The organism is Desulfosporosinus shakirovi (assembly GCF_020595055.1).
GTDB lineage: Bacteria > Bacillota > Desulfitobacteriia > Desulfitobacteriales > Desulfitobacteriaceae > Desulfosporosinus > Desulfosporosinus shakirovi.
The window spans coordinates 1-57,671 of sequence record NZ_JAJDOO010000029.1 but is presented as its reverse complement, the minus strand read 5'-3'; the positions used below and the strand labels follow the sequence as shown (position 1 = coordinate 57,671).

The 57,671-nt window shown below is 41.7% G+C and carries 58 protein-coding genes and 1 pseudogene (1 of these 59 running past the window's edge); 49 read left to right on the top strand and 10 right to left on the bottom strand.

Annotation, left to right across the window (positions count from 1 at the left end; genetic code table 11):
• The 8 genes from LJE72_RS19765 to LJE72_RS19730 all read left to right on the top strand — a co-directional run.
• Positions 1–1,099: the 3' end of a DNA translocase FtsK gene (locus LJE72_RS19765; protein ID WP_229249714.1), read on the top strand. It extends 1,277 nt beyond the left edge of the window; the window shows 1,099 of its 2,376 coding nt (coding positions 1,278–2,376); its start codon lies off the left edge, out of view; its stop codon occupies positions 1,097–1,099.
• A 67-nt stretch (positions 1,100–1,166) separates the two neighbouring features.
• Complete coding sequence (gene mnmH, locus LJE72_RS19760; RefSeq protein WP_229249713.1) at positions 1,167–2,249, top strand: tRNA 2-selenouridine(34) synthase MnmH; 1,083 nt, start codon at positions 1,167–1,169, stop codon at positions 2,247–2,249.
• Entirely contained in the window at positions 2,185–2,970 is a 786-nt protein-coding gene (locus LJE72_RS19755; RefSeq protein WP_229249712.1) for a DUF3388 domain-containing protein, read from the top strand. The genes mnmH and LJE72_RS19755 overlap by 65 nt, the downstream gene beginning before the upstream one ends.
• 25 nt (positions 2,971–2,995) lie before the next feature.
• Positions 2,996–3,757, top strand: a complete 762-nt coding sequence (locus LJE72_RS19750) for a helix-turn-helix domain-containing protein (RefSeq protein WP_229249711.1) — start codon at positions 2,996–2,998, stop codon at positions 3,755–3,757.
• Positions 3,758–3,798: 41 nt separating this feature from the next.
• Positions 3,799–4,290, top strand: coding sequence for a YajQ family cyclic di-GMP-binding protein (locus tag LJE72_RS19745; RefSeq protein ID WP_229249710.1), 492 nt, complete (start codon positions 3,799–3,801; stop codon positions 4,288–4,290).
• Between the two features lie 258 nt (positions 4,291–4,548).
• Positions 4,549–5,337, top strand: coding sequence for a flagellar motor stator protein MotA (motA, locus tag LJE72_RS19740; protein ID WP_229249709.1), 789 nt, complete (start codon positions 4,549–4,551; stop codon positions 5,335–5,337).
• The gene (locus tag LJE72_RS19735) at positions 5,324–6,115 is read left to right on the top strand and encodes a flagellar motor protein MotB (protein ID WP_229249708.1); all 792 of its coding nucleotides are present in this window, start codon (positions 5,324–5,326) and stop codon (positions 6,113–6,115) included. The genes motA and LJE72_RS19735 overlap by 14 nt, the downstream gene beginning before the upstream one ends.
• Before the next feature lie 43 nt (positions 6,116–6,158).
• The gene (locus LJE72_RS19730) at positions 6,159–8,363 is read left to right on the top strand and encodes a YgiQ family radical SAM protein (RefSeq protein WP_229249707.1); all 2,205 of its coding nucleotides are present in this window, start codon (positions 6,159–6,161) and stop codon (positions 8,361–8,363) included.
• Between the two features lie 74 nt (positions 8,364–8,437).
• Here the strand turns inward: LJE72_RS19730 and LJE72_RS19725 are convergent, their stop codons facing one another.
• A complete protein-coding gene (locus LJE72_RS19725; protein WP_229249706.1) occupies positions 8,438–9,079 on the bottom strand; it encodes a hypothetical protein in 642 nt (213 codons plus the stop codon).
• Positions 9,080–9,252: 173 nt separating this feature from the next.
• Here LJE72_RS19725 and pstS point away from each other — a divergent pair, with 173 nt between their 5' ends.
• The 20 genes from pstS (at position 9,253) to LJE72_RS19625 (ending at position 29,082) form a co-directional block, all read left to right on the top strand.
• Positions 9,253–10,341: a phosphate ABC transporter substrate-binding protein PstS gene (gene pstS / locus LJE72_RS19720; protein WP_229249705.1), complete on the top strand. Its 1,089-nt coding sequence runs from the start codon at positions 9,253–9,255 to the stop codon at positions 10,339–10,341.
• 77 nt (positions 10,342–10,418) lie between these two features.
• A complete protein-coding gene (gene pstC / locus LJE72_RS19715) occupies positions 10,419–11,363 on the top strand; it encodes a phosphate ABC transporter permease subunit PstC (protein WP_229249704.1) in 945 nt (314 codons plus the stop codon).
• Complete coding sequence (gene pstA, locus LJE72_RS19710) at positions 11,360–12,196, top strand: phosphate ABC transporter permease PstA (RefSeq protein ID WP_229249703.1); 837 nt, start codon at positions 11,360–11,362, stop codon at positions 12,194–12,196. The genes pstC and pstA overlap by 4 nt, the downstream gene beginning before the upstream one ends.
• Before the next feature lie 16 nt (positions 12,197–12,212).
• On the top strand, positions 12,213–12,965 hold the full coding sequence (gene pstB / locus LJE72_RS19705) for a phosphate ABC transporter ATP-binding protein PstB (protein ID WP_229249702.1): 753 nt from the start codon (positions 12,213–12,215) through the stop codon (positions 12,963–12,965).
• A gap of 16 nt (positions 12,966–12,981) precedes the next feature.
• Entirely contained in the window at positions 12,982–13,632 is a 651-nt protein-coding gene (gene phoU / locus LJE72_RS19700; RefSeq protein WP_229249701.1) for a phosphate signaling complex protein PhoU, read from the top strand.
• A gap of 86 nt (positions 13,633–13,718) precedes the next feature.
• A complete protein-coding gene (gene rimO / locus LJE72_RS19695) occupies positions 13,719–15,050 on the top strand; it encodes a 30S ribosomal protein S12 methylthiotransferase RimO (RefSeq protein WP_229249700.1) in 1,332 nt (443 codons plus the stop codon).
• Positions 15,047–15,604, top strand: coding sequence for a CDP-diacylglycerol--glycerol-3-phosphate 3-phosphatidyltransferase (pgsA, locus tag LJE72_RS19690; RefSeq protein ID WP_229249699.1), 558 nt, complete (start codon positions 15,047–15,049; stop codon positions 15,602–15,604). The genes rimO and pgsA overlap by 4 nt, the downstream gene beginning before the upstream one ends.
• Before the next feature lie 205 nt (positions 15,605–15,809).
• Positions 15,810–16,328, top strand: a complete 519-nt coding sequence (locus LJE72_RS19685) for a hypothetical protein (protein ID WP_229249698.1) — start codon at positions 15,810–15,812, stop codon at positions 16,326–16,328.
• Positions 16,329–16,357: 29 nt separating this feature from the next.
• Entirely contained in the window at positions 16,358–17,827 is a 1,470-nt protein-coding gene (locus LJE72_RS19680) for an AAA family ATPase (RefSeq protein ID WP_229249697.1), read from the top strand.
• A gap of 219 nt (positions 17,828–18,046) precedes the next feature.
• The gene (locus LJE72_RS19675; protein ID WP_229249696.1) at positions 18,047–19,291 is read left to right on the top strand and encodes a competence/damage-inducible protein A; all 1,245 of its coding nucleotides are present in this window, start codon (positions 18,047–18,049) and stop codon (positions 19,289–19,291) included.
• A gap of 17 nt (positions 19,292–19,308) precedes the next feature.
• The gene (locus LJE72_RS19670) at positions 19,309–20,928 is read left to right on the top strand and encodes a DEAD/DEAH box helicase (RefSeq protein ID WP_229249695.1); all 1,620 of its coding nucleotides are present in this window, start codon (positions 19,309–19,311) and stop codon (positions 20,926–20,928) included.
• A gap of 282 nt (positions 20,929–21,210) precedes the next feature.
• Positions 21,211–22,251, top strand: coding sequence for a recombinase RecA (recA, locus tag LJE72_RS19665; RefSeq protein ID WP_229249694.1), 1,041 nt, complete (start codon positions 21,211–21,213; stop codon positions 22,249–22,251).
• Positions 22,229–22,771, top strand: coding sequence for a regulatory protein RecX (locus LJE72_RS19660; RefSeq protein ID WP_229249693.1), 543 nt, complete (start codon positions 22,229–22,231; stop codon positions 22,769–22,771). Before recA ends, LJE72_RS19660 begins: the two co-directional genes overlap by 23 nt.
• A 291-nt stretch (positions 22,772–23,062) precedes the next feature.
• Positions 23,063–24,610 (top strand): ribonuclease Y, encoded by a 1,548-nt coding sequence (gene rny, locus LJE72_RS19655; RefSeq protein WP_229249692.1) that lies wholly within the window; start codon positions 23,063–23,065, stop codon positions 24,608–24,610.
• A gap of 186 nt (positions 24,611–24,796) precedes the next feature.
• Positions 24,797–25,297, top strand: a complete 501-nt coding sequence (locus tag LJE72_RS19650) for a hypothetical protein (protein WP_229249691.1) — start codon at positions 24,797–24,799, stop codon at positions 25,295–25,297.
• Positions 25,298–25,424: 127 nt separating this feature from the next.
• On the top strand, positions 25,425–26,207 hold the full coding sequence (locus LJE72_RS19645) for a TIGR00282 family metallophosphoesterase (protein WP_229249690.1): 783 nt from the start codon (positions 25,425–25,427) through the stop codon (positions 26,205–26,207).
• Between the two features lie 177 nt (positions 26,208–26,384).
• Entirely contained in the window at positions 26,385–26,645 is a 261-nt protein-coding gene (locus tag LJE72_RS19640) for a stage V sporulation protein S (RefSeq protein WP_073029369.1), read from the top strand.
• Between the two features lie 236 nt (positions 26,646–26,881).
• Positions 26,882–27,832: a dipeptidase gene (locus LJE72_RS19635; protein ID WP_229249689.1), complete on the top strand. Its 951-nt coding sequence runs from the start codon at positions 26,882–26,884 to the stop codon at positions 27,830–27,832.
• A gap of 35 nt (positions 27,833–27,867) precedes the next feature.
• The gene (locus LJE72_RS19630; protein ID WP_229249688.1) at positions 27,868–28,710 is read left to right on the top strand and encodes a PHP domain-containing protein; all 843 of its coding nucleotides are present in this window, start codon (positions 27,868–27,870) and stop codon (positions 28,708–28,710) included.
• Positions 28,711–28,815: 105 nt separating this feature from the next.
• Entirely contained in the window at positions 28,816–29,082 is a 267-nt protein-coding gene (locus LJE72_RS19625) for a translation initiation factor 2 (protein WP_229249687.1), read from the top strand.
• Between the two features lie 32 nt (positions 29,083–29,114).
• On the opposite strand, the gene LJE72_RS19620 is transcribed toward LJE72_RS19625, so the two are convergent.
• Positions 29,115–29,615, bottom strand: a complete 501-nt coding sequence (locus tag LJE72_RS19620; protein WP_229249686.1) for an HD domain-containing protein — start codon at positions 29,613–29,615, stop codon at positions 29,115–29,117.
• Positions 29,616–29,902: 287 nt separating this feature from the next.
• On the opposite strand from LJE72_RS19620, the gene guaB reads away from it, so the two are divergent.
• The 6 genes from guaB to LJE72_RS19590 all read left to right on the top strand — a co-directional run bounded on the left by guaB (position 29,903) and on the right by LJE72_RS19590 (position 36,282).
• Positions 29,903–31,354, top strand: coding sequence for an IMP dehydrogenase (guaB, locus tag LJE72_RS19615; protein WP_229249685.1), 1,452 nt, complete (start codon positions 29,903–29,905; stop codon positions 31,352–31,354).
• A 201-nt stretch (positions 31,355–31,555) separates the two neighbouring features.
• Complete coding sequence (locus tag LJE72_RS19610) at positions 31,556–31,891, top strand: hypothetical protein (RefSeq protein WP_229249684.1); 336 nt, start codon at positions 31,556–31,558, stop codon at positions 31,889–31,891.
• Positions 31,892–31,898: 7 nt separating this feature from the next.
• Complete coding sequence (locus tag LJE72_RS19605) at positions 31,899–33,056, top strand: glycerate kinase family protein (RefSeq protein ID WP_229249683.1); 1,158 nt, start codon at positions 31,899–31,901, stop codon at positions 33,054–33,056.
• Between the two features lie 132 nt (positions 33,057–33,188).
• Entirely contained in the window at positions 33,189–33,770 is a 582-nt protein-coding gene (locus LJE72_RS19600; RefSeq protein WP_229249682.1) for a TetR/AcrR family transcriptional regulator, read from the top strand.
• A 92-nt stretch (positions 33,771–33,862) separates the two neighbouring features.
• Positions 33,863–34,939, top strand: coding sequence for a DmpA family aminopeptidase (locus tag LJE72_RS19595; RefSeq protein WP_229249681.1), 1,077 nt, complete (start codon positions 33,863–33,865; stop codon positions 34,937–34,939).
• 95 nt (positions 34,940–35,034) lie between these two features.
• On the top strand, positions 35,035–36,282 hold the full coding sequence (locus tag LJE72_RS19590; RefSeq protein ID WP_229249680.1) for a hypothetical protein: 1,248 nt from the start codon (positions 35,035–35,037) through the stop codon (positions 36,280–36,282).
• Here LJE72_RS19590 and LJE72_RS19585 read toward each other — a convergent pair.
• On the bottom strand, positions 36,260–37,501 hold the full coding sequence (locus LJE72_RS19585; RefSeq protein ID WP_229249679.1) for a two-component system sensor histidine kinase NtrB: 1,242 nt from the start codon (positions 37,499–37,501) through the stop codon (positions 36,260–36,262). The genes LJE72_RS19590 and LJE72_RS19585 overlap by 23 nt on opposite strands.
• Before the next feature lie 479 nt (positions 37,502–37,980).
• Here LJE72_RS19585 and LJE72_RS19580 point away from each other — a divergent pair, with 479 nt between their 5' ends.
• On the top strand, positions 37,981–38,433 hold the full coding sequence (locus LJE72_RS19580) for an N-acetyltransferase (protein WP_229249678.1): 453 nt from the start codon (positions 37,981–37,983) through the stop codon (positions 38,431–38,433).
• Between the two features lie 139 nt (positions 38,434–38,572).
• Positions 38,573–40,159, top strand: a complete 1,587-nt coding sequence (locus LJE72_RS19575; RefSeq protein ID WP_229249677.1) for a prenyltransferase/squalene oxidase repeat-containing protein — start codon at positions 38,573–38,575, stop codon at positions 40,157–40,159.
• Between the two features lie 84 nt (positions 40,160–40,243).
• Here the strand turns inward: LJE72_RS19575 and LJE72_RS19570 are convergent, their stop codons facing one another.
• The gene (locus LJE72_RS19570) at positions 40,244–40,405 is read right to left on the bottom strand and encodes a hypothetical protein (RefSeq protein ID WP_200797890.1); all 162 of its coding nucleotides are present in this window, start codon (positions 40,403–40,405) and stop codon (positions 40,244–40,246) included.
• A 148-nt stretch (positions 40,406–40,553) separates the two neighbouring features.
• Positions 40,554–41,333 (bottom strand): tetratricopeptide repeat protein, encoded by a 780-nt coding sequence (locus tag LJE72_RS19565; protein ID WP_229249676.1) that lies wholly within the window; start codon positions 41,331–41,333, stop codon positions 40,554–40,556.
• Between the two features lie 502 nt (positions 41,334–41,835).
• Between LJE72_RS19565 and LJE72_RS19560 the strand changes: the two genes are divergently transcribed.
• From LJE72_RS19560 to rd, 5 genes are all read left to right on the top strand, one after another.
• The gene (locus tag LJE72_RS19560; protein WP_229249675.1) at positions 41,836–42,414 is read left to right on the top strand and encodes a LutC/YkgG family protein; all 579 of its coding nucleotides are present in this window, start codon (positions 41,836–41,838) and stop codon (positions 42,412–42,414) included.
• Positions 42,415–44,580, top strand: coding sequence for an L-lactate dehydrogenase (quinone) large subunit LdhH (ldhH, locus tag LJE72_RS19555; RefSeq protein WP_229249674.1), 2,166 nt, complete (start codon positions 42,415–42,417; stop codon positions 44,578–44,580).
• A gap of 700 nt (positions 44,581–45,280) precedes the next feature.
• Positions 45,281–45,976 (top strand): HAD family hydrolase, encoded by a 696-nt coding sequence (locus LJE72_RS19550; RefSeq protein WP_229249673.1) that lies wholly within the window; start codon positions 45,281–45,283, stop codon positions 45,974–45,976.
• Between the two features lie 158 nt (positions 45,977–46,134).
• Positions 46,135–46,584 (top strand): hypothetical protein, encoded by a 450-nt coding sequence (locus LJE72_RS19545; protein WP_229249672.1) that lies wholly within the window; start codon positions 46,135–46,137, stop codon positions 46,582–46,584.
• A gap of 104 nt (positions 46,585–46,688) precedes the next feature.
• On the top strand, positions 46,689–46,853 hold the full coding sequence (gene rd, locus LJE72_RS19540; RefSeq protein WP_229249671.1) for a rubredoxin: 165 nt from the start codon (positions 46,689–46,691) through the stop codon (positions 46,851–46,853).
• A gap of 81 nt (positions 46,854–46,934) precedes the next feature.
• Here rd and LJE72_RS19535 read toward each other — a convergent pair whose 3' ends face one another.
• The gene (locus LJE72_RS19535; protein ID WP_229249670.1) at positions 46,935–49,184 is read right to left on the bottom strand and encodes a DEAD/DEAH box helicase; all 2,250 of its coding nucleotides are present in this window, start codon (positions 49,182–49,184) and stop codon (positions 46,935–46,937) included.
• Between the two features lie 139 nt (positions 49,185–49,323).
• Between LJE72_RS19535 and LJE72_RS19530 the strand changes: the two genes are divergently transcribed.
• Positions 49,324–50,178: a hypothetical protein gene (locus tag LJE72_RS19530; RefSeq protein ID WP_396391521.1), complete on the top strand. Its 855-nt coding sequence runs from the start codon at positions 49,324–49,326 to the stop codon at positions 50,176–50,178.
• Here the strand turns inward: LJE72_RS19530 and LJE72_RS19525 are convergent, their stop codons facing one another.
• The 3 genes from LJE72_RS19525 to LJE72_RS19515 form a co-directional block, all read right to left on the bottom strand.
• Entirely contained in the window at positions 50,179–50,853 is a 675-nt protein-coding gene (locus LJE72_RS19525; RefSeq protein ID WP_229249669.1) for a Crp/Fnr family transcriptional regulator, read from the bottom strand. It lies immediately after the preceding gene.
• 276 nt (positions 50,854–51,129) lie between these two features.
• Positions 51,130–51,414, bottom strand: coding sequence for a late competence development ComFB family protein (locus tag LJE72_RS19520; RefSeq protein WP_229249668.1), 285 nt, complete (start codon positions 51,412–51,414; stop codon positions 51,130–51,132).
• A 187-nt stretch (positions 51,415–51,601) separates the two neighbouring features.
• Positions 51,602–52,582: a glycosyl hydrolase family 18 protein gene (locus tag LJE72_RS19515; protein WP_229249667.1), complete on the bottom strand. Its 981-nt coding sequence runs from the start codon at positions 52,580–52,582 to the stop codon at positions 51,602–51,604.
• 107 nt (positions 52,583–52,689) lie between these two features.
• Between LJE72_RS19515 and LJE72_RS19510 the strand changes: the two genes are divergently transcribed.
• The gene (locus LJE72_RS19510; protein WP_229249666.1) at positions 52,690–53,166 is read left to right on the top strand and encodes an HD domain-containing protein; all 477 of its coding nucleotides are present in this window, start codon (positions 52,690–52,692) and stop codon (positions 53,164–53,166) included.
• 208 nt (positions 53,167–53,374) lie between these two features.
• Entirely contained in the window at positions 53,375–53,686 is a 312-nt protein-coding gene (locus LJE72_RS19505; RefSeq protein WP_229249665.1) for a zinc-ribbon domain containing protein, read from the top strand.
• A gap of 316 nt (positions 53,687–54,002) precedes the next feature.
• Here the strand turns inward: LJE72_RS19505 and LJE72_RS19500 are convergent, their stop codons facing one another.
• Entirely contained in the window at positions 54,003–54,161 is a 159-nt protein-coding gene (locus LJE72_RS19500) for a hypothetical protein (protein WP_229249664.1), read from the bottom strand.
• Positions 54,162–54,360: 199 nt separating this feature from the next.
• Here LJE72_RS19500 and LJE72_RS19495 point away from each other — a divergent pair, with 199 nt between their 5' ends.
• The 5 genes and pseudogenes from LJE72_RS19495 (at position 54,361) to LJE72_RS19475 (ending at position 57,539) form a co-directional block, all read left to right on the top strand.
• Positions 54,361–55,047, top strand: a complete 687-nt coding sequence (locus LJE72_RS19495) for a YczE/YyaS/YitT family protein (protein WP_229249663.1) — start codon at positions 54,361–54,363, stop codon at positions 55,045–55,047.
• Between the two features lie 18 nt (positions 55,048–55,065).
• Positions 55,066–55,314, top strand: a complete 249-nt coding sequence (locus LJE72_RS19490; protein ID WP_396391517.1) for a FeoA domain-containing protein — start codon at positions 55,066–55,068, stop codon at positions 55,312–55,314.
• A 91-nt stretch (positions 55,315–55,405) separates the two neighbouring features.
• Positions 55,406–55,816, top strand: a pseudogene (locus tag LJE72_RS19485) (FeoB small GTPase domain-containing protein).
• Positions 55,817–56,181: 365 nt separating this feature from the next.
• The gene (locus LJE72_RS19480; protein WP_229249661.1) at positions 56,182–56,865 is read left to right on the top strand and encodes a nucleoside recognition domain-containing protein; all 684 of its coding nucleotides are present in this window, start codon (positions 56,182–56,184) and stop codon (positions 56,863–56,865) included.
• A gap of 86 nt (positions 56,866–56,951) precedes the next feature.
• Positions 56,952–57,539, top strand: a complete 588-nt coding sequence (locus LJE72_RS19475) for a TetR/AcrR family transcriptional regulator (RefSeq protein ID WP_229249660.1) — start codon at positions 56,952–56,954, stop codon at positions 57,537–57,539.
• Positions 57,540–57,671 lie beyond the last annotated feature (132 nt).

Sequence of the window (57,671 nt, the reverse complement as noted above, 5' to 3'; positions counted from 1 at the left end):
TTTAGAAACACCTGAATATCAAGGAGCGACGAGTAAGTTGGCCTTGTGTTTGGGCAAAGATATTACGGGGACTCCAGTTATAGCAGACTTGACCAAAATGCCGCATCTTCTCATTGCGGGAGCAACGGGCTCTGGAAAGTCAGTATGTATTAATACTCTGATTCATAGTATTTTGTTTAATGCCCGTCCCGATGAAGTGAAGTTTTTATTAGTGGATCCTAAAATGGTTGAATTGGCGAATTATAATGGGATTCCACATTTGATAGCACCCGTTGTGACAGATCCAAGAAAGGCAGCAGGTGCCTTGAAGTGGATTGTAACAGAAATGGAGACTCGTTATGAATTATTTGCAGCTGCCGGAGTGAGAGACATTGTCCGTTACAATTTTCTGCGCACTCAGGATAAGAGCGAGGAGCATCCTCCATTACCATATGTTGTAGTGATTATTGATGAATTGGCCGATTTAATGATGGTAGCGCCGGGAGAAGTCGAGGATGCGATTTGTCGCTTAGCTCAAATGGCCCGTGCTGCGGGAATTCACCTAATCGTGGCCACTCAACGCCCTTCGGTCGATGTAATTACAGGTCTAATTAAAGCCAACATTCCTTCTCGTATCGCTTTTGCGGTTTCTTCCCAGACAGATTCAAGGACTATTTTAGATATGAATGGTGCTGAGAAACTTTTAGGTCGTGGGGACATGCTTTATTATCCCATGGGTACGAGTAAGCCGCTCCGTGTTCAGGGATGTTATTTAGGTGATAAAGAAGTAGAGAACGTGGTTTCGTTCCTGCAAAATCAGGCCAAACCTGAGTACCAAGAAATACCTAACCTTGATATTGGAGATATTAAGAAAGAAGAGATGGAAGATGAACTCTTTTACCAGGCTGCACAGCTTTTCATAGAAAGCGGATCAGCGTCTGTTTCTCTTTTACAACGCCGCTTACGCATCGGATATACGCGGGCAGCCCGCTTGATGGATTTTCTAGAGGGTAAGGGAGTTGTTGGAGGATACGAAGGCTCTAAACCTCGAGAGGTGCTAATGACAAGAGGGCAGTTTGAGCTTAAATATGGTCAATGGGTGGATGAAGTTGCACACTAGTTGCATAATTCTTCCGAAGGATTTATGATAAGATTAGATTATATTGCCGAACTGGAAGGAATTAATAATGATTAGGGAGATCAATGTTGAAGAACTAAAAAATTTAGATAAACCGATTCTTATTGATGTGCGTTCTGAGGGGGAATTTGAGGAAGCTACGATTCCAGGTGCTTTGAATCTTCCTCTCTTTAACAACCAAGAACGTGCTGAAATAGGTACAACATACACTCAGACTTCCCAGAGTTTAGCTCGGGAGCTTGGTTTAAGTATAATCAGTCCGAAACTCCCTGATTTAGTTAACAAAGTGGGAGAGCTTGCGAAAAAAGGCTCACTGGTTCTCTTTTGTTGGAGAGGCGGTATGCGAAGCAAGTCTCTGGCGACGGTAGCAGAGTTAATGGGTATTCCTATTTATCGTTTACAAGGCGGGTATAAAGCATATCGCAATCAAGTAGTTGAGTTTTTTCAAGAGAAACTTCCATTTCAGGTGGTAGTACTTCGTGGAAATACTGGGGTTGGAAAAACTGAACTGTTGGGACATTTGCGAGCTGAAGGCTATCCCGCTATTGACCTGGAGAAACTCGCTAATAATCGAGGATCTGTTTTTGGTGCCATGGGCTTAGGAAATCCGCCCTCCCAAAAAAAATTTGAAGGTTTATTGTATGAGGAACTTGCAACATTAAGAGAATTTCCTTATATTATTGTAGAGTGCGAGAGTAAGCGGATCGGAAGAGTTACCTTGCCCGCTAGTTTCTATACAGCAATGCAAGAGGGTATCCAGATTCTTCATTATGATTCCTTAGGAAATCGGATTCAACGTCTGATCAAAGAATATACTTCTGTGCCTAATGCTTTTGAGGAGATAGGTACAGCCTTGGAGAGGCTGATAAAAACCTTGGGCCATGCCAAGGTTCAAGAATTACGAACTTTCTTAGAGGCAAACAACCTAGAAAAATTTACAGAGCTATTACTTGTGGAGTACTACGATAAACTTTATGCTTATCCGAATGAACCAAGTTCAAAGTATGGGTTTTATATTAATTATGAAAAGCCTGAGAAGGCGTTAAGGGAGTTGGAGTGCTATCTTGATGAGAAGGTGGTCCAACAAGGCAGAAAATCTCCTATACTTGGAGTACGATATTCAGCAAAATAAACCGGGTTTGCTTGGTGCTGTGACAACACTGATTGGTATGCTGGGTCTTAATATACTTACAGTTGCAGGGATTGAACAGAAGAGGCGAGGGCTTCTTTTGGAGACTAATTCAGAGGAAAAAGTGATAGCATTACATGAAGCGTTAAATGCAGTAGAGGCTATTAAACTGACCGCTTTTCGGCAACCAACGTTGTTGGATCGAATAGCGTTGAGACATGGCAAGCGCTTGGATATGGCAGAGATAAATCCACCCACTTACCGTTTTGTTCGCGAAGAATTAGGTGTGCTGGTTGACTTTTTGGGAGATACTTTATTGGAAGGCGGAAATCATGTTATTGGAATAAGGGGCATGCCGCGTATAGGTAAAACAGAAGTAGCAATTGCAGCCTGTGTCTATGCTAATAAACGATGGATTTTATTGTCCTCGACAATAATTCGTCAAACTTTACGTACTGAGTTATTACTTGATGAGTCTGTGAATAGTATCTTTCTAATTGATGGTATCACTAGCACTACGCGAGGAAATGATGCACATTGGTCCTTGATTGAGAAAACCTTAAAAATGCCAACTCTTAAGATTATCGAGCATCCGGATATATTTATTCGGGATGGACGTTTGAAAGTAGATTTTGATTTTATCATTGAAATCCGCCATCATGAGGAAGATATGATTCGTTTAGAGGATATCGCTATGAGTTTCACGGCATTTGATATGAGTTAATTAGGATAGAAAGGAGGTTTTAGCAATGGCGGGAGAAGGACAAATGCTCCGTCTTGCTCGGGAAGATAAGGAATGGAGCTTATTGTACACAGAGGAAATCACAAAAATTCGTGTTCGCTATATTCAGGCACTTGAAGAGGAGGAATATGGAATACTCCCCGGAGCTACTTATGCGAAGGGGTATTTGAGAACCTACGCTAAACAACTAGGATTAAATCCTGATGAAATTGTTGCACTCTATAGCTCTTCAATAAAGCCTGAGGCAGCATCGGTCATTCAAGCACCAGACAGAATAATTAAATCTCGCCCTTTATGGGTAAGGCCGCTGATCATAGGGAGTATGGCGCTGGTAGCAATTGTTTTGGTTTTTGGTATTAAAGCTATATACCAAACAGAGGGAACTAATCCAAGTACCCCATACACCTCACCGCCCTTAATAAGCGCACCTGATCCAGAGACTGCCGCTCCTTCATCGACTGTACCGCCTTCCCAAAGTTCCCCTCCTGATGTTGTAGCTTCTACTCAGGATGGCTTAACAGCACAGTTGGTCTTTACGCAAGCCTGTTGGATCGAGGTTAAAGTTGACGGTCAGGCACCTTTTCAGGGAACATTTGCAGCTGGTACAAGTAAAGAGGTTAAAGGAATCGATAAAATTGAGCTGGTCTCGATCGGGAATGCAGGAGGACTTACGGTTACATTGAATGGTAAAGTCATGCCAAGTTTAGGAAAACCAGGCGAAGTTCTTCGCAACGTTGTTTTGACTAAAGAAACTTTGAATCAACTTTAACTAATTCACATTAACTATGAAAATTTAAAGGAGAGTTTGTTTTGGCTAAAGATTCTTCATTCGATATTGTTTCCAAGGTAGATATTCCCGAGGTCACCAACGCAATCCAACAGGCACAGAAAGAGCTTTCACAACGATTCGATTTTAAAAACAGTAAATCTTCAATTAATCTTGAGGGTGAAAAGATTATTTTAGTATCTGATGATGATTTCAAGTTATCCAATGTGGTTGATATTCTTGAGAGTAAACTCGTCAAGCGTGGGGTTTCCCTGAGGGCGTTGGAATATGGAAAGTCTCAATCTGCTGCTGGCGACACAGTTAAGCAAGAAGTTAAGTTAGTTCAAGGGATTGCACAAGAGAAATCTAAGCTAATTAATAAAGCATTAAAAGATAGTAAGATAAAAGTAGTAAGTTCTATTCAGGGTGAAGAGATTCGGATATCCGGTAAAAATAAAGACGACCTTCAGGCAGCTATTGCCCTTTTACGCAAAGAGGATTTTGGAATAGAATTACAGTTTATTAACTTCAGATAAGAGATCTTCAGTTCTTGCAACCAACATAGAAATATTTGATAAGTATTAAAAATGCTTGGAAATAACCAAGCATTTTTATGCTTGTCAGGGAGTATAATTATCGCAATATTTCCTTGGAAAGTCCAACAGGCTATTATATTTGTGTGTATACATAAGATTTCAGCACATATTTTCTGTTTGCGGATAGAAAATTGAAGGAATTTGTCGAACTAATATTGAATATTATTAACTATTCGATATCGGAAAGGATAGTTTAGAATGGAAAAATCTACATACATTGGTTTGATATTAGCGGTCATTGCTGTCGGAGTTGGAATGGTCTTGAAAGGCGCCAGTCTTTCGTCTTTGTTGAACCCGGCTGCAATTTTAATCATATTTGTGGGGACCGCCGCAGCATTATTCATCGGTTTTCCATTGGATGACTTAAAGGCAGTACCGAAGCTCTTTAAGATAATGTTCACGTCCCAAGAATTAGTATCTCGAAGCGAATTAATCAATCAAATTGGCGAATGGGCAACCGTCAGCCGACGAGAGGGCTTGCTTTCCCTAGAAAGCATGGCTGAGGAGATTGAAGATGAGTTTCTAAGAAATGGGATGCGTATGGTCATAGACGGAAACGATCCGGAATTTATTCGTGATGTTCTAATGGAGAATATTTCCGCGATGGGGGAGCGACACAGACAAGGTGCGCTTATCTTTACTCAAGCAGGAACTTATGCACCGACTTTAGGAGTTTTGGGGGCAGTTGTCGGTTTGATTGCCGCCTTAGGCAATCTGAATGAGATAGAAGCATTAGGACATTTGATTTCCGCTGCTTTCGTTGCAACGTTACTGGGGATCTTTTCTGGTTATGTTTTATGGCACCCAATGGCCAATAAATTGAAGCAAAAATCTAAAAAAGAGACCCAAATTAAGATGATGATGGCAGAAGGTCTTTTAGCCATTCAAGCTGGTGAACCTGTTTTATCCATTAACCAAAGGCTGGCAGTCTTCCTTACTCCAACTGAACGTAAAGTTATGGAGGGGGATAAGGTTGAAAAAGCATAAGCAAGAGCATCATGAAGAACATATTGACGAGACATGGTTAATTCCTTATGCGGACTTGTTAACGTTATTACTGGCATTATTTATTATTCTATTTGCCTCGAGTCAGGTAGATGAAAAAAAATACGTTAAGGTTATGCAGGGCTTGAACAGTGCCTTTAGCGGGGGCGTAAGTGTTTTTGAAGAATCGGATACCATATCTATTGATGACGTGTCGGTCAATGAAGTAGAAAATCTAAATGAAAACGGACAAAACCAAAACCAAGCGCTTAATGACCTAATCAATAAAGAAAAACAGGACATGGAGGCAATTAAGAAAAGGCTTGATACTTTTATTGCGGAAAATGGTCTGACCCTGCAACTTCAGACGAATGTCACAAGCGATATGTTGAAAATTACGATTCAGGATTATGCTTTATTTGACTCAGGAAAGGCAGTTGTAAAACCAGAGGCTCAAAAACTTGCTTCAATTATTTCAGAAATGTTAAGCATGTATCCTGATTACAAAGTAGAAGTTGCAGGGCATACTGATAATATCCCTATAAAGAATAATGAATTTGACTCTAACTGGGATTTAAGCTCAAAACGGTCTTTAAACTTTATGAAGTATCTGTTAAGATCGAATAATATCGACCAAGCTCGATTTCGATCGATTGGATATGGTGAGTATCAACCGATTGACACCAATGATACACTTGAGAAACGGGCCAAAAATCGTCGTGTCGAAGTGAATGTTATTCGAAATACGATAGAAGCTAAAACAAAAACAATTATTCCATAATCCATGGATTTAACTTGTATCGTTTAAATAGAAAGGTGAAGCTATGCGAACACGTAATTTCTTACCAATGAATCAAGCGGATATGGAGGATCTTGGTTGGGATGAACTGGATTTTCTCTTGATAACCGGAGATGCTTATGTGGATCATCCTAGTTTTGGTATTGCCATTATCGCTCGCGTTTTAGAAAAAAACGGTTTCCGAGTGGGAGTCGTAGCTCAACCTGATTGGAAAGATCTAAAAGATTTTCAGGTGATGGGAAAACCCCGTTTAGCGTGTTTGATATCTGGCGGGAATCTGGATTCTATGGTTAATCATTATACTGCGGCTAAGAAGAAACGGCACAAGGACGCTTATTCTCCTGGAGGAGAGTCTGGTCTGCGACCTGATAGGGCAACCATCGTTTATTCTAATCGGGTCAGAGAAGCCATGCCTGGTGTTCCCGTAATTATTGGAGGGATAGAAGCCTCTCTGCGTCGCTTTGCTCATTATGACTATTGGAGTAATGAGGTTAGGAGGTCCATTCTGCTGGATAGTCAAGCGGATTTACTGGTCTTTGGCATGGGAGAAAAGTCGATTGTGGAAGTTGCCGAACGGCTAAATAACGGGGAACAGATTGATCTGATAACGGATGTCAGGGGTACTATGGTAACGTTAACCGGAGATGGTGTGCCTCATGATACTCTAGTTCTACCAAGCTTCGATGAAGTTGCAAAGAATAAGAAAAAATATGCTGAAGCTTTTTGGGTTCAGTACAATCAACAGGATCCTTTTACAGGGAAATCCATGATCCAATCCCACGGGCGAAAAAATGTGTTGCAAAATAGGCCTGCACTTCCTTTGAGTCAAGCAGAGATGGATGGGATTTATGCCCTGCCGTTTATGGGGACATATCACCCGTCTTATGAAGAGTCAGGAGGTGTTCCGGCTATTGAAGAAGTAGAATTTAGTCTCACCAGTGTCAGAGGGTGTTTTGGAGCATGCTCTTTTTGTGCTTTGACATTTCATCAAGGGCGAATTATTCAAAGCCGAAGTGCAGAATCGATAATTCGGGAAGCCGAAAAAATGACTTGGAATTCTCGTTTTAAGGGGTATATTCATGATGTAGGAGGCCCGACGGCCAATTTTCGACGACCGGCGTGCCAAAAACAATTATCAAAGGGAGCTTGTTCCCACAAACAATGCCTGTTTCCAGAGCCGTGTGCTCAACTAGAGAATGATCATGAGGAATACATAGAACTTTTACGTCGCCTGCGCAACTTGCCAAGGGTGAAAAAAGTATTTGTTCGTTCCGGTATCCGCTATGACGCAGTATTAGCAGATCGTAAATCTAAGTTTATCAGTGAGCTTTGTGAGCATCACGTCAGTGGACAATTAAAAGTTGCTCCGGAACATGTCAGTGAGGCGGTTCTAAGATTAATGGGCAAGCCGGGTAAAGGCGTTTATGAAGAGTTTGTGCAAGAGTTTAAAAAGACTAATGATAAATTAGGGAAAAAACAATACCTCGTACCTTATTTAATGTCTTCCCATCCGGGAAGCACGCTTAAAGAAGCTGTCGAGTTAGCTGAATATGTGCGAGACATGGGTGTTAATCCAGAACAAGTCCAGGATTTTATCCCAACCCCGGGAACCCTCTCTACTTGCATGTACTATACCGGCTTAGACCCTAAGATTATGCAACCGGTTTATATTCCAAAAAGCATGCATGAGAAGGCGATGCAAAGGGCTTTAATTCAGTATCGAAATCCGAAAAATCATGGGTTAGTCGAAGAGGCTCTGCGCTTAGCTCATCGTGAAGATCTAATAGGGTATGGACCTAAATGTTTAATACGACCCAGAAGTTATATACGAGATGATCAACAAGAAGCAGGCACTTGGAAGGCTAAAAAGCCAACAAGACGATCGGGTATGAAGAAAAAGGACGTTGCTGGAAAAGAAGTACAGAGTAAAGATACGCCCATTAAAGGTGCATCAGGAAAAGCATATAAAGGGCCAACAGGCAAACCAGTGCGCGCTAAGGAAGCCCAGAGTGCGGAAATCCCTTATAAGGGTGTAGGCGGCAGACCAAAACCCTTGAAGGATGCGCGAAGTGGAGAAGCACCGAATAAAGGTAAAGAAGCCAAAGAAAGACGCTTCAAAGATGCGGTAAAGGCAGAAGTCCCCTATAAAGGCATTCCAAGCAAAACAAGGGGCACTGATAATCCTGTTCCTAACGGGAAGAGAAGGTATCATGGAACTAAGAAGAGATAAATAAGAATTAATGACCCTAAGCCGGACTAATGGCTTAGGGTCATATTAATTCTAGTCAAAAAGTATAACTTTCTTTATCCCCAGTCTCCAAACTCATCGATCAGTGTCTCTTCAACCTCTTCAAGAGTGATTTTCCCCAGTTCTTTGAGGTGACCATCCTCTGACCATTCCAGGAAATCTTCGTAGGTAAAGTCTGGTTCCTCATAATAGAATTTCTGAAAGGAAAACCATATCCCCTCTGTGCGAGTATCTTCTTCGTAACGAATTAAGTAATACTCAGTTTCTTCAAGCTTACTCTGTAAAAAAATAGCTTGTCCGGGTACGATCTGCACAACTCGTGCATCTTCATATTGTCGATTGACGAATTGAAATGTAAAGGCCTGTAAGGGAATTTGGTCCTTAGTATGAAGCAGGGGGTCAAGGGCTGGTTCTGGAAGCTTATGGTGTGTCGATTCTTGTTTGTTTTCCCAGGTATAAGCAGTTTCCTTTATTCGTTCCTCTTCCATTTGTTCCGCAATTACTTCGAGGCGGCGAGAAACGAGTGAGGGCAGAGTATATTCTTGGCAAGAAGCAGCGCGACAGTGGTAGACAGGGACATTAGCTACACGCCCTGGACCGTGAGCTAGATCAATTGGAATCGTTTTAGCTGTCAGATATCCCATATCACCACAACCGCACATATCGATTGGTTCTATTATTTCATTTTCATCAAACACAATATGACACCTCGCAAAAGTTTGTTGGGCCTTAATTCGCCAAGAGTATGATAATTCCTTTAAGTATATACATTAAATCTTGCCATTTAACGCAAACTTTACACAGATAGATTTTTTGGGGCTCGTTAATAATACATCAAACGAGAAATAAAATACAGAATGGGAGAATTTTTATGTTTAGAAAAAAAAGAAGATTATTAGCACACGTACTCACGGCAGTATTAATGCTTTCATTTGTTGGGTGCGGAGAGAAGAACTCGGGTACACTAACAAGTCAAGGACAAGCAGAGACAGTTAGCCTAACCGGGTCAGGAAGCTCTTTTGTCTATCCTCTATTAAATCAACAAATCGAGGAGTACCGCAAGGGGAATTCTAACATCACGATTAACTATCAGAGCTCTGGCAGTGGTGCAGGTATTAAACAAGTTTCTGAGCAAACGATTGATTTTGGGGCGACAGACGGCCCTATGACAGATGAACAGCTTAAATCCACAAAGGGCGGGCAACTGCTGCATATTCCTTTGACTTTAGGTGCCGTAGCGGTCACCTATAATGTTCCGAACGCTCCAAAGGAGCTAAAAATAGGTCCCACTGTACTGGCAGATATCTTTCTGGGGAAGATAACCAATTGGAATGATCAACAGATTGCCAATGATAATCCGGGCGTATCTTTGCCGGACTCTAAAATTACGGTTGCTCATCGTTCGGATGGGAGTGGTACAACTTACATATTTTCGGATTACCTCAGCAGCATAAGTCCGGAGTGGTTAAGCAAGGTGGGTAAAGGAACTTCACTGAATTGGCCCGCAGGGCTAGGTGGTAAAGGAAATGCCGGCGTTGCGGGTGTAATTCAACAAACCTCCGGTTCTATCGGATATCTAGAACTAGCCTATGCCACTCAAAATAACTTGTCTTATGCGATGATGAAAAACAAAGAGGGTAAGTGGGTACCCCCTTCTCTTCAAACAACGGCTGCTGCGGCTGCTGCGGCCACAATTCCTGATGACATGAGAGTGTCAATTGTCAATGCTCCGGGGGCTGACGCCTATCCAATTGCTGGTTTTAGTTGGGCTTTGATTTATAAGGATCAAACTGATAAAGCTAAAGGAACGGCACTGGTTAATTTTATTAATTGGTCTATTCATGACGGACAGGCTCTTTCTGAAGGGTTACATTACGCAAAGCTGCCAGCCAGTTTAGTAAGCCGTGAAGAAGAGATGCTCAAATCTATTACGTTTCAAGGAGAACCATTGATAAAGTAAATAGATAGGCAGAGGATTAATTAATTATGATCCAAGTTGTAGGGGTTCAAATTTAGGAAGGCGGAAGATCAGAAACTATGAGTAAGAAACGCATACTTACAACTTCCATGGGGGATCAGACATTGAGACTGTTGACACTTTTGATGGCGGTCAGTGTTTTGGTTCTCATGGCTTGGATGGGGTGGCAGATGTTTGACGCAGCACGTCTGAGCATTCAAAAGTTTGGACTTAGCTTTATTACCAATCGTGTTTGGGATCCGGTAAAGGAACAATTTGGAGCTCTGCCATTTATCTATGGAACATTAGTGACCTCATTATTGGCCTTGCTCTTGGCAGCTCCTATCGGACTCGGTGTAGCGATCTTTCTTAATGAAATGGCTGAGTCTAAATTTCGTGCTGTGGTTGGATTTTTAGTGGAGATGCTAGCCGCGATTCCAAGTGTTGTCTACGGATTGTGGGGAATTTTTGTCCTAGCCCCTTGGCTTAGAGAAACTGTCGAACCCGGACTAGCTAAGTGGCTGGGCTTTATTCCCCTTTTCCAGGGTACCCCCGTTGGTTTTGGTATGCTCGCCGGAGGACTGATATTAGCAGTGATGATTCTTCCTACGATTGCGGCTATCTCTAGAGAAGTAATGGCTGCTGTGCCCAATATGCAGCGTGAAGCTGCCCTAGCCCTAGGGGCAACGAAGTGGGAGATGATTAGGGTGGCTGTTCTGCCCTACGCCAAGTCGGGAATCATGGGCGGGATTATGCTTGGCTTAGGGCGTGCACTTGGGGAAACAATGGCTGTTACAATGGTAATCGGCAATCGTCCAGATATTCTTCCGTCCTTATTTGCGCCTGCCTACTCTATGGCCGCAGTGATTGCAAATGAGTTTACAGAAGCTACTTATGATCTGTATTTAAGTGCTCTTGTCGAAATTGGTCTTATTTTATTTGGAATTACACTTGTGCTTAATTTTTTTGCTCGACTCCTTGTGTGGTCTGTAGCACGCGGTCCCAAGGGAGGAAATGTTGTATGAATGATTACTTTCGAAAATATAAAAACTTAATGATGTTGACTGTTTTTATTGGAGCAACTATTATTGCCCTAATCCCATTGTTTGGAGTCTTAGGGTATGTTGTAAAGAATGGCCTAAGCGCTTTAAACTTACAGTTTTTTGTTAATTTACCGAAAGCAATGGGTTTGCCTGGAGGCGGGATGGCCAATGCCATAGCAGGTACTTTGATCATGGTTTTAATTGCCAGTGCTCTTGGTATTCCCATTGGTATCCTGGCGGCAATCTATTTAACAGAATACGACCGTCACAGTTGGCTGAGTACGGCAGTTCGTTTTGCAACCGACGTTTTGACAGGTATCCCTTCGATAATTGTTGGTATAGTCATATACACCGCAGTAGTCTTGAGAATGGGGAATTTCTCTGCTCTTGCGGGAGGACTTTCTTTAGCTGTGATAATGATCCCATTAATCATTCGGTCGACAGAAGAAATGCTAAAGCTGGTTTCCCATTCGATTCGAGAAGCAGGGTTTGCTTTGGGGATTTCTAAAGCTAAAACGATTTTAAAAATTGTTTTGCCGACCGCAGCAAAAGGAATAATTACAGGGGCAATGCTGGCAGTTGCACGTGTTGCCGGGGAAACTGCCCCCTTATTGTTCACCGCTTTAGGAAATCAATATTGGTCACGCTCTCTGAATGAACCAACAGCTTCTTTGCCGGTTCAGATTTTTCAGTATGCAACGTCTCCTTATAAGGAGTGGCACCAACTTGCTTGGGCTGGATCTTTAGTATTAATTTTAATGGTAATTACTTTGAATTTAGTAGCACGATATGCATTTCGATCGAGAAGTATTTAGAGGGGGTACAGCACTGATGGGGCAGACTTTAAGTGTCAGGCAACTTGAAGCATGGTATGGGTCTAATAAAACCCTTAAAGGCATAAATATGGAGGTTGCATCAAATCATGTGACAGCAATCATTGGTCCGTCGGGGTGCGGGAAGTCAACTTTTGTTCGTTGTATAAACCGTATGCATGAGACGATGCCAGGGACAAAAGTTAAAGGGGAAATTGTTTTAGATGGGGAAAGTATTTATGATCAAGATCCTGTGGCATTACGAAAAATGGTAGGGATGGTGTTTCAAAAACCAAATCCTTTTCCTTCTATGAGTATTTACGAAAATGTAGTAGCTGGTGTTCGGCTTAATGGGATGAGAAACAAGCAGAACTTACAAGGTATTGCAGAGAAAAGTTTGCGTATGGCCGCCTTATGGGATGAAGTTAAAGACCGCTTGAATTATTCGGGCATGAGCTTGTCAGGCGGGCAGCAGCAACGTCTGTGTATTGCCAGGGCTCTGGCAGTTGAACCATCCGTACTGCTGATGGATGAGCCGGCCTCAGCATTAGACCCTATAGCAACCACTCACATTGAGGAATTAGTCAGGCAACTGAAAGAGGATTACACTATCCTTATAGTAACGCATAATATGCAACAGGCTGCCCGAATTGCTGACTCCACAGCGTTTTTTCTTAATGGAGAACTGGTGGAGCATGGAGCAACTTCGGAAATTTTTACAAACCCGAATGATAAGCGAACTGAGGATTATATTACTGGGCGTTTTGGCTAATAAAGGAGGAAATTCGATGCGTCAGACACTTAATGAAGGGCAACTCTTTTTGATACAGTTATTGAAAGATATGGGAAACGAAGTTGAGCGGATTCTGCAAGGGTGTATGAAAAGTCTGATATCCTTAGACCGAAAACAAGCAGGATTTTGGATAGCAGAAGATCAGAAAGTTAATGATTTTGAACGTCAGGTAGATGATGAGTGTGTGCGCTTAATAGCCACTCAGCAACCAGTGGCAAAGGATTTACGAATGATTATTTCGGCAATGAAAATATCGACGGATCTTGAACGAATGGGGGATTTAGCCATTGACATTGCTAAAATAGTGCAGAGAATTGAAGGCCCCTTATTAAAACAGCTGATTGATATCCCACTCATGGCTGAAAAAGCCCTTGGAATGATGAGACAGGGTCTGGAAGCCTACGCTAACGAGGATATGGACCTTGCGCATGATCTGGCAGTTCTAGACGACCAAGTTGATCATTTGTATAAAAAAGTGGTGAGAGATCTGTTAGTCATTATGACGGATAAACCGGAAGTCTTGGATCAGGGCATGTACTTAGCCTTTGTGGGACGTTATCTTGAGAGATTTGCCGATCATGCAACTAATATTGGGGAAAATGTAATTTATATTTCGACAGCAGGCAGGCAGGATCTGAATAAATAAGTTAATTGCAGGATGCAATATTTTTTGACCTTGTGGAGGTGTTGGTTTATACTAAGAAAAGCAGACCAATGATATGAGGTGTAACGTTGACGAAGAAAGTAGCAGTTGTCACTTTGGGGTGCCCAAAAAATCAAGTGGACAGTGAAGTAATGTCAGGATTACTGGCCCAAAATCATATATTTATCGAAAATCCTGAAGAAGCAGATGTTATTATTGTAAATACCTGTACATTTATTCAATCTGCTAAGGAAGAATCAATTGAAGCGATTTTTGAAATGGCAAGTCTCAAGAAAACTGGTGCTTGCCAGACTTTGATTGCGACAGGTTGTTTAGCTCAACGCTACGGTTCTGAGTTAATGCAGGACATCCCTGAATTGGATGGGGTACTTGGAACAGGAAATATTAATGAAATAACCAAATTGGTTCAAGAGACTGAGAAAAAACGAACTTCCCTGATTAAACAAGGTGCTCCTGATTTCCTTCATAATGAGTTGATGGCAAGAATTCGGTCTACGCCGGATTATTTAGCGTATGTGAAGGTCGCTGAGGGCTGCGATAACTATTGTACCTATTGTGTCATTCCCTATGTCCGGGGACATTTCCGCAGTCGCCCGCAGGAATCCGTGATACTTGAGGTACAGGAGATGGCTGACCAAGGAGTTAAGGAAATCCTAATTATGGGCCAAGACACTACCCGTTATGGACAGGATCTTTATGAAGAACTTCGCCTGCCTCAACTAATTCGCGAACTCGCTCGCATTGAGGGAATTGAATGGATTAGATTAATGTATTGTTATCCCGAGCGTTTTACAGATGAATTGATTGAAACCATGCGGCAGGAGCCAAAAGTTTGCAAGTATATTGATTTACCTTTACAACACGCGGATAATAAGATTCTGAAAGATATGAATCGACGAGGAACTATAGAGCAAGCTGAAACACTGATCGGAAAATTACGGACAGCTATGCCGGACATAACTATTCGAACGACTATGATTACCGGTTTTCCAGGAGAAACGGAGCAGGAATTTCAATCGATAGTTGATTTTATTCAACGTGTCCAATTTGATCGTCTTGGGGTGTTTGCCTATTCTCAGGAGGAGAATACGCCAGCGGGTCAAAGAGAAGACCAAGTTCCACCAGAAGTTCGCGAAAAGCGCAGAGACCAAATTATGCAAATCCAACAAGACATATCTCGGCAAAGGCTACAGCGATGGGTTAGTCGGGTTGTTACAGTGTTGCTTGAGATGAAATTACCGGACGGGCGGTGGATGGGCCGAACGGAAGGGGACGCTCCTGAAATTGATGGGCAGGTTTATATCCCTGATACTCAAATCTTTCTTCAGGAGGGAGATCTGATCAAAGTTCGCATCCTTGAGGCGGATAACTACGATTTAATGGGAGTGGTTGTCTCGTGAATTTACCCAATCGTTTAACTATGGCCCGAATTATTTTGATACCGGTGTTTATGACCTTTTTACTGCTGAAGGTTCCCAAAGGTTATACACTTTTCCCCAATCAAGACTTAGTGGCGGCGGTGATCTTTATCTTGGCGGCCGCTACAGATGGCTTGGATGGCTATATTGCGCGCAAACGGAATCAGGTTACGAACTTGGGGAAATTCATGGATCCGTTGGCAGATAAGCTTTTAGTTTCTGCTGCCCTCATTTCTTTGGTCCAACTTGGAGAAGTGACGGCTTGGATTGCTTGGATCATCTTAGCCAGAGAGTTTGCGGTGACTGGCCTGAGAGCCATTGCGGCTGTGGACAGGGTTGTTATCAGTGCCAGTAAACTTGGAAAAATCAAAACAACGACTCAAGTAATTGCTATTTCTGCAATATTATTGCATGATTGGCCTCTATCCTTGATTGGGATATACATTGGTCAACCTCTCTTATACATAGCCCTGTTTTTCACAGTTATTTCTGGTCTGGATTATTTGATTAAGTCTCGTAAACTGTTGCGCAAATAGACTAATAGTGCTTTTTGTATTGGTTATTAAAATAAATAATTTTAGAAATGAGTGCCATTCTCATAGATTGGCACTCATTTTAATGTTTTGGCAAATATCATTTGCCTTATTTTCCCATATTTGGTATAAGATATTTTTTCTGCGCGATATACTACGTGCTATAATGTCGATATAGCATGAAGTGTAGCAAATGGAGGAAGATGTAATGACAAATCACCGAATACTGATAATTAGCCTCGCAGGATTTCTGATATTTGGGTTATTATTAGGGGGCAAGGTAGTCTATCAAAAGAAGTGGGTTGATGTTTCTATCTTGAGCCAAAGTCAACAAATTCCGGGCGTCGTTTCTGCTAAGCTTGAGGATAACAACAGTTTGAAAGAGATGGTTGTGGTGACCGACCAGCTGACCAACCTCCGTCAAGCAAGCATAACACTTATAAAAGTTGCAAATAATGTTCCAATTCGATTCGTTGACCACAGAAATGATTCTCTTGAGAAACTATTTGGGCAGATTCAGTTTGCCTTACAAGAAGGAATCGCACGTGGGAATTTTACCGAAATGGCGCAAAATGTCAGAATACAAGCTGAAAAGGAAGGCGTACAGTTAGAATTAGAGATGGACAGTGATGCCATATACGTAATCCTTAATCAGGGTCAGGCTCAGTTGATAGAGGTTATCGAACGAAATGGGCAAGGCCAGTTTCTATCGTCTGAAAAGGAATAAGAGATAATTAAGAGAGGGAGAAGGTATGTATGAAATATGACATCTTGCTAGGCCTTGCTATAGGAGTGTTTGCCTTTTTAATAGTTATGGGTTATAACGTGTTCCCCGTAGGTTTGCTGCTAGTAACCGCTTATGTTGTTTGGAAATTGGTTATTTCTCGTCAAATCCTGAAAAATGGTAACGGAGTAGCCATAAGCACCACAGGAATTAATTTTGAGGATATTGGAGGTCAGAGTGTCGCTAAAAAAGAACTCCAAGAGGCTTTAGACTTTCTGTTGTACTCTGATCGGATGAAAGCTTTAGGAATCCGTCCTTTGAAGGGAATATTATTATCTGGCCCCACTGGAACGGGGAAAACATTATTAGCCAAAGCTGCGGCTAGACATACAGATTCAGCATTTCTTTCGGTATCAGGCAGTGAATTCGTAGAAATGTATGCCGGTGTCGGGGCGGAACGTGTTCGAGGCTTGTTTCGCAGAGCACGTGAAATGGTACGTAAGGAAAAAAAGACGAGCGCGATTATTTTCATCGATGAGATGGATATCTTAGGGGCGAAGCGTGGAAGTAATGTATCCCATCATGAATATGATCAAACACTTAATCAACTGCTTATTGAAATGGATGGTCTGAAAGTAGATCAAGGCCCTCACATCCTGGTCATGGCTGCCACAAATCGCCCAGAGGCCTTGGATGCAGCGTTACTTCGCCCAGGGCGGTTCGATCGGCAAGTAAAAGTTGATCTGCCCGATAAAGAAGGCCGTTTAGCCATCTTAAAAATTCACACTAAAAATAAGCCATTAGCGCAAGAGGTTCGTTTAGAAGAAATTGCGCACGAAACTTTCGGATTTTCAGGGGCCCATTTAGAGAGTGTTACGAATGAAGCTGCTATTCTGGCCTTGCGCGAGGAGGCCAGCGAGATAAATGAACATCATTTACATGAAGCGGTCGAGAAAGTGATGATGGGAGAAAAGCTTGATCGGAAGCCAACATCAGAGGAACTGCGACGTATTGCCATTCATGAAAGCGGGCACGCCATGCTGGCAGAAACAGTCCGTCCTAACTCAGTTTCTCAGATTTCTATCCGTTCAAGAGGAAATGCTTTAGGATATGTTCGCCATTACCCCAAGGATGATTTGTATCTTTATACACAGGCGATGCTTGAAGAGCAGATCATGGTAGCTTTAGCTGGAGCACTTGCGGAAGAGCAAATTCTGGGTACACGAAGTACGGGCGCTGCCGGAGACTATGAACAAGCCTTAAATCTCGTAGAGAAGATGCTTCTCGCGGGAATGTCTCCCTTGGGGGTTACAGACGTTTCTCGCTTGAATGCTGACCAACGTGAGCCTGTGACGAAAGACATTTTAACAGAGCTTGAAGAACGAACAATGAAGATCATTGAGGAGAACAAACAATCCTTATTAGGGATTACTAAGATTCTTGAAGAAGAAGAAACGCTGAGCGGTGAAACCTTGCGAACCTATCTCAAAACTGTAGCCTAAAAAATGCCCTCCTATGGTAGAATAATATAATCTATCATAGGAGGGCATTTGTAATATTTTAATGTTTTACACGATTAAGAAGGATATTTTTTGGCAAGATCAGAAATAATTAACAAAGTGCATGGTCGTAGCTCGATGTTCTAGACTTGTCGTTTCGAACCATGAACTACGAATTGCAAACTGTGAATTTGCGTTGATTATAGGAGAGTGGTAAACTATATGAAAGCTGAAATTGTCTCAACTGGGACTGAGTTATTACTTGGAGAAACCCTCAATACGAGTGCTCACTATTTGACAGGAAAACTGTCGTTATTAGGCATTGAAGTTGACTATCATACGACAGTGGGGGACAATCCCAAACGTTTAGAACAGATTTTACGTCAGGCAATTGAGCGCACTGATTTAATTGTTACAACGGGAGGATTAGGTCCAACAGCAGATGACTTGACGAAGGAACTAGTTGCCAAAGTTCTAGATCTGAAGATGGAGATAGATGCCCCAAGTTCAGAAAACATTAAACAGTTCTTTAGCCGCAGAAAAGCGCCTATGCCTTCAAGTAACGAGAAACAAGCCTTTTTTCCCGAAGGCTCGAAAGTCTTACCTAACCCTATAGGAACCGCACCAGGTGCCATCATTGAAAAAAAAGGTAAGACCGTAATTATATTGCCCGGTCCTCCGTTTGAAATGCAGCCCATGTTCGATAATTATGTTTGGACCGAATTAGTCTCAATGATTGGACCCCATGTCGAACGGATGAATGAACGCGTCCTAAAAGTCTTCGGAATGGGAGAATCCTCCATAGAGAAAGTACTCGATGATCTAATGAATCTTCCGAACCTTACGATGGCATTGTTGGCTAAAAGAGCAGAGATGCACGTACGCTTAGTGGCGAGGAGCACAGAAATAACATCGGGTGAGGCTAAAATGGCGTTGGATCAAGCTGAAGAGGAAATCCGCCGGCGTTTAGGAAACAAAGTATTTGGTCGAGATCAGGAAACCATGATCAGTATTGTAGGAAAGGCCTTAAATAGTAAGGATTTGACAATTTCTACAGCTGAGTCATGTACAGGGGGTTTACTTGGTGCCGCATTCACACAGGAACCGGGTAGTTCTAAATTCTATTTAGGCGGGGCAGTGAGTTATTCTAATGCCTTAAAACAAAGTCTTCTGGGTGTTGATGCGGAAAGTCTTAAAGCATTTGGGGCAGTGAGTGAAGAGGTTGCCAAGGAAATGGCAGAAGGAATTCGTTCTAAGACGGGATCAGCTTTGGCTGTCTCTACTACGGGAATAGCGGGGCCAGATGGAGGCACTAATGAAAAACCAGTAGGGCTGGTTTACATTGGTTTTGCAACGGCTAATGGTGTTCATGCTGAAAAATTTCAGTTCTACGGTGAACGGGAGTCTGTCCGTCAGTTGACCGTTCAAGCTGCCCTTAATGGAGTACGCCTTTATGTTAAACAGTGAAGGGAGATTACAATTAGGTGATGGTTGAACGTTTACAAACCTTTGGTGATATACAGTTAAGTAAACCCATTTTACAAGCCCTGTCAGAGATGGGGTTTGAAGAGCCTTCTCCGATTCAAAAGGAAGCAATTCCCGTTGCCCTTGATGGGGTTGACCTAATCGGTCAGGCCCAGACAGGAACGGGTAAAACGGCTGCTTTTGGAATTCCTATTACGGAAAAGGTGAATTCAAAATTTCAAGCAGTTCAAGCGCTTATTGTCACGCCTACTCGAGAACTGGCAATACAGGTTGCGGAGGAAATCGCAAAACTTGGAAAGTATAGGCACGTTAAACCGTTGCCGATTTATGGCGGGCAACCTATTGACCGTCAGATTAGAGCCTTGAGAATGGGATATCAGGTGGTTGTCGGAACTCCTGGACGGTTGTTAGACCATTTAAATCGAGGAACACTTCGTTTGCAACATGTGAAAATGGTGGTTCTGGATGAAGCTGACGAAATGCTGGATATGGGCTTCATTGAGGACATCGAGAGTCTTCTAAGGGAGGTCCCTGCTGAAGGAAGGCAAGTTCTGCTCTTCTCGGCAACGATGCCCCCAGGAATTCGTAGATTGGCCCAGACCTATATGAATGCCCCCCGTTCTGTCACGGTCAGTCGGGATGAATTAACCGTTCCTTTAATTGATCAGGTTTTCTATGAAACGAGAGAAAGCATTAAAGTTGATGCTTTAGGCCGTATCATTGATATGGAGGATATCGGACAAGGGATTATTTTCTGCCGCACGAAGCGTGGAGTGGATGAATTGGTGGTGTCGCTTGAAGCTCGAGGGTATTTTGCAGATGCTTTGCATGGGGATTTAAGCCAACAGCAACGGGACCGTGTCATGAAACGGTTCAGAGATGGGAAATCTGAATTATTGGTAGCTACAGATGTTGCTGCACGGGGCTTAGATATTAATAATGTGACCCATGTTATTAACTTTGATATCCCTCAAGATCCGGTATCGTATGTGCATCGGATTGGTCGAACTGGGCGAGTCGGCCGTAAAGGGCAAGCTATAACTCTAATTTCCCCAAAAGAATACCGCCAACTTCGCCTGATTGAGAATCTTATTAAAACGAGAATTCGTCGGCAAGAGCTTCCTTCAATGGCAGATATAAGTGAGCGCCAAGCAGAAAATATTAAGAATCAACTTATTAAACTAATGCAAAGTAATCGCTTGGGCAGTTATCGTGCGATTGTTGGGGACTTGCTCCAAGAATATGATTCCATGGATGTGGCAGCTGCTGCCTTGAAATATGCTATCGAGGGAGCCAATGTGGACGAAATCGACAATAGCAAAGACCCTGATGAACGGCTTTTTGGAAAAACAGGAGCCACACCAGGCATGGTGCGATTTTTTATTAATATTGGCAGAGTTCAACAAATTCGTCCTCAGGATATTATTCGTTGGATTGCAGATCAAAGCGGAATTTCTGGAAACAGTATTGGAATAATAAATATTTATGATAAGTTCACCTTTGTAGAGATTCCTGATAAATATGCTTCCAGAGTTCAGAGCTGCATGCATCAGACAATGATAAAAGGGCGCAAGGTGAGTGTCGAACCAGCTAAGGCACGTGAAAACTCTGACGTTTAACTCAATTTTAAAGTTCTCTTTTTAAAAGGTAATCTAATGACAATAGAAATGATGTGTGGAATAACAATATTTTCGCACGTCATTTCTGAATATAAGTCCTTTTTAATTTATCAATAATCTTGATTTTGACTCAATAAAATATTAGATTAGCAGTTTTAATGTCGGCAGTTTCATAAACAAATTGACAAGTGTTGAAGGGGGCATCTATAATAGAAACCGAACAGATGTTTTGCTAAAAGACAAAATGCTAATCGTTATGACCAAGATGAGGAGGATAAAAGAATGGCCGAAACGAATAAGTTAAAGGCACTTGATATTGCGCTTGCTCAGATTGAAAAGCAGTTCGGTAAAGGTTCGATCATGAAACTTGGTGAATCTTCGGCGGGTATGATGATTGATGTTATCCCGACAGGTTCCTTGGCAATAGATCTGGCCTTAGGAGTTGGAGGGGTACCTCGCGGGCGGGTCATCGAAATTTACGGGCCAGAGTCTTCAGGAAAGACAACGGTAGCGCTTCATATCATTGCTGAAGCCCAAAAACTGGGCGGAGCTGCTGCGTTCATAGATGCGGAGCATGCCCTCGATCCAGTGTATGCAAAAGCATTAGGGGTTAATATCGATGACTTGCTTGTTGCACAACCAGATACAGGTGAACAAGGATTGGAAATCTGCGAGGCCCTTGTGCGCAGTGCTGCTGTCGACGTGGTAGTGGTTGACTCTGTAGCTGCCTTAGTTCCTCGCGCCGAGATTGAAGGCGAAATGGGGGACAATCATGTTGGATTGCATGCTCGCCTAATGTCTCAGGCTTTGCGTAAGTTGACAGGATCCATTAGCAAGAGTAATACTTGTGTTATTTTTATTAACCAAATTCGGGAAAAGATCGGAGTTATGTTTGGCAGTCCAGAGACTACCACAGGTGGACGAGCGCTTAAGTTTTATGCCTCGATTCGGATGGATATACGCCGCCAAGAAGCTATAAAATCAGGGCAAGATGTAATCGGAAACAAAACCCGGGTCAAAGTCGTCAAAAACAAAGTTGCCCCGCCCTTTAAAATAGCGGATTTTGATATCATGTACGGAGAAGGTATTTCTCGTGAGGGAAGTATCGTGGATATAGGCACTGAAATGGAAGTCATTGCAAAATCAGGGGCTTGGTATTCCTATCAAGGAGAGCGGCTGGGGCAAGGGCGAGAGAACGTTAAAGAGTACCTTAAACAACATCCGGAGATGGCTAACGAACTCGAGCAACAGATTCGTGCTAACTTGGTCCCTATAGTAACCACTGATGCAACAGAGGACGATGGTACATTTGACGAGCTCTAAATCTCGCAGAAACGCCAAGGATGTTGCACTGGATTGTTTATCTCGGAGGGCTTTAACCTATTGTGAATTAGAGACTCGCCTCAAGGAAAAAGGCTATGAAAGCTCAGAGATTAGCACAGTGTTAGAAAAACTGCTGGAATGGGGTTATCTTAACGACGAAGAGTTGGCTTTTATGTATTCCAAAAGTCGCCTAAAGCGTTACTCTCGGCGCAGGGTTCAACAAGATATGCAGAATCGAGGATTAGTACCCCAATTAATTGAACAAGCCTTGGGAGAAAACTATTCAAGTAATGATGAGTTTGAACAATGCCTCACTCTCGCTGAACGTTGGTGGGTACAAGAGGGCAAGCGTTGGGAACATAAAAATGCTATTGAAAATACAAAGAAAATGATTCCACGTGAATTATGGGTTCAGCAAAAAATTGCCAGGAAGCTTATTCAGCGGGGGTATCCCACAGATATGGTGAGAAACGTACTTTCTCAGATTAAAATTAATCAGAGTGAAGATGTGGAGATATAGCTCAGTGTATAGAATTCATCCATTTAGGACAAGCTTGACATTGGTTGCAAATGATATTAAAATCTTAACAGAGACCCGTCTCTGTTAAGATTTAACCTTTAAAGGTTTTCTTATAGATTTCGTTGTAGTTAGCTAAAATATGGGTTTTTTTGACTAGCGAGCGAGAGTTGTAGGAAACAGGAGAAGACACCTGTTTTAAAGGTTATGCTTAAAGTGACTGGTTTTGGAAACCAGTTTTTTTTATTTAGAAATAATAAAGTTAAAGTTCAAACAAAGGAGGTGTGTAGACGTATGATGGGACTAGTTATTACCGGGTTGATCTCCGTATTAGTGGGATTAGGTTTAGGTGTCTTAGCAGGCTGGGTTTTTCGTAAGAATACAGCTGAAAAGAGTATTGGATCCGCGGAAGAAGAAGCAAAACGAATCGTTGAGAATGCTCATTCTTCAGCTGAAAGCAAGAAAAGAGAATCTGTCGTTGCGGCTAAAGAAGAAGTCATGCATATTCGCAATGAAGTAGAAAAGGAAACACGAGAACGACGGAATGAACTCCAACGGCTTGAACGACGCTTAGTCCAAAAAGAAGAGAGTCTAGACCGAAAAATTGAGTCATTGGAACGTAAAGAGGAAAACCTACACCGTAAAGAAAACGAAGTAGAACAGCTAAAAGAAGAGTTAAATCAAATTGTAGGCAAGGAACAAGCAGAACTTGAACGTTTGTCGGGCATGACCTCAGAAGAAGCTAAACAACTGTTGCTTAAACGTGTCGAAGAAGACGTTCGCTATGAATCGGCAATTCTAATTAAGGAAATTGAAACTCGTGCAAAAGAAGAAGCTGAGAAACGGGCAAAGAATATTATTGCCTTAGCAATACAGCGATGCGCGGCAGACCATGTTGCTGAAACGACGGTATCTGTTGTAGCATTGCCGAGTGACGAAATGAAAGGACGGATTATTGGTCGCGAGGGACGTAATATCCGTACTTTAGAAACCCTCACAGGGATTGATCTTATCATTGATGATACTCCTGAGGCCGTAATTTTATCGGGTTTTGATCCAATTCGCAGAGAGGTTGCGCGAATTGCTCTTGAAAAACTCATTGCAGATGGACGTATTCACCCAGCCCGAATTGAAGAGATGGTAGAAAAGGCTCAGAAGGAAGTTGATCAAAAGATTCGGGAAGAAGGGGAACAGGCAACCTTTGAAACTGGTGTGCATGGGTTGCACCCAGAATTAATTCGTTTGCTTGGCAGACTGAAATTTCGAACAAGTTATGGACAGAATGTCTTGAAGCACTCGACAGAAGTATCTCATTTAGCAGGATTAATGGCTGCGGAGTTGGGTGTTGATATTCAACTTGCTAAACGAGCTGGTCTGTTGCATGATATCGGCAAGGCTGTCGATCATGATATGGAAGGGACTCACGTACAAATTGGAGTCGACTTGGCCAGAAAATACAAGGAATCCAGTGATGTTACTCATGCCATTGAAGCGCATCATAACGATGTTGAACCAAAAACCGTTGTTGCGGTACTTGTCGCTGCTGCTGATGCAGTTTCTGCGGCTCGGCCAGGAGCACGCAGAGAAACTCTTGAAACGTATATTAAGCGCTTACAAAAACTTGAGGAAATCGCTGAAAGTTTTGAAGGGGTTGAAAAGTGTTTTGCTATTCAAGCCGGACGAGAAGTTCGCATTATCGTTAAACCAGATAAAATTGATGATGTGCTAGCTCCACGCGTTGCCCGTGAGATTAGCAAGCGGATTGAAGAGGAACTTGAATATCCTGGACAAATCAAGGTTGTCGTCATCCGTGAGACTCGAGCAGTTGACTTCGCGAAATAATATTTAATAGTAAAATGTTTAATTAGGCGATCCTGTGGATCGCCTGATTTTTATATGCAGGGTATTATCCCATAAATGACCAGCTCACTTAAGCCGTTTTTGAGCAGGAAATTGCAAGCTGATGCCGAATAGTTAAGAATGTTAGACAGCGAAAAGAGAGGGCTGAAAACAAGGATGTTAAGTAATATGCAATATAAAGATGGAGGACGTTTACAAGATGGAGTTGGGTTGCTAACCTCAATCTTGATGAGATATACCGAAGTAGGATCAGTTCATTATTGGCGGGAACAACATGCCCTAAAGTTCACGTTCATGGTTACGCAACCTCAAGAAGTCAAATCTTTGCGCGAATTTCTAATACCGGCTTTGGAATTCTTTCATCAACTTGAGGGAATGAAGATGCAAGTCTTTGATATCGCCAGCCGGAGCGAGGAAGGCGTTTGTGTGATAACGATTACACGAGATGTTGACAGTATGTCTCAACGTGAAGTAGGACTTATCGTTGAACTTTTAAAGAGAAAATTCACAAAACAGTTGGTCTATGATGAAATGTATCTGCCTGAAGATGAACAGATCTATCAAGAGGAAATGATAACCCAGATGTTGTCGTCGATTCAGTGCAATGATATAAATAAAAACGTTGTCGCGTTGCGAGAAGAAGGTAAGGTCTTGGTGTTCAAGTCCTAGTTTCCTTTATATACTAAAGTTCTAAGCGTAAAACTTCATAAAAACACAGTTATTATCTTGATGAAATAATGGTATCCTATGTATATGGCTAAATACAGTTTAGCCGCTGGGAAGGGAGAATACTTTTTTGCGAATACTATTTATTGGAGATATAGTAGGCAAGCCTGGAAGGGAAGCAATTAAAAAATTTTTAAAACCGCTACAGCTTGAGCATCAAATTGATGTAACCATTGCCAATGGTGAAAATGCAGCAGCTGGAAAAGGCTTAACAAAGGAAATCGCTGAAGAGCTTTATACCAATGGAATTCAATTTTTGACCATGGGTAATCATGTTTGGGATCAAAGAGAAATTATGAACTTCATTGATCGTGAACCCAGACTTATTCGACCAGCTAATTATCCTGTGGGAGCACCTGGGCAAGGACATGGCTACATACGTATTATGGGTAAAAAAATCGGCATTCTAAATCTCTCAGGCCGAGTATTCTTACCACCTCTAGACGACCCTTTTAGTGGGGCAATACGCTGGATCAATCAGATCAAACAAGAAACTCCGATAGTTATTGTGGATTTCCATGCCGAGGCAACTTCGGAAAAGGTCGCTTTGGGCTGGTTCCTTGATGGTAAAGTTAGTGCGGTCTTGGGTACGCATACTCATATTCAGACTGCCGATGCACGCTTACTTCATCAAGGTACAGCTTACATAACTGATGTAGGTATGACTGGACCCAGGGACTCTGTTTTAGGAGTAAAGAAGGAAATTATTATTAATCGTTTTTTGACTCAACTGCCTGCGAAGTTTGAATTGGCAAGTGGTCCGATACAGTTGAATGCTGTGGTCTTGGATATTGATGAGAATACAGGAAGAACGCGGAAAATTAACACAATTCAAATGTTTGCTGAAGGTTAATTTTGATGGGCGAATATATTGTGAAATGGGCTCGAAATATGTTGGAGCTTTTATTCTTTAATAGAAATCTGAAAATTCTTTATCCCCAATAGAGGATTTTGTCTGCTTGCTCTCGAATACATATATTCTAAGTTGTGGTAATACTTGTAAATTAATTCGAGCAGGAGGATGTGTCTAATGGAAGTTTTAAAAGTCTCAGCAAAATCAAGCCCGAATGCGGTTGCAGGAGCTCTTGCGGGGGTACTTCGTGAAAAAGGCGGCGCCGAACTGCAAGCTATTGGCGCTGGTGCTTTAAACCAAGCCGTTAAGGCGGTTGCAATTGCACGCGGTTTTGTAGCTCCGAGTGGAGTCGATCTTATATGTATTCCAGCATTTACAGATGTAATAATTGAGGGAGAAGAGAGAACCGCCATTAAGTTGATAGTCCAGTCCCGATAAGATGTTTCAGGGGCAAATGTATGATAACTCACCTGTTTGCTTAGTCATAAGCAGACAGGTGTTTATTATACTGTCTGGAAAGTCCCTGCGCTTTCGGCTGGGTGCCTTGCTATCCTTGGCGGCACTTTAATGCTTGAACATCCTTTATTGAGCTAAGCCTGTGGGAATACTTGGTCATTTATGACCGACGATCCCTTCGCGCATGTTACTCTTTATGTATCTGAGGAGGCAGTTTTATGAATCCCTATATTGTTGACGGTCATTGTGACAGTTTAATCGATTTTGTCAAGGGTGAAAGGACATTGCTGGATCCTTCTGAAGGAGGGCATTGGGATACCACGCGAGCTAGAATGTCAGGAGTATGTCTTCAGTTTCTGGCCGCCTATATTGAGGCAGAGCATAAGCCATTTATGGCCACAACCCGGGGACTGCAGCTAATAGAAGGAGCTAACCGATTTGTAGCGGGTCATCCTGATCAGCTTTTTCCGATTCTAGGAAAGAAGGATCTCTCACTAATTCCTGACCCTGAGCGGACAGGGATTTTGCTAAGTGTAGAGGGCGGGGAAATTCTAGGGCAAAACCTCTTTATGCTGGATATAATTTATCAATTGGGTGTTAGGGCTTTAGGATTAACTTGGAATCAACGCAATGAATTGGCAGATGGTGCTGATGAAGCAGATACCCAAAGCAGATTGACGAATTTAGGAAAACAAGTTGTTTCGCGCATGAATGAACTGGGAATGCTTATTGATGTTTCTCATCTTAATGAGGCTGGTTTCTGGCATGTACTAGAATTATCGAAGGACCCTATTGTAGCATCACACTCATGCGCTAAGGCGTTATGCAATCATCCACGTAATTTATCAGATCAACAACTTCGTGCTCTGGCAACGCACAAAAGCGTCGTCGGGGTGAATTTCTATCCGCAATTTTTAAAGGAAACAGGAATAGCAACGCGAGAAGATGTAGTTCGTCATATTTGCCATATTGCTGAAGTTGCAGGGGTAGAAACGGTTGGATTGGGGTCGGATTTTGATGGAATTACTGAAGTGCCTGAGGGATTGGAGCAAGTCGGAGACTATCGTTTTCTGATAGACGATTTAAGGAAAGCTGGGTTTTCAAATCAAGAGATTGATAAGATTTCGAGTCAGAACTTTATGCGAATACTCTCGGACGTGTTAAAATAGATGGGGACAGTTAACCGTAGAAATGGGGTTATAATATGACTTCACCATCTATTTTGTACGAAGCCGATTTACATTGTCATACAACTGAATCTGACGGATTATTGACGCCCAGAGAACTTATTCACTTAGCTGCAGATTTAGGCTTAAAAGGCATAGGCATCACAGATCATGATACTGTTCAAGGATGGAGAGAAGCTGAAGAAGCAGGAGCGTACTATAAAATACAGGTTCTTAGAGGAATAGAGCTTAATACGGATTGGCAGGGGAAAGAAGTTCATATCCTTGGATATGAGGTTGATAATACATCATGCTATTTGAATGACAAGCTGAGGAGTTTGCGTGATGCTCGCGAGCAACGTATGATAGAAATCCTGAAACGCTTGGCAACACAGGGAATATCCATTTGTGCAGATGAAGTCCGAAAATTGACAAAAGGGGAGTCTATCGGTCGTCCGCATATAGCCCAGGTACTGATAGAACGAGGTTTTGTAAAAAACATCAAAGAAGCGTTTGAGTGTTACATAGGGATGGGAGCACCAGCTTACGTGCCGCGTTATAAGTTAACCACTGTAGAAGGCATCGAGTTAGTAAGACAAGCCCACGGTATTCCTGTTCTTGCTCACCCTGGGATACAACGATTAGATGAAGGAATTCCCGCCTGGGTTGAAGTCGGTCTCCAAGGAATCGAAGTTTTACATTCTGAGCATAAGTCGGACGATGTGAGCAGATACAGAGCCATTGCTCAACAGTATAAGTTACTCATGACCGGGGGATCAGATTTTCATGGGGAAGCACGTAAACCCGGAGTTGAGCTTGGACGTTGGGGAGTACCTCTTAGGGTCTTAGAGCAGATTCAAGCGTTAGCAAAACTCAATTAAGGTACTGTATCTGCGAAAACAACTGAGTCTTTTTTTACTTAAGGTTTAAAATGCATTTTTCCGGCATACACTATTATTGTAGATAATGCCGGGGGGGCGTAAGATGTGAATTCAATAGACGAAATAAAGTTACTCAGGGATCGTGTCGGGGAATTAGAACAGCGTGTTGAACATTTAAGAGTAAGTCGACGAGTGCTTATGAATTTGTTAGAGAAGGTTGAACGTGAAAAGGTGGCTTTAGTTCGCCACCTTGAAAAGGAAAATGTGCGCTTGCAACGAGATAATAAACGTTTCGCGAAATGGATATTTTCCAAAAACAGGGAGATAGTAGAACTCCAAGATAAAATGGAATCATCCGCTCAAAAAGCATGAGTTTGCCGCTTGGTGACTCATGCTTATTAAAATTAAGACATATTATCCGCTTTTTCCAGGATGCGGCCTAAATCTGTAGTAGGAGTATGGTGCTCGCGGATTAAAAGACAAACAACAGAATTTAGCCCTGCCTTTTTCGCTAAGTATCCGCCCCACAAGGCGTGACGCCCATATACTTTCAGGGGGATTGAGAAGATAGAGGGGCCTCTTTTAAGGTTAGTCCATAAAAATTGGGGCATTTTATTCATCAAGACTATATAAACCCTTTGCCAGAGGCGGATAGAGGCGACGGATTTCCCACAATCATGAAGGAGAGCAGCGGTCATTAAATCTTGAAATTCGTGAAAAGCAATAGGGTTATTTGCTTTAATGATACTCTTAGCAACATCAATCGCATGTCGTTGCTCTGGCTTTGATTGCCGAAGAAAAAGTTTAGATGCATCAGGGGACAAGTGATCTAATGCCCAGTCGATATCAGTTTGATTAAGATGAGGAAAGACAGTGCGGATGAATTGGTGTACTCGGTAGAACATTTTTGCCTCCTCCTTCTTTCCTATCATAATAATCCCAATCTTATTTTACAAGCAGAAAGAGATTCTTATCCCGCAATGATGATGGCAAGAAGGACCTAAAACCAGTATTAATCGAACATGAAGAAATGGGGAGGCATCACTTTTATCTAAGTGTATGCCTTTTATCTATAGAGTTTGAGAGATGAAATTGCTGGTGAATGAATATAGAACAAAAATAGTCATTAAACATGTATTTTTATTATATTTCTGTTATACTAATTAGAAAACTATTGGGAAGGGAGCTAATCATGTCCAATCGTATTATCAATGAAGCGGCACTTACCTTTGATGATGTTCTTATTGTTCCGGCCAAATCTGAGGTGCTTCCTCGAGATGTCGACGTCAGCACATACTTAACGAAGAAGATTAAACTCAATATTCCCCTTATGAGCGCTGGTATGGACACTGTTACTGATTCTCGAATGGCGATCTCAATCGCGCGGGAAGGCGGAATAGGGATTATTCATAAAAATATGAGTATCAAACAACAAGCCTTAGAAGTGGATAAAGTTAAACGTTCTGAACATGGTGTAATCACGGATCCCATCTTTTTAAATCCAACCGATAGCATTATGCAAGCCTTGAAGCTGATGGAACGTTATAGAATTTCAGGGGTTCCGATTACCGTTGAGGGAAAACTGGTTGGAATATTGACTAACAGAGACCTGCGCTTTGAGAAAAACTTCAATCGACTAATATCCGAGGTTATGACAAAGACCAATTTAGTAACTGCTCCTGTCGGGACAACCCTTGAACATGCACAAGAAATATTAGGACAACATAAGATTGAAAAGCTGCCTATTGTTGATTCGGACGGTATGCTTAAGGGGCTTATCACGATTAAGGATATTGAAAAAGCACGTCAATATCCGAATTCTGCTCGAGATGAAGGCGGTCGATTAGTAGTAGGAGCAGCTGTAGGTGTTACTGCAGATACATTACAACGTGCTGAGGCGTTGGTTAAAGCTCGTGTTGATGTTATTGTACTAGATACCGCTCATGGACATTCCAGAGGGGTATTAGAAATGGTTAGAGTCTTAAAAGATCGTTTTCCTGAGACTCAGCTAATTGCTGGTAATGTAGCAACAGCTGACGCAACACGGGATCTGATTGAAGCGGGTGCTGATGGAATCAAGGTTGGAATCGGACCCGGATCCATTTGTACTACGCGAATAGTTGCCGGAATCGGAGTTCCTCAGATTACAGCGGTAATGGATTGTGCTGAAGAGGCAGAGAAATATGGTATTCCAGTTATCGCAGATGGTGGCATTAAATTCTCGGGTGATATAGTAAAAGCCCTGGCCGCTGGAGCTCGGATCGTGATGATCGGAAGTCTCTTTGCAGGCACTGAAGAGAGTCCTGGAGATTTAGAAATTTATCAGGGACGAAGTTTCAAAGTTTACCGGGGCATGGGATCAATAGGTGCCATGAAAGAGGGAAGCCGAGACCGTTATTTTCAAGAAAAGGATCAGAAGCTTGTTCCGGAGGGAATTGAAGGTCGCGTTCCATATAAAGGACCGGTATCTGAAACAATCTATCAAATGATTGGAGGACTGCGGGCAGGGATGGGGTATTGCGGAACCGCAAACATTGAGGCCCTTCGGACTCAAACTAACTTCATTCGTATTACAGCTGCAGGACTAAGGGAAAGTCATCCTCACGATGTAACGATAACCAAGGAAGCGCCTAACTATAGTTAATAATCGTTGCTTTTAGTGAGTTGCCGTCTCTAGTCCCCGTTTCTTATCGAGACTAATGTAATGAGCGATATTCAAATCAGAAACTGGCGACTTGCGGCTATCAGAAATAGATCTCTAGAATTGGGGAGAGAGTGTAACTCTCTCCCCAATTCTAGTAATGAGTTTTCAAAAGCGCAAGTTCTTAAAATTATGGGGGTACGAATGAATTTTGCTTTTTGGCGATATCAACTTATCTTAGGTTCACTCTTCATTTTTTGGGTAGATTTTTTTGTTTCAGGTGGCTCGCTTAATCAGTTGGCTTTTAATTTTGCTATCTTTTATCCGCTTGGTTTTTTGGTAGGGTATCGTCGGAAATATGAGAATCTGGGTTCTGCATACCTGGCTGCCTTTGTATTTAACCTTTTATCTTATCTAATGGCTTACCTTGCTGAGGTTCCCATTGAAAGTTGGACAATGGTCCTTTTAGATTTCACCAGTCTTGTCGCTTTCCTTAATATTGGTATGTATATTGGGCGCCGCGCTCAATCTAAGGAGTGAAAAAATAATGAGAATTGTCATTGCACCAGACTCATTTAAGGGTTGCCTGAACGCCTTAGGCGTTGCCCAAGCTATGCGAAAAGGGGTACAACGGGTCTACCCAGAAAGTATAGTTGAGATGATCCCAATGGCAGATGGCGGAGAAGGCACGGTTGAAGCAATGCTTAGTTCGGTTTGTGGAGTAAAGGTCAAGGTTAATACAACTGATCCTCTTGGACGCCCACTAGAGGCAACCTACGGTCTTATAGACAATGGTTTGACCGCTATCATTGAGATGGCCGCAGCTTCAGGGTTAACTCTCTTATCGAACGAGGAAAAACGCCCTCGCATAACCTCTACCTATGGAACAGGTTTGCTCATTCGGGATGCACTGGAACGTGGCGTTAATAAGATTCTTCTCGGTATAGGCGGGAGTGCAACTAATGACGGAGGAGCAGGCCTTGCTGTTGCGTTAGGAGTGAAGTTGCTGGACTCCCAAGGCAAGCAGTTGCCTCCGGGAGGAGCGGCACTTGCTTCTCTAAGCAGTATAGATATGTCAGAAATTAATCCAAAGTTATCTAAGGTGAAGATCGAGGTAGCTTGTGATGTTCAAAATCCGCTTTGTGGTCCGGAGGGTGCCAGCGCCGTTTATGGTCCGCAAAAAGGTGCAAGTCCTGAAGATGTCAAGGTACTGGATGCCGCTTTAAATACTTTAGGAGAACGTCTGAGTGCTGTTACAGGTACAAAACTGTTAGAGCTGGCCGGTGGTGGAGCTGCAGGAGGATTGGGAGCAGGTGCCGTCGGTTTTTTAGGAGCACAACTGAGAGCAGGGTCACAAATAGTTTTAGAAGTATCCAACGCGGATGAAAAGATTAAGTGCGCTGATTTGGTACTGACGGGTGAAGGAAGAACTGATTTTCAGACGGCGTACGGTAAAGTTCCAGTAGGGGTTGCAGCCTTGGCGAAAAAGCATAATGTGCCTGTTTTGGTCATCTCGGGATCAGTGGAGGGGCCGCCGGATGTTTTCTTCGTCCAAGGAATCCAAAGTTGCTTTAGTGTTTCTGAAGGTCCCGGAACCTTAAAAGAAGCCTTTGCTAAAGCGCAGGAACAATTGGAACGTGCAGTCTGGAGGATCTTGACGGTATGGAAACTGGGATCTGAGTCCGCAGAGAGAAAAAAGATCTAAGTACCTGTTCTTTGAAATGACTGGAAAAAAAGAAGACAACCCCCTTCGGAAAAGAAGGAAAATAATGGAAGTTGTAGAATAAGTGATAAAGGCTTATTATCGGCTGACATTGCAATGCAAAGGGGGGGGAAGATGACTGAGTTGTCCCGTAGAGAGAGAAAGAAAAAAGAAACTCGCGAAAAGATATTCTCTAATGCTATGCAACTATTTCGTTCGCAAGGGTTTTCTGCCACGTCTGTTGAACAGATTACCCAGCAGGCTGACGTTGGGAAAGGAACGTTCTATAATTATTTTCCTACTAAAGAAGCCGTTATTAAAGAGTTTTCAAGGCGTTCCTGGCAAGATCTTACCGATAGGGGACGTAAAAAACCCAGTTTGTGTACACGGCAACGATTAAGTACCCTGCTTCAAGATTGGGCAGAATTTATGATTAAGGATCGTGAAATCGCCTGGGTTACAGTTCGGAGTCGTGAAGGTACTGATTATGATATGAGCTTGCACTATGGGTTGTTAGCTATTCTGACGGTTGGGCAACAAAATGGCGAAATCAGCAGTGAGTTTGATCCTGCATTTTTAGCAGAAAGCCTTGAAGGAATGATGGTTCAACATTTTATTCGTTGGTTTGTTTCTGGGACTGGGGATTTGTATGAAGAGTTAAACCATGCACTATCAGTCTTTTTAGATGGCCTTACAGAAAAGAAGTGGGAGGCCTGACAGAAAGGATCTTAGATTTCACCCATAAATCTTAAAGTTTTTATTCATATCCCTCGGTTGTATCCCATAGAGTTACAACGGAGGGGTTTTTGATGCAAGAAAGAAGTTCGCCAAGGGATTTAGGACTATGGATGGGTCAGATGACAGTCGGCGCAAATAACGATATTACAGATGTACCTGGAGTGAGAGTCGGTCATTTATCCTTAATTCAGGGAGTTGGACCTTTAATTTCTCACGGGAAGGGTCCTGTCAGAACGGGGGTAACAGCAATTTTGCCTCGACCTGAGAATCTTTATCGTAAACCATGTAACGCAGGGATAGCGGTTATAAATGGCTACGGAAAGTCTCTTGGAGTTCCCTATATTCAAGAGACGGGGATCTTAAATTCTCCGATCCTCTTAACGAACACTCTTAGCGTAAATGACGTTGCAAATGGAGTTGTCACATATTTGTTACAACAAAATCCTGAGATCGGAAATAATGCACGAACCCCAAATATTGTTGTCATGGAATGTGACGATTCTTACCTAAATGACATCAGGGGGCGACATGTTAAATCATGGGATGCAATACTTGCGCTTCAGCGTGCTGCAAAGGGCCCGATTGAGCAGGGGAATGTCGGAGCGGGGGTTGGTATGTCTTCTTTTCAAATGAAAGGAGGAATCGGTAGTTCTTCACGTTTCGTTCAAGATCAAAGTGGCAGGAGTTATGTACTGGGAATGTTGGCCTTGGCAAACTTTGGAGTATTAGAGGACTTTCTTTTAGCTGGGGTTCCGGTAGGTAAATTATCATCCCACCAACCGTTGGGTTATGTCCCTGGTTCGTTGATTCTCGTAGGAATTACTGATGCTCCCTTATCGCGCTGGCAATTAAAACAATTAGCGGGCAGAGCAAGTTTGGGAATGGCTCGTACCGGAGCAATCTCAATGCAAGGCAGTGGAGATTTTTGCCTAATGGTTAGTAATAATGTTAGTCATCAAAACAATTTCTTGTCAGACTGGGATTTAGATTCTTTTTTTAGAGCAGTGGTGGAAGCAAGTGCAGAAAGCATCTGGAACTCTATGTTTTTTGCTCAAACAATGGAAGGGCGTGACGGGCATATCCGGTACGCTCTCCCAATCAAGGAAACCTTGCAGCTTGTCCGCAATTGGCAAGGTGGGCTTCATTAGTATTTATTGACGGATATAAACGATGATTATTTGTCATGATCTTCGTACTTAGCGCGTAAACATCCTTATGGAGAAAAGCTAAGGGAGGGTCATTGTTGAGCATTACCTGGAATACAATCTGGGAATCACATCCTGACGTATTTATCGTTAAGGATTGGAAAGAGTACTCGGAAGATAAAAAAAGATCAAGTCGTCTTCCTCTTCAGTATGCTTATTTTATGGGCGGAGAGACGACTTTAAGAGTAGGGATTATTGCTTGTTCCTCGATAATTCGCGAGGAAGAGTTTCTTTTGGCAGGTCTGTTATGGGGACACCGACTTAGCAATGGCGCGAAGACAGTGATATATTATGTTGCTCCCGATTTTTCAAAGCCCTTTTTAACAGGACTCTCAAAAATCGGGGGAACAATTGATGCAAGAGCGGTATATTGGCGTGAAAAGCTGACGCCCAGTTTATACCCCATTCCAGAGAAGCAACTGCTTAGCCATTCCAGATATGCCTTAGGAGAAGAACGACCAGATTGGAAGCGCTGGGGAGCAGGCCTTAATCCAGTGGCCAGACAACAACTGATAACGATTAAGGATTTTTTTAGTAAGTTAGCAAGTCGTGGAGTTCAGTTACTGGTAAAAAATCAATCTATTAATGTCATTTGGGGAAACTTTGAAATCGCAGAAGTCCGTCGCAAAGGTAAGAAATTCGAACTAAGTACTAAGTTAAAGTGGCTAAAGTCGAAGGAGCATATGCTGAAGTGGCAAAAACAGGGGTGGGTTGATTCTTCAGGTTCGTTAAACGCTGGTTTCTGTGCCACAATCTTAGAAATTTTGGATTATCTTGAAGCTTTGGAGCAAGAAGGGAAACTCCGCCCTCAAGATCTCCTTGCTTCGTTACTTTATAAGGGGGAAGGAGCCTTAAAAATGCTCTGGGGGAGTCCGTGGGCATGGCCGTGGTTACCTAAAGAGCGAAGTGAAAATTCCGTTATAGAGTTTGAAGAGTGGTCTTTTTTTCAAGGTAATGGACAACTAAGTGTTGTATGCCCTATATTTGAGAAGCCGCTTTTAAAGGGTGTACGGAGTATTTTGTTGGCATCGGTGTTAGAACGAAGCCTGCTTTTAGTGAGTGCCAAAGATGATCAGGGGAATCCTTTAGTCTGGGATGGCCGAGTACACTGGCTAACAACACTAGGCAAGGAAGAAGAGCTTCGTCGTTGCTACAGTTGGTTGAATGATCCAGGCAGGTTTCCAATTTGGACGTTACCAGAAAATTGGCTGGAAAATGGAATTTATGAACTCAACTGTCAAAGTAATTACTTGAACCATTCCCTTATGCAGAAAGGCTACCTGTAAAATTAGATAAACTGGGAAAATCAATCGTGACTTCGGTTCCTGTAGAGGAAGACGAGTCAGAAAAATGAAGCTTGCCATGATGGGTGAGAATGATTTGTTGAGCAATGGTTAACCCTAACCCAGTGCCTTCCTTATGTGTGGTGAAAAATGGGTCGAGAATTCGTTGACGCAGGTTTTCAGGAATACCCGGTCCGTCATCGATGATATTGACGCTTACACAAGATTCCTCTTCTCTTAAGCGAATAATAACATTTCCTCCTTTTGGAGAGGCTTCAATTGCGTTATTAAGTATGGATAACAATGCCTGGAGGAGTTGTTCACGGTCGCCCATTATATAGACCGGATGTGAGGGGAATTCCAGAACAAGGTTAACTCCTTGCTTATGGAGGCGGGTTTGAATTGCTTGAGTCATTGAGGGAATGGCTTCTGCAAGGTTAAGTCTCTCTAAATGAGGTGCGGAAGGATTAGTTAAAAGGATAAAGTTATTAAGTAACTGATCAATGGTTTGAATTTCATCGAGAATAAGTTGTTGGTAAGGACGAAATGATTCCGGCCATTGATCAGGGGTTATGAGTTGCATAAAACCTTTGATCGTCGTCATTGGATTGCGGATTTCATGAGCTAAACCCGCAGAAACTTGACTGATAATCGAGAGCTTTTCAACTTGCAATTCAGATTCTAAACGGTTTTTTGCTTCACTGATATCAAAAAGAGTTACAAGTATTCCAGATGGATTGTTATGGTCCAGTAATGGACGAGTACGAAATTTTAGCTGTTTGACAATCCCTTTTTGTGTCCAGGTAAAATCACCATTCTCGGGAACGTTGGATGGATGAGAATTTGGTAAGATGCCTAGAACATCATAGATAGGTTTACCGACTAAATAGGACTCAGGCAATGACAATAGATAAGACGATTGAGAATTTAATTCAAGAATAGTCCCCGTATCATCCAATAAGATAACCGCTTCACGAGTATAGTCAACTGTCTGAACTAAAGGTGGATTCTGTCGCAGAAGTGCACGCATTGTTTTGAGGTGTCGTTGATGAAGTATGCGTTCTTGTTTTTCCTTCCGGTCAAAGAGAACCATTATAACAAGCAGGAAAGTGATGTGAACTAATAATAGTAACGGACTTGACGAAAGGATAGGATTTGCATAAGAGACTACCAAGACTATAGTGGCGAATATAACCCAAACTCTTCCCCAAGTAGTAAACAAGAGTTCGAACCATATGATGAGGATGATAAATGGGGTGAACTTCAAGGTTATGTGCAAGGAGTCGGGTAAGAATAAGATATCACATAATACAATGGTTATTATAAATAAGACAGATAGAAAGATCAAAGCCTTATGTCGCTGGAAAGAATGAAAGCGTAATTTTAGGGGAACCACATTGATAATCTCCTTCCAAAAACTACTATATGCAACACACTGACATAGTTTATCATAAGAAGGCGTAAAAAATTGTAAGAAAAAGGAGATTTGATAATTTGCAGAATTGGTATAAAGCGGCCTATAACCCAATAGTTTAGAATTAAGTTCAAAAAAGATATTTCAAAATCCGACAATCAATTAACATAGACAAGATTTAAAGCTAAATATTTTCCTTGAACTAAATACTTTATAAAAAAGGGGATATGCAAGAATATAAAATATGGTGTATAATTATGCAAAACCTAAAAAGGGGAATAATAAAGATGAAATTGCGTAAGGCAAGAATAGCGGATGTTGAAGCTATGATGTCATTGATTAACAGTAATGCGGAACAAGGGCTCATGCTTCCCAGATCAAGAAATATGCTGTATGAAAACATCCGCGAGTTCCTGCTGGTTGAAGTGGATGACCAATTAGTGGGGGTTGCTTCGCTTCATATACTGTGGAGTGATTTGGCAGAGATAAGAGCATTAGCAGTTGCAAGCGAATACAAAAGAAGAGGAATTGGAACACGGATTGTTAGAGCACTTGAAGATGAAGCGAGAGAACTTGGCTGTTCAAAAGTTTTTGCCCTAACATATCAGCCTGAGTTTTTTAAATACTGTGGCTACGAAGAGGTCAGTAAAGACCAAATGCCGCAAAAAGTTTGGACTGAGTGTATTAACTGCATTAAATTCCCTAATTGTGATGAAATTGCTGTCAGTCGAACTCTTTAGTTTCTTTTTGCTGCAGAGCTTACAATAAATTTCTCAAAGTGCCGAGCCTTAGGTTCGGCATTTTCTATGGAACAGATTTTCTCTCATCAACATAGTTAATACTATGGCATGCGCTAAATATGGAGACGGAGAGAGTTCTATGGAGCTTAAAAATGAAGTCCAAAAGAGTCTTGATCTAGCAAGGTTTTATGTATCTGAGGGTGTGCAACAGATCCTACAAGGGAAAGTGGATGAATTACACAGTGTTTCTCCCAGTCAAGGAGCTACGGCACTTGCATCACTCGCTCTTTTAGCCATAGGCAGAGGGTATGAGAAGGCTCAGCAACGAGGAATAAAATGGTTGAAGCAGCAGGATCAAGGAGGATGGGGTAAATTTCCCGGAGATAAACCTGATGAAGAGATCACGCAGATCGTGAGCATGGTTCTTCAGGGAAGTGAAGGAGGATGGAAGGCCAAGGTTAAACTTTTATCACAGACAAAACGATTTTCTCATGTGATTTTATCATTAGGGCAAAGAGTTATTCCTGGCTTGGAGGGACCTTCACAGGAAGAAATATTACTTCCCGCTATTCTTGAAGATAGGATATTAACAAAAATGCCAATATATGGTAGATCTGTCGTGGTAGCTGCGTCGATCCTTGGCTCAAACTCTCAAGAGGGAGTTCATCAGGGTATTCAATATCTTATTAAAACACAAATGCAAGACGGTTCATGGGCAGAAGATATTATAGCTACGAGTATGTCCATTCTGGCGATGATAAGCAAGGGAATTCATACGGAACAAACTCAAAGAGCTGGGCGGTGGCTAGTACAGAAACAATATGAGAGTGGTGGATGGTCTGCTTTTGACCAACTAAACGTATGGTCAATTGGTTGGGCTGTGAGTGTTTTTGGAGAAATAACTCAAAATCCATCAGATATCCTTTGGCTAGATGAAGCAATAGATTGGTTAAAAAGGGCACAAAATCTAGATGGAAGTTATGGAAGCACCCCTCCATACACCCACCCTGACTTGGATGATACGGCTGTTGCCTTGATTGGATTGCATCAGGTATTCGGGGAACGAAACCAGCTTGGGGCAGACCTTCTTAAGAGGCTTCAAAATGCCGATGGAAGCTGGAGTACGTTTCCAAGTTTCCACGGGATACCGCCCAATGTTTCTTCAGAGTTTCCAGTATATATACCGAGTGTTGATGTAAGTATCCACGTTTTAGAAGCATTATGGCGGGCTTCACGTTCACAAGAGCAGATAATATGGCATGGGCTAAATTGGATTTTAACTCAGCAAGATGAACAAGGTGCTTTTCCGGCATCATGGTTCGAGGGGTCTGTATATAGTACAGCTCAGGCCCTGGAATTGTTTAGTAAGTGGAAGTTCAGCTGGGAACGATGGAACACCGCACGTCACATTCTAGGAGCAAGAAAGAAAGGGCTAGAGTTTCTGATAGAAGCACAAGATTCTAATGGAGGGTGGGGCTCGGTTGTTGAAACTAGCTTAGCAATTGCAGGGTTATGGCGTTATTCGAAAAAATTTCCCAATAAAATTATAGATAACGGATTAAAAAACCTTCTCTCTGCACAGAGCAACAACGGTTCATTTGAACCTTCTCATCGTGGAATCTATGCTAAGGGGTGGAATTATGAAGAGCCGATAACAACTGCGTTAACAGCTATTCGTGCTTTACAACGTTACCAACGATTGTACAAAAGTTCATTTTTTAGGTAAATAAGGATTGGTTTTATAAATATATTTAAGAGCCTTCATTTCGTAAGGCTCTTAAATATATAATTCAATTCCAGCTGTTTTTAGTTAATTCTTCCTAAGGATCGTATGAAGAAAATTCCATTGAAAGTCAAGGTAGGCATTACTCACTTCGTATTCGCTCAAGCCTTTGGAGAGGAGATACTCACGAGAGGATGCTTCAAAATCAAGAATAAATCCGAGAACCTCGTTGGCATGAGTTGACAGCATTTTTCACCCTCCATTTCAAACTTGCGGTTAGTCTTGTCCGATTTTGCCATAACCTATTAGTTTTATAACCTATTATAGAAAATTTCCTACGAAAAAGCTGTTGTAATAGGGAATATGGATTAGAAGCAAAAGAGAAAAGAAAGAAGAACTAATAAGTATTTTTGCGTTTTTTTGCGAAATCAACATGAACAGACGAGCAACGACGCCAAAGCGAGACGTCTAGCAGAAGAAGATTTCCTGCACGATAATGTTTTTTAGCATGAGAAATGTCATTTAGGCTAATATAGCAATCTGCAAGATTATGATGGATACTAGCTAAACAGCCCAATGACAGAAACTTTTGAGTCAACCAATGGTCACCACTTTTAGGAAACTTATTTTGCTTTGCAAGATGTAAACTTCGTTCGAACAATCTAATTGCTTCGGGAACTTTCCCAATTTGTTTCAGAATGCGACCCTGTGTTGCCAGCAGCAGGGGATCAACTAACGCGTAGGGATTATCTCTTAAAATATAGAGTGCCCTACTTGCCTTACCTTCTTTAAGCAGGATGTCTCCGAGGGTCATGCAGAGTAAGGGGTCATGGCTTGTCAAGAATTTTTCTAAGAGAGATATTGACTGAGCGGGTTCATGAAAATAATAGTATAGTTGGCTGGCAAAGCGGGCTATAGACAAAGGACTGGTGTCTTGCGAAATTACGTGAGCCATCCTTTTCGCAGCTAACTTTTGTTCTGGAGGGTTAAAGTTTCTTTTCAAGACCATGGCCATATAGGAAATGCCTAGCCCGATGGCTAGAACATATAGCCCGCTATGCAAGTCAAAGGTCCAAACAATAATGGTTGATATGAGTATAGAGAATGTCGCTAAAAACATAAAATAGTATAATTTTTGTACATAAAGTATTTCTAGATCGTATTTGATCCCGCTCATTTTATCCCCTCACTCATAATTACGATTGACAGAAGATAAATAGAACTCGTTTCAAACCTTTGTTAGATAAAAAAGAAGCAGGTATTTAATGAACAAGAGAGTGCTTTTTTTATTCTAAACCTTTAATTCAGAAGAATTCTCAAATAAGTTTTTTGAAAATAAAATTGAGGATTTCCGCGTCCGGAAATCCTCATTGCGCAAAACCTAGAAGATTTAACTACTACTAGACTTTACTGATTAAACCATAACGCAAATATTGTCGAAAATCAATATGTAAATTATAGGGAAATAGTATTTTGATTGGAATTGTTGAGGATATAATGGGCTTCCAGAGAATATTTAGTGAGTTGTATAAATCACTAATCATAATATTAAAAATTTTTGTGTTAAAAGTTATTGTAATTAGGGAACAGATGTCATAAACTTATATAAGATGGCATGATGGTCTGACCACTTAGGGATGGTATTTCCTTAAAAATCATTTATTAGGAGGAAAGCTCGTATGAAAAATGACCAAACAAATGAACTATATAAACGATTCAAAGCAAAATTAGAATTGGTGGCTGGTGAGTGCTATCGTGTTAACACTGCAATAGAAGCGGGTGAACTTGTCTGTAAGGTTTTGGAGGAAAAAGGAATTCAAAATGTAGCGCTCTTAGACGCCTCAATCTCTAATAAAGGAGATTTTGCAGATTTGATTGAGAAAAAGGGCATAACTGTTTACACAGACCATTTTCGTGAGGTAACCCCAGAGGCTCAGGCCGGTATTACGCAAGTAAATTATGCCATTGCTGAACTTGGAACACTTGTTCAAGCAGATGCAGATGCTAATGTTAATCAACGTTTATGTTCAACGCTTGTTCCTATTCACATTGCACTTGTTTCGACCGTTAGCTTAATACCATCTCTGAAGGAGATGATGGCAACGCTACATGAACTTCCACAAATTCCAGGGTTTGTTGGGTTTATCACGGGTCCGAGCAGAACTTCAGATATTGAGCGGGTTTTAACAATCGGGGTCCATGGTCCAAAACAACTCGTAGTTGTCTTTGTAGATGAGGAAACAGGGGAGGTTGCTTAAATGGCAGACAAACAGTTTAAAAAGAAGATTTCAGATGCACTGGGAAATGATGTCTTACGTGGAGCCTTGGGGCGCTTTGGAGATGCCTATATCATATCACGGGAAAAAGCGTACGAAGGTTATAATTTTAAGGAAATTAGTGACAATATTGCGGATGTTAAGTCCTATGCAGCCAGCCATTTAGATGAAATGATTGATCAATTTGAAAAAGCCGCAACTGAACGTGGAGCTAAAGTTTTTCGTGCTATGACCGGTGAGGATGCTAAAGAATATATTCTTGAAGTAGCCAAACGGAATAATGTTAAGCGTGTCGTAAAATCAAAATCTATGGTTTCTGAGGAAATCCTTCTCAATAAAACGTTAATGGCTGAAGGAATGGATGTGCAGGAGACTGACTTGGGAGAGTGGATAGTACAACTTGCCGGACAGCATCCATCGCACATGGTCATGCCAGCCATTCATATGACAAAAGAAGAGGTTGCCGACGTTTTCTCTGGCCATTTACATAGGTTAAACCAGCCTGTCATAGCAGAACTTGTTAAGACAGCCAGGGTGGAACTCAGGAAATCCTTTATAGAGGCTGATATGGGCATTTCAGGAGCAAATATGGCAATTGCTGAGACAGGTACCTTAATAATGCTTACAAATGAGGGTAATGGCCGTCTGACATCTACCTTGCCTCCGATTCATATTTTCTTAGTGGGTATAGAAAAACTAGTTCCAGAGTTTGAGGATGCCACACACATTCTTCAAGCACTTCCAAGGAGCGCAACGGGCCAGCAAATTACGAGTTATGTAAGTATGGTTACAGGTCCTACACCGGCTTATTACTCAGATGGAACAGTTAAAGATAAGGAATTTCATATCATTTTGATGGATAACGGCAGACGCAAGATGTACAATGACGAAAAGTTTAAAAAGACTTTTCAATGTATTCGATGTGCATCCTGTCTTAATGTTTGCCCAGCTTTCCAACTTGTAGGCGGGCATGTCTATGGACATATTTATACTGGTGGCATTGGTACAATCCTGACGAATTTCTTGAACTCTGAAAAAGATGCTCAGAATCCTCAAAATCTTTGTCTTCAATGTGGTAAATGTTCTGAAGTATGTCCGGGGAAATTGGATATTCCCCAAATGATTTTAGAAATGCGCAATCGTATTGGAGCCAAAGAAGGACTTCCGTTTACGCAAAAATTTGCACTTGATGTCGTGTCTAATCGACGGCTTTTCCATTCTTTGTTACGTATGGCTTCCGTCGCCCAAAAACCATTCACCAAGGGGCAGCCCGTTATTAGACATTTACCCATGTTTCTTTCTGGTCTTACGGAAAAGAAGAGTTTACCGGCTGTAGCTAAGGTCCCCTTCCGAGATGTTTTCAAAACTATAAAGCAGGATGTTAAAAATCCTAAAGGAAAGATTGCACTGTATGCAGGATGCCTGATAGATTTTGTCTATCCAAAGATCGGAGAAGGTGTTATCGGCGCTCTCAATGAAAAAGGATATGAAGTCATCTTTCCTGATGGACAATCCTGTTGCGGTGCCCCAGCGACGTACATGGGAGACCGCAGTAATGCACGTAAGTGTGCGATCATGAACATTGAGGCGTTAGAGGCTGAAAAGGTCGACTATGTAGTTTCTGCTTGTCCTACTTGTACCCATGCCCTTAAAGAAAGTTTCAAAGAGTTACTTCATGATGATCCAGCATTAGCAACTCGTGCCGAAGAATTAAGTAAGAAGTCGAAAGATTTTTCCAAATTGTTATTTGACTTAGGAGGACTAACACCCGGGGGCGATGGAATCCCTATGAAGGTTACCTATCATGATTCTTGTCACTTGAAACGGTCAATGGGAGTTTATACGGAGCCTCGAAAGATCTTAACTGATACTGCAGGAGTGCAACTCATCGAAATGAAAGAATCCGATCGTTGCTGTGGTTTCGCCGGCTCCTACTCAATAAAATTCCCAGAACTGTCAGGACCAATCTTAGAACGAAAGCTAAGGAACATTGAAGAATCAGGGGCGGATGTCGTAGTTGTAGATTGTCCAGGATGTTTAATGCAAATTTCAGGTGGTCTCGATAAGCAAAATCCCAAAGTTAAGGTTGTTCATACTGCTGAACTTCTATTAGAGAAAAGAAAAGTAAAGAAAAACAGGAAGAAGTAGCTTATTCAACATTATTAGCGCTTAAATTTCATTTTTCTGCCAAGGAATTTCTAGGCGATACCAAGAAGTAAGTTGATGTAATCAGACAACCATTTATCCCAAGTAAGTAGGCAATGTGTTGCCACGAAAGCGAGCGAAATCGCATTATAGGAAAAGGTTGTTTGGCGAGAGAGGAGAGGGCAGATAAGGAGAACCATTTAGAAATGACGTTATTATTTTAGCCCTACAAGGGGTGGCTTTGGACTTGGAGATGAGCTTAAGTCGCAAGAACGAATTAATGCTAGTCACCTTTTAGGAGTCTGAACTAAGCGTTTTTAGGATATGAATGGGGACCCTATACTGAGGCCTCAAATTTAAAATGGCCCTCCCGACGTGCCTGCAGCATACTTAGGGAGGGTTGGACTCAGGGATTGCCCCCTCTGGATACAGAGCGGGTCGTGGCAAGAGCTGAGATTGTAAGAGCCCAAGGAATAACTCAATCTGGGGCTCTTCTTTATTTGATCGTGAGACTCCCTTTCAGGTGGAAGAGGTTTAGTTTTAAATGTTATGAATTAAGTTTGCAGAGGTGGGAATAATAATACTTACCTGTGAACATTACTGAGGAATAGAAGGAATTTCGAAGAAAAAGGAGAATACTATTGTACAGAGCCGGAACAATAATAGTTCTGCGTTTGAGACCTCAATTAGGAGGACAATAATCGTGATTCAAGCTATAATCTTTGATATAGAGGGGATATTGTCAAGCCTTGATACGGTAAAATTTGTGCAGAATTACCTTGGAATTTTGGCACCGCGTTTTGCACATATACTTTCGCCTGATAAGTTTTCTAAACAATTTTTAAAATCTATGGAAAATGTTCAAAAGGAACCCAAACCTGAGCAAAAAGTTATGCAAGCCTTTTTTGAGGACTTTTCTAAAGCAGCGGGTCAGTCGGTACAAACACTAAAACCTATTTTTGAAGAGTTTTACACCTCTGATTTCCCAGCATTACGTTGCCTTGTCAAGCCTAATCCACAAGGGGTTAAAGTAGTAGAAAATGCTATTCAACAGGGTTTTTTAACGGCAATAGTTTCGGATCCCCTAATGCCTTTAATTGCTATACAAGAACAAATTCGTTGGACGGGTCTTACACCTGAGCAATTTAAAGTAATTGGGACTTTAGATGATTTTCATTATGGTAAACCACATCTTGGGTTTTTTATGGAAACAGCAGAAAAACTTGGGGTTAGATCTCAAAGTTGTTTGTTAGTTAGTACGCATATTAGTGATTTGGTTTGTCAGGAACTGGGAATGAAAGTCTTTTTATTAGGGGGCTCGATTGAAACAGAGAATAGGACTGATTATGTGGGTCAGTTGGATGATCTTTCTCGGCTTATAAGTCAAGGAAGTTTATGACAAGCCCGATAATGAAAACTGGGCTAGCGCCCGAAGACACTGTCTTCGCACGTGTTAGCTTTCTTGCAGCCGCAGGCGATAGCCTTAGTTGCTCTTATGCTTAGAAAGATATAACGTAAGTTTATACTTTCTGATTGTACAAGAAAGGAAGGATTAGGGTGGGAACGCTTTGCCAGTACGTAGTTGATAAAACGGTAGAAGGTCCTAATCCACCGTTTCCATCTGCACGTATGGCACAGTTGTTTTATGAATTTCTCGGCCGGTATAATGAATGGAAACTCGTTAGGCGCCAAGAGACAATTGGTATATCCGCAGTTTTATTGTTTGGATTGTTAGCTTTAATTCTACCTTGGTTGTATCCGGAGATTGGAATTAGCGTGAGTATACTGATGCTCATTCTACTTTTTTTTACTGTTAGGCACTATATTAAACTGAATGAAAAAGTAAGCCATTTATACGTTAATGTTCATATTTTACACCATCATTTAATCGGAAAGTTAGAAGTTGGTTTTTGCGATCATCGAGAACCTTGTCAATGCGTTGAAGAGTTCAGAGGGTACGTATTGAAGAAATATGATATTTCCCTTGATATTGGATACTTAAGATAACTTCAAGAGAGAATTAACGCGGAAAGAATTGGCTAAATTACATTAATAATGTTAAAATAATTAATGCAACAGTTTAACTTTATATTATGAAAGGAGATTTTAATTTGAAAAAGTATATTTGTTCAGCTTGTGGTTATATTTATGATCCTGAAGTCGGAGATCCAGATTCCGGAATTGCCCCAGGCACCGCTTTTGAGGATATCCCGGAAGACTGGGTATGTCCATTATGCGGAGTAGGTAAGGATATGTTCGAGGTTTCCGAGTCATAATGAGTTTATAGGGTTGCTAGTATAAAAGGGAAAAGCAAAAAGCTTTTCCCTTTAAACGATCTTATACCAACCGGGCTTTCTTTATAGTTCCATAATGGCCGCTTCATCTCGGTCAAGTTTTCCCATGCATACTTTTAAGCGACTACGCAAGGCAGAATCGCCTACAGCCTCCCTCATTTGGCGCATCAGATCAATGGTTCGCCTAAAAACACTGATGATATCGCCTTCGTCAAGGTTGCATAAAGCTTGTACCTCGACAAATGTACTGCCTTGGCTCCAAGCATGCGTAATTCCAGCAACACGAGGATCGTATCTCACAGCATCTTGTCCGCAAATACTTTGAATGTATTCTGCAATTTCTTTGACTGGAGTTGAATCAAAGACCGAGGTGCGGTGAAACATATCGTTTTTCCTAGCTTCAAAGTCAACGCTGGAAAGCAAGGCGTTGAGTTGGTCATCGTCTAATTGCTGGAAAACATCAGAGTATATTAACTCAGTGACTAGGAGTTCTTGTACATATATGCGGCTGGCACAGGTCCCTCGGGGCAATAACTCATCTTCTCGTAAATATCCAATTTGACGGAGGTGAGTTTTTTTGTATTCAAATTCTTGGAGAAAGGCATTTTCTTTAGGAAGGGCAGCTATGGCATTTTGAAGTTCTTGCTGTTGTTGTTTTATAGTTAAGTACGATTTACTTTGAGCATAGCAGTTTTCCTGTTGTTGAGGGACACAACATTTAGGTGTTTGGGATAATAGTTTTTCCCAGGTGCGAATCTTACGAGCCAACTCTCGCCCGTATACACGGGATTGCTTGCGCGGTCCTAAGGATTTATAGGCCTTTTTAAGCTTCTCTAACTCTTTTCGTTTAGGATGATGTTTTAAAGGACAGTTAAAGGAACCAACTTCTTCGCAAAGATGTTGATGTGTTCCTTCAAGTTTTTGTTGGATTTGGACTAATTCTGAATGAAGTCGCTCAGAACTTAGTCGATAGCTGTAAGCGGAAAAACTCTTTTGAAAATACGTATCTATTTGCGTTTGAGATAACGTAGCAGTGAGATTTAGAACTGTATTGTAAGTCAGCCTAAATTGACTGGTCAGAGGTTCGAGGCGATTTAACTGGAACTTAGGCGGCGGACTTTTCTCCATATACCCTAAGTCAACTAAGGCGAATGAAAACCCTTTTTCATCAAGGCCGCGGCGTCCTGCCCGACCAGACATTTGGAAAAATTCATGATTGGCAAGGGGCCTGAAATTATGTCCATCATACTTATTTAGCGAATCAAAACAGACTGCTTTGACAGGATAATTAATCCCAACACTAAAGGTTTCTGTGCAGTAAAGTACTTTGATTAACCTTTCTAGAAAGAGTTCTTCGACAATAACCTTTTGAGAGGGAAGCAATCCGGCATGATGATAGGCAATCCCCTTGGAACATAAACGCTTGAGTTGACGTGTCGAAGATGACCAATCAATCTCATGACCAAAAAGATGAATGAATTTATCTTCGACGGTTTTCCGTTCAGCGGGTCTTAAATAATTTGCAATGTTTGCTAACTCCATAGCTTTTATGGCGCATTGTTTTCGGCTGAAAACGAAAAAAAGTGCCGGAAGATGACTTCGTTGTATTGTGCGAATGAGGTCCAAGTGAGTCGTAGGGCCAAAAGGGCTTTCATCATTGATCCGATCTTTGAGTTTTCGACGGTAGTAACGCCAAAGTTGATCATAGTCAACAAGTCCGGTGTCTTTAGTAAAGTAATAGTATTCTAGGGGAACCACTCGATTATGTTCTTCGATGAGTGCAACCTCTTCATGACGGATGGATTCGATCCAGTCCACTAGATGACTGGCATTAGCGATCGTAGCGCTTAAACCAAGTATCTTCATTTTTGGTGGTGCCAGGATGATAGATTCTTCCCAAACGGTCCCGCGTTCCTCATCATTTAGCCAGTGAATTTCGTCAAAAACTATATGAGATACAAACTCTAAGTTGGGGTCTTCAGTGATAACTTGATTGCGAAAAACTTCAGTTGTCATGATTAGCAGGGGTGCGGTCGGGTTAAGTACAACATCTCCTGTCATTATGCCTACAGCATCTTCTCCAAACTGTTTCTTGAAGTCTCTGAATTTTTGATTGCTAAGAGCTTTGATTGGAGCAGTGTAGATTACTCTTAAGTGTTCCCGCATGGCTTTTTCTATTAAATAATCCGCTACAAGAGTTTTCCCGGTCCCGGTAGGTGCTGCTACTATGACGGATTTACCTGCATCAATTGCATCAAGTGCCTCTTCCTGGAACGGGTCTAGGATCATTTCGTGATAAGTGCGCTTAGACATGTCAGTCAGCTCGTTTCTGATATCATTTTACTAATTTTAACAAAGCAATCAATAATGGTCAAATTTAGGGCAAAGATGGTCTGAATTATCCCTCGAATCCATAGGATGAAACAAGAGACAAGGCTAGGAGGGATCAGACGTGTCTTCAATGAGATTAGAAATTGAAAAGGCTATGGGACTCAAGTTTCCAGAGCGAAATGGAGAAGTGATTGTACGGTTTGAGGAATCGGTAGAAATTCCCCAACCTGCTGAAATGCTTATGCGGGGATTATATCGCGATCCTGATCGTGTTCGTCAGGGTTTTAAACTTTTACACCAAGAGACGGGCTCATTGATAGAAATTTTGATGCCTAAACGATCCCGTTTACGAGAATGGGCGGACTCTCTTCCGGAGCGTCCTAAAGAAGCAGAATTGTTTCTAAAAGAGACCGCAGAGCAACTTTTAATACGAGAACAGCGTCTAGTTCAAGCTGAACGCGAGTTGGTAGGTCAATTACAAGAAAGTGGATTGGAAGATGTTTATCCAATCCCACTTGCTGCCTTTGGAATATGTACGTTTAGGGAGCCCTCCGTTAAACTGTTTCTTAAGCCTTTAGGACGTTTTTCAGAACTTTACGAGATCAATCCAGAAACATTACGGCAAGCTGTCAGAGTTCACTTTTTGTTCTTGCTTCTATTAGTCGCTGGAGCAGACTTAGATGGGCAAGTATATTCCAGGGTGGGGGAAGATAAGATTGTTCATTGGATAGCCAGTGTTTACACTGTGCGATATTTAAAGAGCCAGTCAACAGAACTGATTCACTGTTATCAGGAATGGGTAAATGCATGGGGGGGGGGGATGCCGAGCCAAAGCATGCTTAGCGATCGCGAGTGTGAAAAAACTCGTGCAGCTATGATCTTTTGGCGTCGTCAACCGAATATAAGCTGGGAAGAATGTTGGCGTATTATCAACCAATTAGAACGACCTGGCAGCACTAGTTCTATGGTGTTTTAATTAAGGCCACTCCGCAAGCTCATGGGGTTTGAGAATTTCTAATCGCTCGTCTTCCAGTTTCAATATTCCTAATCGTTTCCACCTATTGATGGCCCGGTTAACACATTCTCTGGACGTTCCAATCATACTGGCTAGATCCCGATGTGTTAAAGAGGCATCTACGAAAATTGGTTTTCCTGGAGTTTCAGCAGGTTGAGCTAAACGAAGAAAAAGGGCCGCAAGAATTCCAGCAGTAGAGCGATTAGTTAAAATTCGTATGAACTCTTGGGAAAGTCTTAATCTTCGGCTCAAGGTACGTATAAGAGCTACTGACAGTGCAGGATTTGCTTCTAAAATTTGAGGCATTACTTCATTATTAAGGACTAACAAGGTACTGTCCTTAATGGCTTCAGCGGTAGCAGGATATGAACCAGCTTCTAGAAGCAGAACCTCAGCGAAACAATCATAGGGGCCACACCAATCTATAATTTGTTTTACACTTGCCGGAGTAGATCTGCTGAGTTTAACTTGCCCAGAAAGAACAAAAAATACTGACGAACCTATTTCTCCTTCGACAAATAATAACTGCCCGCGGCGGTAACGACGTTCAACTAAATGTGGAAGAAGAGGGATCACATCATTAGAGCTCAAGGAAGAAAACAGAGAAAATCGACGAAGGTCTTCAGAGTTAACCACGAATAGCACCTCATTTCCAAATTTGAGGTCTTAGTAAAGTCTGTTTTTTGGACGTTTCAAAAACCACATATTCAATAATAGCCACGTTCCCAATTCTATTAAAATACCATAAACTATAAGAGGAGTGAGGGGGAAGGGATATGTTGGATATTGAATTAACTCCAGTGCGAATAAAACAAGTAATCAATGATCCTTTTCGACTATTTACATTATTTGTAATTGCAGTTCTGTCTGTAATTATTGTAATAAATGCCGAGTAACTATACAATTAATATATTAAGGTTGGTTTATTGGGTGTAAAGGGGTCGCACTGACTTGTTGGGCAGCACGGACAACTTCTGTAATAATACGCGTTTGGTCAGGCAATGCTTGTGATTCCCACTGAGTCATTATCTCACCACGTGAAGAAACATAATAACGTGCAGGCAAACGGTTTAAGGCGAGTGCCATGATGTCTGCCTGACAGCGTTCACATGAGCAGTTAAGAACGTTGTTGCGGAGATAGTTTTGCAGTGTTTTTTGTTGGACAACTGTTTCTGTGTGATTTTTAAGCTCATACATAGAGTAAGTTCATCTCCTTTAATTTAGTCAATTCCAATAATAAAGGTTAGTCAGCTAAAGAACAAGTAAATGCTCTCAGCTATTAATATAAAAGTTAAGAACTTACGAAGAATTTTATTTAGTATAAAGATAAAAGAGCAACCTCGTTGAGAAGATGCTCTTGTTAATGATTCTCAAATGAAAGTGCTTATTTTTTAAATTTACTTGTTAACTCCTGCCAGAAACGGCTTGTTTCATACCCTAAGCGCCAAATGGCAATGCCTTTCAATCGATAGCTTTTGACGAAACTGAAACGAATCTTGGCAGAGAGCTCATTCTCGTACCATACAGTATGTTTAACTCTTCCTTTCCAGTAGTAAAAGTATGGTTCAACTGCTTGGTCAGACCAAAGTGTGCGTGCATTGGTTTGGGTGACTAACTCTGGGATATCACGCATTGGGACAAGACGGGTTGGTTCACTGGACCAATCGTATCCATAGGCAGGAATACCTAATAACAGTTTTTCGTTAGGTATATAGCGGATGGCATAGTCGAGTGCTTCGGTCATCCAAGGTAAGCTTGCCACAGGGCCAGGCGAACCTCCTGAGTAGTGTTCGTCATAGGTCATAAGGGTTATGGAGTCGCATAAACGCCCAATTCCTGCAAAGTCATACCCTGGCGCTTCCCACTCCGAACGTTTAGCTGGAATAGCAATTGTTAACAGTAAGCCACGTCCATGCAATATGGCCCTTAGAGATTCAAGAAAGGTCATAAATGGAATACGATAAGAACCTTCTACCCCTTCGAAATCTACATGGATACCGGCAATATTAGAAGGAAGTAACTCTATCATGTTATTAATGCAATTTCGTTGCGAGGCAGTTGATGATAAAATAGAACGCAGGGGTAGATGATCGAAGACCTTTCCGTTAAAATTATGGAAGAGAACGAGAGGCGCAGTACCGCGGGCAATAGCTTCTTTCAGGGCCAAGTTATTTACTTGGCCTGTAAATTGACCATCAGGCTTTAACTGGAAGGCAAAGTCAGCATAAACATCAATGCGTGAGCCTTGTTGGCGAAGTGTTTCAATTGCACGAAAATCACCCCGGAAATCTTCAGAATAATAACCAAGTATCCATAATCGTTTGTCTAAGAGACGTCGAGCTGTGGGTGTCCAACTTGAATTCAAACAGTCCTCCTCCTCGTATAGCAAATCCTCTTAGGATAAGATATGAGGAGAAAGTGATTTAATTTGCCTTTTTAAAATGGTAAAATAAGTAAAGAGGGAGGGTGCCCATGAAGTGGGACTTTATCTATGATTTACAAAATATCTTCTCGATACTGGATGATTTGGAGATGCAGACTATTGAAAGGGATTATCCAATCATATGGGAGAAAGTTCATGCTGTAAGCTGTGCACAAATCGGTCGCATGCTAGCGGAAAAGAGAGGAGTTAATGTAGATGAGGCAGCCTTAGCTTGTGCTTTACACGACATTGGTCGTTGGGTCACAGGGCGACAGAATGAACATGCTCCAAAGGGGGAGGAACCAGTTCGTCGTTTCCTAACTCAAAAAATTGGTTCTAAAGAAGCCAAAGAGCAGATCGTACAAGCAGTTATAAATCATTCTAAGAAGCATGAGATCGGAACGCCGCTCGAGGAAATAGTTAAGGATGCTGATATCTTGGATTGTCATTGGCATGGAGAGGAAATCATGAAACCTTTTCATATTACTAGACTGAAGGCGGCTTTAGAGGAATTGGGCAGAATTTAGTTGTATTATTACATTTAATCTCATAAAATCGTTGAATTTGTAGAAAATATTGGTTGCTAATAAGCAAGCCCTCTGCTATACTGACCGTGTGCTTGTTAAAAATTGGGCCTAATTAAAATTGGAATCCATAATTCTGACCGTATTTGGTGCAAGGATGATAATTTAAGAGGATCCAACATACAAGAACACCAAATAAGGAGGAGTTATCATGGCTCAAGACAAAAATCTAACATGTCGCGATTGCAGTCAAGAATTTGTATTTTCAGCAGGTGAACAGGACTTCTATGCTGAAAAAGGGTTTGAAAATGAACCAACCCGCTGCCCAGCTTGTCGTCAGGCACGCAAGCAACAATCAGGCGGTGGTCGAAGTAATTACGGCGGTTTTGGCAGTCGTCCACAACGTGAAATGTTCCCAGCAGTCTGCGCAAGCTGTGGAGCACAGACTGAAGTTCCTTTCCAACCTTCTGGGGAAAAACCTGTGTATTGTCGCGATTGCTTTCAATCCATGCGTCGTTACTAAAGATTAGATGATTTTCAAAAGGCTTAGGGGTAACCCTTGGGCCTTTTTTATATGGATCGATTTTATTAATTTCAGTAACCATATTTCCAATGCCTTCCAAGCAGAGTACAATGTGAAACTCCTGCTTGCAGAAGCGGAGTTTCACAATTGGAAGAAAAGCTTTCCTTGGCATCCAGGTATGGTTTGGCAGAAAGCAGAGTTGCAAACTTTGAGAGCCTTCGTGACATTGGCAATACTAAAATAGCTTTCATTAAAGTCTTGGCCTAAAAAATCTTAGTCCAAGTGATCTCAAGACTGCAGTGGACTCTGAAAGTATCTAATCAAGGATTTCCAGATCATCTGGACTTTTATCTTTAGTAAAAATTACGTCGTCTTTATTTTCTCCCGTAGTAATGGGTTTGGAAGAGGTCCTAGGATTAAGCTTAGATGGCTGGGCTTCTTTCAGATTCGAGACTTTATTTTTAGGCGATGTCATGCGGGTTTCCTCCTTTATGAATGGGAATAAGGATAAGATTGCAGGAATTAAACTCATATCCTATAATAAGTATGATTATAGTGAAGAAGAATTATGTATCCTCTAGCAATAAAGTAAATAAAAAATATACTAGCGAATCATTTTTCGTGAATTATAAAATGGGGCTAGTTAGTGGAGTGGAAGGTTTTGGTGATTATCAATGTCACAGATGGTTCGAAGGTTTATCAGATTATTTGCGGGTCTTTTCCTGTTTGCAGTAGGTATAGTATTGACAATAAACGCTAACCTTGGCTTATCACCGTGGGATGTTTTTCATCAGGGAATTACTTATTTAACTGGAATTACTATGGGGCAAGCAAGTATTGGTGTAGGGATTATTCTTGTTATGTTTAATGTTGTTCTAGGAGAAAGTTTAGGATGGGGATCCTTATGCAACATGTTGTTCATTGGATTGTTCATGGATTTAATAATGCTTAATCATTTTATCCCGATATCAAATGGAATCTTTTCTGGCTTAATCATGATGTTTTTAGGTATGTTTATTATAGGGTTAGCGAGTTATTTCTATATAAGTGCAGGATTGGGTTCCGGTCCGCGTGATGGGTTAATGATTGCCTTAACCAAAAAAACTGATAGATCCGTTCGATTTATCAGAAATTCAATAGAAATTAGCGCACTCTTTGTGGGATATTTACTAGGCGGATTCGTAGGGGCAGGAACCCTGATCATGTCTGTAGTACTTGGCTATATTATTCAGTTCGTATTTAAGCTTTTTAGATTTAATGTCAATCAGATTCAACACAGGTTCATTGGCGTAGATTTACGGCTTATAAGAGCAAAGATAGTAAAGAGGAAGGCGAGTCAAACAAGGCATATAGTTCATTGACTTCTAAAGCCCAATGTTGTGTCATTGGCGTTAAGGATTGATGTTAACCCGGTTATACAAGGCGGAGGGGCCTTGCGTCGTCGGATGATGGATATGGGGATCGTCCCAGGAGTAGAGTTAGAAGTCGTTCGCTGTGCTCCATTAGGTGGTCCGCTTCAGATCAGATTGAAGGGGTACTATTTAGCTATGCCTAGAGGAGAGTGCGCCAGAATTATGGTTTGTGCGCTAAATCGGGAATACATCGGACCTTCATTAGCGAGTCGTTAACTATACTTTATGCCAAGTAAATGAGTGATTTATATATACTGTTGCCGCTAGAACATAATTATGAGCTGCGAAGAGAGGAGGCGGTAGGGTCATGAAAATAGCTCTTATGGGCAATCCTAATGTTGGTAAGAGTACGGTCTTTAATGTCTTAACAGGATCAAATCAACAAGTTGGGAATTGGGCTGGAAAAACCGTAGAACGCAAGGCAGGAATTATCCATAGAGCCAATGAGGAAATAGAGCTCATTGATCTTCCCTGAACCTACAGTTTGACTGCATACTCTCGGGAAGAGATTGTCACACGAGAATATATTCTTCGCGAAAAACCAGATATCGTGATGGCGATGGTGGACGCTTCAAATATTGAACGAAACCTTTATCTTGTCCTTCAAATCCTTGAACTTGCTCCCCGTGTTGTAATCGGCTTGAATATGATGGATTTAGCAAAAACCGCAGGAATAACAATTCATTCTAATTCCGGAAATTGGACAGACTTGGAATAGTATTCCACAGACAAACCAAAGGAATAAGAGCACTGATCCGTGTTGCGATCCTGGGGATCCTGTAAAATATGAACTTTAAGAATCGGTAAGTTTGCCTGGAGAAGCTTTGCTCCAGGCTTTTGAGGCAGAAGGGTGGAGCAAGGATCATTTCGGGATGGCGGTTGCAGATGCCAAGTACCAATAATCTCTAAAATACTCCCGGAATTTAGGACACATGAGAATCCTGTCAAACGCACTAGGACAGACAGATTAGATGAATGGATTTTTTCTCCCTTTTGAGGTTAACCTATTGTTAACCTATTATGGTAATTATTTTATCACAGGTTTTTTGGTTTTCTTCTGTTGCCAGTGCACCTTTAGGCGGTGTGGTATTTGAAGCAATGGCTTGGGCGGCAGATATGATTGTAGTTATCATGCAACTAATGGGGTTACATGGAAAGTCATTTTTCTCATTGGTCTCTGGATTTGGCTGTAATGTTCCGGGGATTATGGCTACGCGAACTCTAGAAGATCCAAAAGATCGTTTAATTACAATGCTAATAAATCCATTGATTCCCTGTGTACCGCGCTTAGGGGTAATGAGTGCTGTTGTGGCTGCATTTTTCCCCGGATCTCGAGGGGCCTTCATTATGGTAAGTCTATTGTTATTAAGTATGCTTCTCGTAATGTTTTCCGCACTCTTTTTAAGAAGAGTGGTTAGGCAAAAGGAACGCTCTGCCTTCGTCATGGAACTTCCCTTATACCAATGTTCCTACCATGCGCAATGTGCTCTTGCCTACGTGGCATCACGGCAAGAATCATTATCAATGACACAGCTTGCTACAGAGGTAGGCTATTCAGTCAGAGAGCTTGAAAGTGCTCTGGAGCAATTGGAACATATGGGATATGTGCGTCGTGAGATATTAGGACAAGCTTGCAGTCCCGGTTGTGGAATAGATCAATGCAGCGGTCACTGTGAAGGTTGTGGTTTTCTTTCTACTGAGGCGTTTACTTTTTGGGTACTCACAGAGAAGGGGCAAATAATTTTAAGTCAGTATATCGGCAGATGATGTGAGAAGTTTTAAAATATGATATGATACTAAGATATTAGGTCTACCTTTACTGTGATAATGTGAAGAAGGGAGCTCGTGAACCAATGAGTAAGCCCCGTGAGGAAAAATATCAGGCAATTTTAGATGCAGCCACGGAGGCTTTTGCAGAATATGGCTATTTTACCTGCCAAGTATCCAAAATTGCTAAATTAGCTGGAGTTGCTGATGGAACCATTTATTTGTACTTCAAGAATAAAGAAGATATTTTGGTCAGTCTTTTTTCGGATCGAATGGGGAATTTTATTCAAGAAATTCGTCAGTCAATAGTCAAATGTCAGACAACCCAAGAACGATTATTCTGTATAATTCGAACTCACTTCAAATACATGGAGGAAAATCGTTCATTAGCTATAGTTACACAGATTGAGATTAGACAATCAGACCCGAAAATTAGGGAGGCTATTTCTGGGCCTCTACGCGAATATTTCCATTTAATTGAGCAAGTTCTAACAGAAGGTGTGGAGAAAAAAGAAATTGTATTAGCTGACGTAAAAGTTGGTCGACAGATGTTCTTCGGTACATTAGATGCTGCAATCAGTGATTGGGTGAGTTCTAAGAAACCTCGTCCTTTAGAAGGTATTGAAGGATTAGTGTTTGAGCTAATGCGGGGAGCCTTTAAAATCAAACAATGACTCAAGTTTACCTCATTGATGTTATAAGAATGGTAAGGGGGATGTAACGAAACTCGTTTTTCAATTTATTACATCCTCACTCTATTTGTAATCCCCTTATATATTGGAGGACTGTTCACCACTTCAAAGGTG

Excerpts from the sequence above, each read along its gene's own strand:
- mnmH (WP_229249713.1), top strand. The coding sequence starts at position 1,167 with ATGATTAGGGAGATCAATGTTGAAGAACTAAAAAATTTAGATAAACCG.
- LJE72_RS19755 (WP_229249712.1), top strand. The coding sequence starts at position 2,185 with ATGAGAAGGTGGTCCAACAAGGCAGAAAATCTCCTATACTTGGAGTAC.
- LJE72_RS19750 (WP_229249711.1), top strand. The coding sequence starts at position 2,996 with ATGGCGGGAGAAGGACAAATGCTCCGTCTTGCTCGGGAAGATAAGGAA.
- motA (WP_229249709.1), top strand. The coding sequence starts at position 4,549 with ATGGAAAAATCTACATACATTGGTTTGATATTAGCGGTCATTGCTGTC.
- LJE72_RS19730 (WP_229249707.1), top strand. The coding sequence starts at position 6,159 with ATGCGAACACGTAATTTCTTACCAATGAATCAAGCGGATATGGAGGAT.
- pstS (WP_229249705.1), top strand. The coding sequence starts at position 9,253 with ATGTTTAGAAAAAAAAGAAGATTATTAGCACACGTACTCACGGCAGTA.
- pstC (WP_229249704.1), top strand. The coding sequence starts at position 10,419 with ATGAGTAAGAAACGCATACTTACAACTTCCATGGGGGATCAGACATTG.
- pstA (WP_229249703.1), top strand. The coding sequence starts at position 11,360 with ATGAATGATTACTTTCGAAAATATAAAAACTTAATGATGTTGACTGTT.
- pstB (WP_229249702.1), top strand. The coding sequence starts at position 12,213 with ATGGGGCAGACTTTAAGTGTCAGGCAACTTGAAGCATGGTATGGGTCT.
- phoU (WP_229249701.1), top strand. The coding sequence starts at position 12,982 with ATGCGTCAGACACTTAATGAAGGGCAACTCTTTTTGATACAGTTATTG.
- LJE72_RS19685 (WP_229249698.1), top strand. The coding sequence starts at position 15,810 with ATGACAAATCACCGAATACTGATAATTAGCCTCGCAGGATTTCTGATA.
- LJE72_RS19680 (WP_229249697.1), top strand. The coding sequence starts at position 16,358 with ATGAAATATGACATCTTGCTAGGCCTTGCTATAGGAGTGTTTGCCTTT.
- LJE72_RS19675 (WP_229249696.1), top strand. The coding sequence starts at position 18,047 with ATGAAAGCTGAAATTGTCTCAACTGGGACTGAGTTATTACTTGGAGAA.
- recA (WP_229249694.1), top strand. The coding sequence starts at position 21,211 with ATGGCCGAAACGAATAAGTTAAAGGCACTTGATATTGCGCTTGCTCAG.
- LJE72_RS19660 (WP_229249693.1), top strand. The coding sequence starts at position 22,229 with ATGGTACATTTGACGAGCTCTAAATCTCGCAGAAACGCCAAGGATGTT.
- rny (WP_229249692.1), top strand. The coding sequence starts at position 23,063 with ATGATGGGACTAGTTATTACCGGGTTGATCTCCGTATTAGTGGGATTA.
- LJE72_RS19650 (WP_229249691.1), top strand. The coding sequence starts at position 24,797 with ATGCAATATAAAGATGGAGGACGTTTACAAGATGGAGTTGGGTTGCTA.
- LJE72_RS19640 (WP_073029369.1), top strand. The coding sequence starts at position 26,385 with ATGGAAGTTTTAAAAGTCTCAGCAAAATCAAGCCCGAATGCGGTTGCA.
- LJE72_RS19635 (WP_229249689.1), top strand. The coding sequence starts at position 26,882 with ATGAATCCCTATATTGTTGACGGTCATTGTGACAGTTTAATCGATTTT.
- LJE72_RS19630 (WP_229249688.1), top strand. The coding sequence starts at position 27,868 with ATGACTTCACCATCTATTTTGTACGAAGCCGATTTACATTGTCATACA.
- LJE72_RS19620 (WP_229249686.1), bottom strand. The coding sequence starts at position 29,615 with ATGTTCTACCGAGTACACCAATTCATCCGCACTGTCTTTCCTCATCTT.
- guaB (WP_229249685.1), top strand. The coding sequence starts at position 29,903 with ATGTCCAATCGTATTATCAATGAAGCGGCACTTACCTTTGATGATGTT.
- LJE72_RS19610 (WP_229249684.1), top strand. The coding sequence starts at position 31,556 with ATGAATTTTGCTTTTTGGCGATATCAACTTATCTTAGGTTCACTCTTC.
- LJE72_RS19605 (WP_229249683.1), top strand. The coding sequence starts at position 31,899 with ATGAGAATTGTCATTGCACCAGACTCATTTAAGGGTTGCCTGAACGCC.
- LJE72_RS19600 (WP_229249682.1), top strand. The coding sequence starts at position 33,189 with ATGACTGAGTTGTCCCGTAGAGAGAGAAAGAAAAAAGAAACTCGCGAA.
- LJE72_RS19595 (WP_229249681.1), top strand. The coding sequence starts at position 33,863 with ATGCAAGAAAGAAGTTCGCCAAGGGATTTAGGACTATGGATGGGTCAG.
- LJE72_RS19580 (WP_229249678.1), top strand. The coding sequence starts at position 37,981 with ATGAAATTGCGTAAGGCAAGAATAGCGGATGTTGAAGCTATGATGTCA.
- LJE72_RS19575 (WP_229249677.1), top strand. The coding sequence starts at position 38,573 with ATGGAGCTTAAAAATGAAGTCCAAAAGAGTCTTGATCTAGCAAGGTTT.
- LJE72_RS19570 (WP_200797890.1), bottom strand. The coding sequence starts at position 40,405 with ATGCTGTCAACTCATGCCAACGAGGTTCTCGGATTTATTCTTGATTTT.
- LJE72_RS19565 (WP_229249676.1), bottom strand. The coding sequence starts at position 41,333 with ATGAGCGGGATCAAATACGATCTAGAAATACTTTATGTACAAAAATTA.
- LJE72_RS19560 (WP_229249675.1), top strand. The coding sequence starts at position 41,836 with ATGAAAAATGACCAAACAAATGAACTATATAAACGATTCAAAGCAAAA.
- ldhH (WP_229249674.1), top strand. The coding sequence starts at position 42,415 with ATGGCAGACAAACAGTTTAAAAAGAAGATTTCAGATGCACTGGGAAAT.
- LJE72_RS19535 (WP_229249670.1), bottom strand. The coding sequence starts at position 49,184 with ATGTCTAAGCGCACTTATCACGAAATGATCCTAGACCCGTTCCAGGAA.
- LJE72_RS19520 (WP_229249668.1), bottom strand. The coding sequence starts at position 51,414 with ATGTATGAGCTTAAAAATCACACAGAAACAGTTGTCCAACAAAAAACA.
- LJE72_RS19510 (WP_229249666.1), top strand. The coding sequence starts at position 52,690 with ATGAAGTGGGACTTTATCTATGATTTACAAAATATCTTCTCGATACTG.
- LJE72_RS19505 (WP_229249665.1), top strand. The coding sequence starts at position 53,375 with ATGGCTCAAGACAAAAATCTAACATGTCGCGATTGCAGTCAAGAATTT.
- LJE72_RS19500 (WP_229249664.1), bottom strand. The coding sequence starts at position 54,161 with ATGACATCGCCTAAAAATAAAGTCTCGAATCTGAAAGAAGCCCAGCCA.
- LJE72_RS19495 (WP_229249663.1), top strand. The coding sequence starts at position 54,361 with ATGTCACAGATGGTTCGAAGGTTTATCAGATTATTTGCGGGTCTTTTC.
- LJE72_RS19475 (WP_229249660.1), top strand. The coding sequence starts at position 56,952 with ATGAGTAAGCCCCGTGAGGAAAAATATCAGGCAATTTTAGATGCAGCC.